49 protein-coding genes and 1 tRNA gene (2 of these 50 only partly in view) are annotated in these 57,671 nt (G+C 60.2%); 17 read left to right on the top strand and 33 right to left on the bottom strand.

What is annotated here, in order from left to right:
* The 6 genes in view from RYH70_RS11650 to pqqA are tightly spaced (at most 56 nt apart) and all read right to left on the bottom strand, a layout consistent with a single transcriptional unit that may run on beyond the window.
* Window positions 1–850, bottom strand: the start of a protein-coding gene (locus tag RYH70_RS11650; protein ID WP_317009160.1) for an alpha/beta hydrolase family protein. Its footprint begins 1,028 nt before the window's first position; only the first 850 of its 1,878 coding nucleotides appear in the window; its start codon is at window positions 848–850; the stop codon falls past the left edge of the window.
* A complete protein-coding gene (gene pqqE, locus RYH70_RS11645; RefSeq protein ID WP_317009159.1) occupies window positions 825–1,973 on the bottom strand; it encodes a pyrroloquinoline quinone biosynthesis protein PqqE in 1,149 nt (382 codons plus the stop codon). The genes RYH70_RS11650 and pqqE overlap by 26 nt, the downstream gene beginning before the upstream one ends.
* Window positions 1,945–2,223: a pyrroloquinoline quinone biosynthesis peptide chaperone PqqD gene (pqqD, locus tag RYH70_RS11640; protein WP_022996528.1), complete on the bottom strand. Its 279-nt coding sequence runs from the start codon at window positions 2,221–2,223 to the stop codon at window positions 1,945–1,947. Before pqqD ends, pqqE begins: the two co-directional genes overlap by 29 nt.
* A complete protein-coding gene (pqqC, locus tag RYH70_RS11635; protein ID WP_317009158.1) occupies window positions 2,220–2,984 on the bottom strand; it encodes a pyrroloquinoline-quinone synthase PqqC in 765 nt (254 codons plus the stop codon). Before pqqC ends, pqqD begins: the two co-directional genes overlap by 4 nt.
* Window positions 2,981–3,892: a pyrroloquinoline quinone biosynthesis protein PqqB gene (pqqB, locus tag RYH70_RS11630; protein ID WP_317009157.1), complete on the bottom strand. Its 912-nt coding sequence runs from the start codon at window positions 3,890–3,892 to the stop codon at window positions 2,981–2,983. Before pqqB ends, pqqC begins: the two co-directional genes overlap by 4 nt.
* Before the next feature lie 56 nt (window positions 3,893–3,948).
* Window positions 3,949–4,020 carry a pyrroloquinoline quinone precursor peptide PqqA gene (gene pqqA, locus RYH70_RS11625; RefSeq protein WP_081586962.1) on the bottom strand — a complete coding sequence of 24 codons (72 nt, stop codon included), beginning with the start codon at window positions 4,018–4,020 and terminating at the stop codon, window positions 3,949–3,951.
* Between the two features lie 391 nt (window positions 4,021–4,411).
* Between pqqA and RYH70_RS11620 the strand changes: the two genes are divergently transcribed.
* Window positions 4,412–5,581, top strand: a complete 1,170-nt coding sequence (locus tag RYH70_RS11620; protein ID WP_394356132.1) for a putative solute-binding protein — start codon at window positions 4,412–4,414, stop codon at window positions 5,579–5,581.
* Between the two features lie 130 nt (window positions 5,582–5,711).
* Here RYH70_RS11620 and RYH70_RS11615 read toward each other — a convergent pair whose 3' ends face one another.
* Window positions 5,712–6,704, bottom strand: coding sequence for a putative solute-binding protein (locus RYH70_RS11615; RefSeq protein WP_022996532.1), 993 nt, complete (start codon window positions 6,702–6,704; stop codon window positions 5,712–5,714).
* Window positions 6,705–7,509: 805 nt separating this feature from the next.
* Between RYH70_RS11615 and RYH70_RS11610 the strand changes: the two genes are divergently transcribed.
* The 3 genes from RYH70_RS11610 (at window position 7,510) to RYH70_RS11600 (ending at window position 10,071) form a co-directional block, all read left to right on the top strand.
* A complete protein-coding gene (locus RYH70_RS11610; protein ID WP_284455569.1) occupies window positions 7,510–8,241 on the top strand; it encodes a transposase in 732 nt (243 codons plus the stop codon).
* Between the two features lie 27 nt (window positions 8,242–8,268).
* Window positions 8,269–9,162 (top strand): type II secretion system protein N, encoded by an 894-nt coding sequence (locus tag RYH70_RS11605; protein WP_317009155.1) that lies wholly within the window; start codon window positions 8,269–8,271, stop codon window positions 9,160–9,162.
* Between the two features lie 198 nt (window positions 9,163–9,360).
* A complete protein-coding gene (locus tag RYH70_RS11600; protein WP_080531068.1) occupies window positions 9,361–10,071 on the top strand; it encodes a DUF3239 domain-containing protein in 711 nt (236 codons plus the stop codon).
* Between the two features lie 116 nt (window positions 10,072–10,187).
* Here the strand turns inward: RYH70_RS11600 and RYH70_RS11595 are convergent, their stop codons facing one another.
* The 7 genes from RYH70_RS11595 to RYH70_RS11565 all read right to left on the bottom strand — a co-directional run bounded on the left by RYH70_RS11595 (window position 10,188) and on the right by RYH70_RS11565 (window position 14,083).
* A complete protein-coding gene (locus RYH70_RS11595) occupies window positions 10,188–11,207 on the bottom strand; it encodes an Rpn family recombination-promoting nuclease/putative transposase (RefSeq protein WP_317009154.1) in 1,020 nt (339 codons plus the stop codon).
* 188 nt (window positions 11,208–11,395) lie between these two features.
* Window positions 11,396–11,704 carry a type II toxin-antitoxin system RelE/ParE family toxin gene (locus RYH70_RS11590; RefSeq protein WP_063141672.1) on the bottom strand — a complete coding sequence of 103 codons (309 nt, stop codon included), beginning with the start codon at window positions 11,702–11,704 and terminating at the stop codon, window positions 11,396–11,398.
* Window positions 11,704–11,964, bottom strand: a complete 261-nt coding sequence (locus RYH70_RS11585) for a type II toxin-antitoxin system Phd/YefM family antitoxin (RefSeq protein ID WP_063141726.1) — start codon at window positions 11,962–11,964, stop codon at window positions 11,704–11,706. Before RYH70_RS11585 ends, RYH70_RS11590 begins: the two co-directional genes overlap by 1 nt.
* Window positions 11,965–12,219: 255 nt before the next feature.
* Window positions 12,220–12,435 (bottom strand): DUF4351 domain-containing protein, encoded by a 216-nt coding sequence (locus RYH70_RS11580; RefSeq protein ID WP_253825222.1) that lies wholly within the window; start codon window positions 12,433–12,435, stop codon window positions 12,220–12,222.
* A 126-nt stretch (window positions 12,436–12,561) separates the two neighbouring features.
* Window positions 12,562–13,074: a hypothetical protein gene (locus tag RYH70_RS11575; protein WP_063141668.1), complete on the bottom strand. Its 513-nt coding sequence runs from the start codon at window positions 13,072–13,074 to the stop codon at window positions 12,562–12,564.
* Between the two features lie 65 nt (window positions 13,075–13,139).
* Entirely contained in the window at window positions 13,140–13,367 is a 228-nt protein-coding gene (locus RYH70_RS11570; RefSeq protein WP_233916747.1) for a DUF4351 domain-containing protein, read from the bottom strand.
* A gap of 131 nt (window positions 13,368–13,498) precedes the next feature.
* A complete protein-coding gene (locus tag RYH70_RS11565) occupies window positions 13,499–14,083 on the bottom strand; it encodes an Rpn family recombination-promoting nuclease/putative transposase (RefSeq protein WP_317009153.1) in 585 nt (194 codons plus the stop codon).
* Between the two features lie 563 nt (window positions 14,084–14,646).
* On the opposite strand from RYH70_RS11565, the gene RYH70_RS11560 reads away from it, so the two are divergent.
* Window positions 14,647–15,363 (top strand): hypothetical protein, encoded by a 717-nt coding sequence (locus tag RYH70_RS11560; protein WP_317009152.1) that lies wholly within the window; start codon window positions 14,647–14,649, stop codon window positions 15,361–15,363.
* A 262-nt stretch (window positions 15,364–15,625) separates the two neighbouring features.
* On the opposite strand, the gene RYH70_RS11555 is transcribed toward RYH70_RS11560, so the two are convergent.
* The 6 genes from RYH70_RS11555 to RYH70_RS11530 all read right to left on the bottom strand — a co-directional run bounded on the left by RYH70_RS11555 (window position 15,626) and on the right by RYH70_RS11530 (window position 26,385).
* Window positions 15,626–16,710 (bottom strand): IS3 family transposase gene (locus RYH70_RS11555; protein WP_317009151.1). Its coding sequence is split into 2 segments (ribosomal slippage): window positions 15,626–16,461 and window positions 16,461–16,710, totalling 1,086 coding nucleotides; the frame shifts between segments, so codons are not numbered across the junction.
* A 302-nt stretch (window positions 16,711–17,012) separates the two neighbouring features.
* Window positions 17,013–20,639, bottom strand: coding sequence for an Ig-like domain-containing protein (locus RYH70_RS11550; RefSeq protein WP_317009150.1), 3,627 nt, complete (start codon window positions 20,637–20,639; stop codon window positions 17,013–17,015).
* A 14-nt stretch (window positions 20,640–20,653) separates the two neighbouring features.
* Window positions 20,654–21,970 carry an outer membrane protein transport protein gene (locus RYH70_RS11545; RefSeq protein ID WP_317009149.1) on the bottom strand — a complete coding sequence of 439 codons (1,317 nt, stop codon included), beginning with the start codon at window positions 21,968–21,970 and terminating at the stop codon, window positions 20,654–20,656.
* An 810-nt stretch (window positions 21,971–22,780) separates the two neighbouring features.
* Entirely contained in the window at window positions 22,781–24,493 is a 1,713-nt protein-coding gene (leuA, locus tag RYH70_RS11540; protein WP_022994308.1) for a 2-isopropylmalate synthase, read from the bottom strand.
* On the bottom strand, window positions 24,490–25,230 hold the full coding sequence (locus RYH70_RS11535; RefSeq protein WP_317009148.1) for a GntR family transcriptional regulator: 741 nt from the start codon (window positions 25,228–25,230) through the stop codon (window positions 24,490–24,492). Before RYH70_RS11535 ends, leuA begins: the two co-directional genes overlap by 4 nt.
* 201 nt (window positions 25,231–25,431) lie before the next feature.
* On the bottom strand, window positions 25,432–26,385 hold the full coding sequence (locus tag RYH70_RS11530) for an endonuclease (RefSeq protein WP_317009147.1): 954 nt from the start codon (window positions 26,383–26,385) through the stop codon (window positions 25,432–25,434).
* 400 nt (window positions 26,386–26,785) lie between these two features.
* On the opposite strand from RYH70_RS11530, the gene RYH70_RS11525 reads away from it, so the two are divergent.
* Window positions 26,786–27,601: a DUF6694 family lipoprotein gene (locus tag RYH70_RS11525; protein ID WP_317009146.1), complete on the top strand. Its 816-nt coding sequence runs from the start codon at window positions 26,786–26,788 to the stop codon at window positions 27,599–27,601.
* 6 nt (window positions 27,602–27,607) lie between these two features.
* Here RYH70_RS11525 and RYH70_RS11520 read toward each other — a convergent pair whose 3' ends face one another.
* The 4 genes from RYH70_RS11520 to RYH70_RS11505 form a co-directional block, all read right to left on the bottom strand.
* Complete coding sequence (locus RYH70_RS11520; RefSeq protein ID WP_022994304.1) at window positions 27,608–27,916, bottom strand: DUF2149 domain-containing protein; 309 nt, start codon at window positions 27,914–27,916, stop codon at window positions 27,608–27,610.
* Window positions 27,916–28,434, bottom strand: coding sequence for a MotA/TolQ/ExbB proton channel family protein (locus RYH70_RS11515; protein WP_317009145.1), 519 nt, complete (start codon window positions 28,432–28,434; stop codon window positions 27,916–27,918). Before RYH70_RS11515 ends, RYH70_RS11520 begins: the two co-directional genes overlap by 1 nt.
* Before the next feature lie 63 nt (window positions 28,435–28,497).
* Window positions 28,498–32,400 (bottom strand): cobaltochelatase subunit CobN, encoded by a 3,903-nt coding sequence (gene cobN / locus RYH70_RS11510; protein ID WP_317009144.1) that lies wholly within the window; start codon window positions 32,398–32,400, stop codon window positions 28,498–28,500.
* Entirely contained in the window at window positions 32,400–34,346 is a 1,947-nt protein-coding gene (locus RYH70_RS11505) for a TonB-dependent receptor domain-containing protein (protein ID WP_317009143.1), read from the bottom strand. Before RYH70_RS11505 ends, cobN begins: the two co-directional genes overlap by 1 nt.
* Before the next feature lie 183 nt (window positions 34,347–34,529).
* Here RYH70_RS11505 and RYH70_RS11500 point away from each other — a divergent pair, with 183 nt between their 5' ends.
* From RYH70_RS11500 to RYH70_RS11485, 4 genes are all read left to right on the top strand, one after another.
* A complete protein-coding gene (locus RYH70_RS11500; protein ID WP_014994870.1) occupies window positions 34,530–34,979 on the top strand; it encodes a TraR/DksA family transcriptional regulator in 450 nt (149 codons plus the stop codon).
* A gap of 228 nt (window positions 34,980–35,207) precedes the next feature.
* Window positions 35,208–35,495, top strand: a complete 288-nt coding sequence (locus RYH70_RS11495; protein ID WP_063140070.1) for a type II toxin-antitoxin system HigB family toxin — start codon at window positions 35,208–35,210, stop codon at window positions 35,493–35,495.
* A 3-nt stretch (window positions 35,496–35,498) separates the two neighbouring features.
* Entirely contained in the window at window positions 35,499–35,906 is a 408-nt protein-coding gene (locus RYH70_RS11490) for a helix-turn-helix domain-containing protein (RefSeq protein ID WP_063140069.1), read from the top strand.
* A 242-nt stretch (window positions 35,907–36,148) separates the two neighbouring features.
* Window positions 36,149–36,841: a hypothetical protein gene (locus tag RYH70_RS11485; RefSeq protein ID WP_317009142.1), complete on the top strand. Its 693-nt coding sequence runs from the start codon at window positions 36,149–36,151 to the stop codon at window positions 36,839–36,841.
* A gap of 98 nt (window positions 36,842–36,939) precedes the next feature.
* On the opposite strand, the gene RYH70_RS11480 is transcribed toward RYH70_RS11485, so the two are convergent.
* The 7 genes from RYH70_RS11480 to RYH70_RS11450 form a co-directional block, all read right to left on the bottom strand.
* Window positions 36,940–37,015: transfer RNA gene (locus RYH70_RS11480), tRNA-Thr, on the bottom strand.
* Window positions 37,016–37,094: 79 nt separating this feature from the next.
* Window positions 37,095–37,514: a PaaI family thioesterase gene (locus RYH70_RS11475; RefSeq protein WP_080531042.1), complete on the bottom strand. Its 420-nt coding sequence runs from the start codon at window positions 37,512–37,514 to the stop codon at window positions 37,095–37,097.
* Window positions 37,511–38,773, bottom strand: a complete 1,263-nt coding sequence (locus RYH70_RS11470) for an MFS transporter (protein WP_317009141.1) — start codon at window positions 38,771–38,773, stop codon at window positions 37,511–37,513. Before RYH70_RS11470 ends, RYH70_RS11475 begins: the two co-directional genes overlap by 4 nt.
* Before the next feature lie 233 nt (window positions 38,774–39,006).
* The gene (gene msrB, locus RYH70_RS11465; RefSeq protein ID WP_063140065.1) at window positions 39,007–39,441 is read right to left on the bottom strand and encodes a peptide-methionine (R)-S-oxide reductase MsrB; all 435 of its coding nucleotides are present in this window, start codon (window positions 39,439–39,441) and stop codon (window positions 39,007–39,009) included.
* A gap of 5 nt (window positions 39,442–39,446) precedes the next feature.
* Entirely contained in the window at window positions 39,447–40,079 is a 633-nt protein-coding gene (gene msrA / locus RYH70_RS11460; RefSeq protein ID WP_063140064.1) for a peptide-methionine (S)-S-oxide reductase MsrA, read from the bottom strand.
* 46 nt (window positions 40,080–40,125) lie between these two features.
* Complete coding sequence (locus tag RYH70_RS11455) at window positions 40,126–40,776, bottom strand: hypothetical protein (RefSeq protein WP_145912269.1); 651 nt, start codon at window positions 40,774–40,776, stop codon at window positions 40,126–40,128.
* 49 nt (window positions 40,777–40,825) lie between these two features.
* On the bottom strand, window positions 40,826–42,841 hold the full coding sequence (locus tag RYH70_RS11450; protein ID WP_317009140.1) for a neutral/alkaline non-lysosomal ceramidase N-terminal domain-containing protein: 2,016 nt from the start codon (window positions 42,839–42,841) through the stop codon (window positions 40,826–40,828).
* A 274-nt stretch (window positions 42,842–43,115) separates the two neighbouring features.
* On the opposite strand from RYH70_RS11450, the gene RYH70_RS11445 reads away from it, so the two are divergent.
* The 3 genes from RYH70_RS11445 to RYH70_RS11435 all read left to right on the top strand — a co-directional run bounded on the left by RYH70_RS11445 (window position 43,116) and on the right by RYH70_RS11435 (window position 47,917).
* Window positions 43,116–44,201 carry an OmpA family protein gene (locus RYH70_RS11445; RefSeq protein WP_233916769.1) on the top strand — a complete coding sequence of 362 codons (1,086 nt, stop codon included), beginning with the start codon at window positions 43,116–43,118 and terminating at the stop codon, window positions 44,199–44,201.
* Between the two features lie 19 nt (window positions 44,202–44,220).
* Complete coding sequence (locus RYH70_RS11440) at window positions 44,221–45,633, top strand: thrombospondin type 3 repeat-containing protein (RefSeq protein WP_317009139.1); 1,413 nt, start codon at window positions 44,221–44,223, stop codon at window positions 45,631–45,633.
* Window positions 45,634–45,847: 214 nt separating this feature from the next.
* Window positions 45,848–47,917, top strand: coding sequence for an MltF family protein (locus tag RYH70_RS11435; RefSeq protein ID WP_022994281.1), 2,070 nt, complete (start codon window positions 45,848–45,850; stop codon window positions 47,915–47,917).
* A gap of 163 nt (window positions 47,918–48,080) precedes the next feature.
* On the opposite strand, the gene RYH70_RS11430 is transcribed toward RYH70_RS11435, so the two are convergent.
* Window positions 48,081–48,989, bottom strand: a complete 909-nt coding sequence (locus RYH70_RS11430) for an alpha/beta fold hydrolase (RefSeq protein WP_022994280.1) — start codon at window positions 48,987–48,989, stop codon at window positions 48,081–48,083.
* A gap of 110 nt (window positions 48,990–49,099) precedes the next feature.
* On the opposite strand from RYH70_RS11430, the gene RYH70_RS11425 reads away from it, so the two are divergent.
* The 3 genes from RYH70_RS11425 (at window position 49,100) to RYH70_RS11415 (ending at window position 56,237) form a co-directional block, all read left to right on the top strand.
* On the top strand, window positions 49,100–50,893 hold the full coding sequence (locus RYH70_RS11425; protein ID WP_317009138.1) for a M61 family metallopeptidase: 1,794 nt from the start codon (window positions 49,100–49,102) through the stop codon (window positions 50,891–50,893).
* 178 nt (window positions 50,894–51,071) lie between these two features.
* Window positions 51,072–54,935 carry an ATP-dependent RNA helicase HrpA gene (hrpA, locus tag RYH70_RS11420; protein ID WP_080531034.1) on the top strand — a complete coding sequence of 1,288 codons (3,864 nt, stop codon included), beginning with the start codon at window positions 51,072–51,074 and terminating at the stop codon, window positions 54,933–54,935.
* Between the two features lie 171 nt (window positions 54,936–55,106).
* Window positions 55,107–56,237 carry a beta-ketoacyl-ACP synthase III gene (locus tag RYH70_RS11415; protein WP_022994277.1) on the top strand — a complete coding sequence of 377 codons (1,131 nt, stop codon included), beginning with the start codon at window positions 55,107–55,109 and terminating at the stop codon, window positions 56,235–56,237.
* A 51-nt stretch (window positions 56,238–56,288) separates the two neighbouring features.
* Here the strand turns inward: RYH70_RS11415 and RYH70_RS11410 are convergent, their stop codons facing one another.
* Window positions 56,289–57,371, bottom strand: a complete 1,083-nt coding sequence (locus RYH70_RS11410) for an alcohol dehydrogenase (RefSeq protein ID WP_022994276.1) — start codon at window positions 57,369–57,371, stop codon at window positions 56,289–56,291.
* A 182-nt stretch (window positions 57,372–57,553) separates the two neighbouring features.
* Between RYH70_RS11410 and RYH70_RS11405 the strand changes: the two genes are divergently transcribed.
* Window positions 57,554–57,671, top strand: the 5' portion of a protein-coding gene (locus RYH70_RS11405) for an NAD-dependent succinate-semialdehyde dehydrogenase (RefSeq protein WP_055099943.1). 1,346 nt of this gene lie beyond the right edge of the window; the window shows 118 of its 1,464 coding nt (coding positions 1–118); its start codon is at window positions 57,554–57,556; the stop codon falls past the right edge of the window.

The raw sequence follows: 57,671 nt of genomic DNA, 5'->3' as shown, positions 1-57,671 counted from the left end.
CCACCGGGCTGCCGTCCGGCAGGGTATCGTAATGGCGGGAGCCGAGTAGCCAGGGACTGGGGGTGTGATCCGCTTCCCTGCCGGGCAGACATTGCCACTGTCCATGCCCGAACCGCCATGGGCGCCAGTGTCCGCTGCCGTCGAACAGGCAGAGCAAACGCCCTTGCCGGTCGAAACGGGGTTGTTGCGCCGAATGCTCCGGTTTATCGAGGCCGGGCAGGGCCGTGCCGGGCAAGCCGTGGTCAGTCAGTTTCACGTGGCGCAGGCGGCTGGCCGTCCAGGGCTGATGAGGGCGATCCCATTCCACCCAGGCCAACTGTTGGCCGTCGTCACTGATGGCGGGTGACGCATAGAAATCGGCATCCTCGCTCAGCACCCGCAGGGTGCGGTCGCGCCCCACCGCCACCAGCCGGTGCCGTGTTTGCTGGTTCTCCGGCCGCTCTTCCACGGCGATGATCCGGTCGCGTTGATGGTCGTAGGCCAGTCCGCCGTAACGGCGATCCGGGTGATCGGTGAGCGGATGGCATCGCGGTTGCGAAAACCCCTGCCAATAAAGCTGCTGGTCGTCCTCGTTGACGAAGGCCAGACCGTCCGTGCCCAGACACAGAGCACTGCCACCATACTCGTAGACCCGAGAGCGCACGCTGAACCCGTCCGGCGTCAGGGTGCGGCGGCCCGCCGCCGTCCATTCCTGCACCCGAAAGCGCCCGTCGCGGGGATCGCTACGGGTCCAGATCACCCGTTGCGCGTTGCTGTGCAACTCGCCGAACTCCACCGTGGACGCCACCGCCTGGCGGGCGCTCAGTGGCGATAATCGGGCCGGATCAGCCCCGGTAGATGAGCCGGGCATTGCGTTCATTACGGTAGGTCAGTGGCGGCACCTGATCCAGAGGTGTGCCGGCCTGTTCCCGCGCCGCCACGATGGTGTGGTGATGCGGCGACTTGGCGCACACCGGATCGGCGTTGGCGGCATCGCCGGTGAGCATGTAGGCCTGGCAGCGGCAGCCGCCGAAGTCCTCGTGCTTCTCGTCGCAGGAGCGGCAGGGTTCGGGCATCCAGGCGTCGCCGCGGAAATGATTGAAGCCGGGAGAACGATGCCAGATGGTCTCGATGGTGTGGTCTCTGACGTTGGGGAAGTCGATCGGCAATTGCCGGGCACTGTGGCAGGGCAGCGCGGTGCCGTCCGGGGTGATGGTCAGGAACATACTGCCCCAGCCGTTCATACAGGGTTTCGGGCGCTCTTCATAGTAGTCCGGCACCACGAAGATCAACTGGCAGGGATTGGTGGCCTCTTCCAGGCGGCGCCGATAGTCCGCCACCGTTTGTTCCGCTTGTTGCAACTGCGCCCGCGAAGGCATCAGGCCTTGCCGGTTCAAGTGGGCCCAGCCGTAGTACTGGCAGGTGGCCAGCTCCACATAGTCGGCCTCCAGGTCCAGACACAGTTGGATAATATCGCCGATACGGTCGATGTTGTGCCGGTGAATGACGATATTGAGCACCATGGGAAAATCGTGCGCCTTCACCGCTCGGGCCATTTCCAACTTATGCTGGAACGCTTTGCGGGAGCCCGCCATCAACTGATTGCCGGCCGCTTCGGCGTCCTGGAAGCTGATCTGAATGTGGTCCAGGCCGGCGTCCGCCAGGGCGCGGACCTTGTCCCGGTTCAGCCCCATGCCGGAGGTGATCAGGTTACTGTAATAACCCAGTTCGTGGGCGCCGGAAACCAGCTCGATCAGATCCGGCCGGGTCAGCGGTTCGCCGCCGGACAAGCCCAACTGGGCCGCGCCCATGGCCCGTGCCTGGGCGAACACGTCCAGCCATTGCCCGGTGTCCAGCTCCTGGCCCTGGTCGGCAAAATCCACCGGGTTGGAGCAATAGGGGCATTGCAGCGGGCAACGGTAGGTCAGCTCCGCCAACAGCCATAACGGCGGTCCCGGGCGGATCTCAGCGTTCGGTGAGCCAGTGGTTGCCATGGGCGGCCTCGAGAAAATCCAGCACGTCCGCTTCCAGATCCGGTACCTCCGGGAAGCGCTGATGCAGAGTGGCGACAATGTCCGCGACGCTGCGCTCGCCGTTCACCAGCGTGAGGATCTGGGCGGCACTGTCATTCAGTTTCACCATGCCTTCCGGATACAGCAGCACATGGGCCTGCTGCGCCGGTTCCCATTGCAGACGGAAGCCCCGGCGCAACAGCGGAATGGCGTCGTGATGTGGTGCGCTCATTGCTGCAACCCCCGGTGCCAGACGCCTTTATCGGTGACGGTATGGTAGGGCGGCCGTTCCAGTTCGTAGGCCATGCTCATGGCGTCGAGCATGGTCCACAGAATATCCAGCTTGAACTGCAGAATATCCAACGCCCGCCGTTGGGCCTCGCGGGTAGTGAAATGATCCAGCGTAATGCGCAGACCATGTTCCACGTCCCGCCGTGCCTCGCCCATGCGGTTGCGGAAGTAGTGATATCCCTCCTCGCCAATCCACGGATAGTGCCGGGGCCAGCTGTCCAGCCGCGACTGGTGAATCTGCGGCGCGAACAGTTCGGTCAGGGACGAACAGGCCGCCTCCTGCCAACTGGCGGCGCGGGCGAACTGCACGTAGGCGTCCACCGCGAAGCGCACCCCGGGCAGCACATGTTCCTGGGAGCGTATTTCTCCGGCGCTCAGGCCCACCGCCTCGCCCAGGCGGATCCAGGCTTCGATGCCGCCTTCGCCGCCGGCGGCGCCATCGTGGTCATGAATACGCTGCACCCATTCGCGGCGGACATCCCGGTCCCGGCAGTTGGCGAGGATGGCGGCGTCCTTCACCGGAATATTCACTTGATAGTAATACCGGTTCGCCACCCAGCCCTGGATTTGCCGGCGGCTGGCGCGGCCCTCATACATGGCCACGTGGTAAGGATGATGGATGTGGTAGTAACGGCCCTTGTCGCGCAACGCCTGTTCGAACTCGGCGCGGCTCAGGGGCAGGGCGGGGGCCTGCTCGCTCATAATCGGATCGCCATTCCATCGTAGGCCACCTCGACCCCCTGGCTTTCCACCCGGGCGCGCTCCTCGGAGCCGTGGTCGAGGATCGGATTGGTGTTATTGATATGGATGAGTATCCGGCGTTGGGGTTCCGGCAGACTGGCCAGCAGCTCCAGCATGCCGCCCGGGCCGCTCTGCGGCAGATGGCCCATTTCGCTGGCTGGTTTGGTGGCGACGCCGGCGTGGCGCATTTCGTCCTCGCGCCAGAAAGTGCCGTCCACCAACAGGCAATCGGCACTGGCCATCAGGCCGCGCAAATCGGCGTCCACCTGGCCAAGGCCGGGCGCGTAGAACAGGCGCTTGCCGTTGGCATCCTCCACCAGCAGACCGATGTTGTCGCCGGGATGGGGATCATTACGGTGCGGAGAATAGGGTGGCGCCGCGCTGCGCAGCGGGATTGGCGTGAGGCTCAGTCCCGGACAACAGGGGATGCGGAACTCACCGGCCAACGGAATCGGGTTCCAGCGCAGCCCGCCGTTCCAGTGGTCGAGGATGCGGAACAGCGGAAAGCCGGTGCACAGATCCTGATGGACCATCTCGGTACACCACACCTCATGGGGGCAGCCCTCGCGCAACATCAGCAGGCCGGTGGTGTGATCGATCTGGCTGTCCATCAGCACGATGGCGCCAATGGCGGTACCGCGTTTGCCGTCCGTCCGGCGCAGTTCCGGCGTGCTTTCCAGCTGGGCGCGAATGTCCGGCGAGGTATTACAAAGAATCCAGTGCTCGCCATCGTCGGACAGCGCGATGGAGGACTGGGTGCGGGGCACCGCGTCGATGGTGCCCTGGCGCAGCCCGGCGCAATTGGCGCACTGGCAGTTCCACTGGGGAAAGCCGCCGCCGGCCGCCGAGCCGAGAACTCGGATATACATAGGCGTCAGAGCCTGGTCCCGCGGATCCCGCCAGCGCGGGCCCGCGGGCACCAGCGTCAGCGATTGGAAATGTACATGGTGACTTCAAAGCCGATGCGCATGTCCACATAGCTGGGTTTGGTCCACATAGCGAGCTCCTCGATTGTTATTCGTGTCAGAGATTGGCCGTGATCGGCCGATTCATTTGAGCACTGCCCGGGGAATCGGATCACTGCTACTTTAGTACTGAATGTGCCGGTCCATAGGGCCCGACTCGGCGGTGATTACATTTGCAGGAGCCAGCCCTGTCTGGCTAATCCCGGCCTCCGGTGTGGGTACGTTCGCTTGCAGGCAAGCTCCCACAGCGGCTTCGTAGCGCGAACTGTGGGAGCCAGCCTGCTGGCGAATTTGCAGGGCAAGCCACGCTTCCGCTTGGCATCAACGCCCCTCGCCATGTCGCTTTGGTCAGGCGTTCGCCAGACGGCTTGCCCATAATGCGAAGCCCAGGCATCGGATTCGCTGACCGGAGGTTTCGTGCGTATTTTACGGCTGCTTTGTGTTTCTCTGGTTTTATCCGTTTCTCTCCCTGCCGGTGCCGACAAGGCGCTGGATCTGACCCCGGCGCAGCAGGCCGAGATCAAACGCTTCGCCCCCGGAGTAACGTTGACCCCGGAGCTGGCGGACAAGCTGCGCGCCATCGCCTTTGACCAGAAGCGCTCGCTGGATGAGCGTATTCAGGCAATGCAAAAAGTGGCTGGCTATAAGCCGGGAGAGCCGGTTAAACGGCGTATCTGCATCTGGGACATCGCCGGCCGCGCCGGCCCTATCTTCAAGGCCGCCGAGGATCAGCGGAGCCGGGTTCTGAAGTACGGGGTGGATCTGGAAATGGTGCCTTACACCAGCGAAAGCGTGGTGGTGGAGGATCTGAAAGCCGGGATTTGCGACGCCGCCCTGATCAGTGGCCTGCGCGCCCGTTTGTTCAATCAATACACCGGCACCATCGACGCCATCGGCGCGCTGCCTTCCGACGATCACATGAAGCTGTTGTTGCGCGCCATGGCCAGCCCGAAAGTGGCGCCGCGCATGGTAGCCAACGGTTATGTGGTGCTCGGCATCGCCCCGGCCGGGCCGGCTTATATCTTCGTCAACGACCGTGCCATCAACACACTGGCCAATGCCGCTGGCAAACGGGTGGCAGTACTGGATTACGATCCGGTTCAAGCGGAAATGGTGGCGCAGATCGGTGCCACGCCGGTGAATTCCGACATCGTTTCCGCGCCGAACAAATTCAACAATGGTGTGGTGGATGTGCTGGCGGCGCCGATCGTGGCCTATGAAGTGCTGGAGCTGTACAAGGGTATGCGCCCCAATGGTGGCATTATCAATTACCCGTTGGCGCAGATCACCATGCAGCTGATCGGGCGCGCTGATAAATTCCCCAATGAAGTGGCGCAATTGGTGCGTGAGGAATTCTTCAACGGTTACGACCGGATCATGGCTCGCCTGGCGCAAGAGCAGGCCAAGGTGCCGGATCACTGGTGGATTGAAATTCCGGATCAGGATAAACGCGAGTACGAGATGATGATGCAGGATGCCCGTTTGACCCTGCGCGGGAAGGGGTATTACAGCGCGGATATGTTGACTCTGGAACGCAAGGTGCGCTGCAAGCTGGACCCCAACCGGGGAGAATGTGTCAATCCGGTGGAATAGAGCAGCTGCCCCGATTTCCAACTACTGTAGGAGCCAGCCCTGCTGGCGAATGCTTTTTCTTCCACCGCCAGGGTGATTCGCCTGCAAGGCAGGCTCCTACAGAAGAGAGTTAATGCTTCAGCCGACAACCTCAGGTGCACTCGGCCCGGGAGGCGTCCAGCTTGCAGCGGATCTTGCGCATGATGGTCAGCATGTCCGGATCGTAATAGCCTTGATCGCGGAGCTGATCGCGAGCTTCCTGCATCATCAATTCGTATTCCGCTTTGTCCTCATCGGGAATTTTCACCCACCATTTTGGGTCCACCGCTTTTGATTCCTGTTCCACCTGCTGCCGGAAGCGGTCGAAGTTCTCATAAAAATAGCTGCGTGATTTCTGGAACATCTCCTTGGGAAAGCGATCGGTCTTGGCGATAACCTGCAGGGTCAGTTGCACCAGCGGATAGTCGATGATGCCGCCGTCCGGGGAGAGCCCTTTATACAGTTCCAGCGCCTGATAGACCGCCAGGGGCGCGAAGATCACATCCACCGAACCGTTGTTGAATTTAGTGGAGAAGTTGGTGACATCGGAATCCACTGGCGTGGCGCCCACCTGCGACACCAGGCCGGCCTGGGTTTCATCGTATTCCAGCACCGCCACTTTCTTGCCGGCGGCCTTGTCCAGCGTATTGATCTTACGATCATTGACGAAGATATAAGCGGGGCCCGCCGGCGCGAAACCGGCGACGGAGTAGTTACCGCCTTCCAACTTGTCCGCCATCTTCGGGCTGGCCAGAACCTGGGAAATGATGCGCAAGTGATCCATGCTGGGCACCGCGCCGATGGCGTCGATGGTGCCGGCGAACTTATTGAATCCGCGGGCGCGGATCCCGGTCACCAGCGCGGCGTCACAGACACCGGCCTTCAGATCCTCGGTGGCGATCAACTCGCTGGTATAGGGCAGCAGTTCCACATCCAGGCCCCAGGACAAAGCGGTGGTCTTCCAGTCGCGGGCGCTGTTCATGATCGGCCCGGCGTTGCCGACGATGTCGAACACGCACACTTTGCGCTTGATCGGTTCCGCCAGGGTGGGCAGGGAGAGGGCGATGAGCAGGGGGGTAAGCAAGTACAACGCGGTTCTTTTCATTGGGGGCTCCGTGATCCGACAGAAAATCGGGTCTGTTTTCGCTGTCGAGAGGCTGGCTTCGCTAGGCGTGTGTGGAAACGCGTCCACGAGGGCTTTGAAAAACAGGTCATACCGGACGCTCAGGGCATCGTGACGATACGCGTTTGAATGTATCAGCGGGTATGGAGGCGATCAATTTACCGTACTGGCCGCATCGCCATGGAAAGCAGCAGAAACAGCCAATTGCTTTGCTGGCGGACCGGTGTGGCGCGGTGGTTGGGGAAGGACCTGAAGGACACGGCTTGGCAGCTGATCCGATGTCAGCGGCCAAGGAGCGTCCCCAAATCCTGTCGTCGCTGCCAAAGAGGCCAATGCCGTCCTTGTAAACCGCGCGGGTTTACCTCTCATAAAGAGCGAACAAGTGAACTCTAGGGGGCGATCGGAGGCAAAAAAAATGACTAAGCGGAAACGCGCTTATTGCGATTTATTTGGTTCCTGTGTGTGGATGCAAAAAACCGGACGTAAGAACCTGAGAAAGGCGCAAAAACGGGTATACAAAGGCGGTTTCAATATACACCGATTTGTAATCAAGTGAGCGTTTGCTAATCCCGGAAAAGGCTTTAAACGGGGTGCTTAAAAAGGGGACAGGAAATACAAAATCATTGTCTTATTAAAAGTGCACGACTGTAAATATTAAAGGGTTCCTAAAGAGCTCTAAAAGCGTTAGGGTTTTAGTTTCATAACCGTACCAGGAAGTAATGTTATGTAAGCCCGGCGCAGTCTGGGCCGGGGAAGCTCAGCGAAATCAATAACAAGGAGAAGCGCTATGAGCAGCAAGGAACGCGTTTTGCTGCAAGGTGTCCCTCACTATGTAGTGCATAAAACCCGAGACGGCAGCCCGATCTTTCGTACCACGGTGGATTTCAACTACTGCGAGCGGCAGCTGTTGGAATTGCGCAGGGAGTACGAAGTCGAGATCCACGCCTGGTGTCTGCTGCCCGGCGAAGTCCATTTGTTGATCACCCCCACCGGGCGGGCCACGGAAGTATCCCGCTTCATGAAAGGCTTGTCTTGCCGCACCGCGCTGTTCTTCAAGAAGATCCATGGGGAGGAGTCGCCCTGGGAAAGCCGCTTCCTGTCCACGCCGGTGCAACCCAGCCAGTGGGTGCTGACCATCATGAGAATGATCGAGCTGTTGCCGGTGACACGGGGGCTGGTGCAGAAGATCAACCAGTACGCCCACAGCAGTCTGCGCATGCGTTGCGAGAAGACTCAGACCAGCTGGCTGGACGATCCGGAAGAGTACCTGCGTCTGGGAACGAACCGGGACGAACGCCGTTTCGCTTACCGGGAATACCTGCGTTTGGGCAACAACCCGAAGGAAGTGGACTTCATCGTCAACGCCGTTACTCGCGGGCTGGTTACCGGCTCGGACCGCTTTATTCGGGAAGTGGCGGAAAAGTACGGCGAGCGCGTGTATGGCCGGCCCCGGGGGAGGCCCAGGAAGAGGCCAAGTCAGGACAGTGACAGCCCTCCCGGCGACGACAGTGAAGAATAGCCGCGGGCGTGCTGATCACGAGGTCCTATGACAATGAATCGTCCTACTCTGATCGCCGTGCTGGGCCGGGCCGCACGCTACCTGATATCGCTGGCGCTGCTTGGCGTGCTGGTGTACCTGGTGGTGTGGACCGCGGGGTTGCTGATCCACGGCCCTAAACCGCCGGAACGGATGTCGGCGGATGGTCTTCCCTTAACCGCGTCCGCGCAAGATCTGGCGCTGACAAAGGCGGAGATCGCGGGCTGGAATCTGTTCGGCGAGTACCTGTCCGAGAGCGGCACGGCCGAAGCGCATTCCGATGCACCAGAGACGCGGATGAAACTCACCTTGCTCGGCGTTTTCCATAACCGGGTGGACGAGCACGGCTGGGCGATCATCCAGCCGGAAGGTGGCGAAGCGGGGCTGTATCACGTGGGCGATGAGCTGGTCCGTGGCGCCACACTGAATGCATTACGGGTGGATCACGTGTTGCTCAAGCGGGGAGGGCGCCTGGAGAAACTGCCGCTACTCGACTGGGAAGCGATGCCAGGGATCGTGGCCTCGGCACAGCCGGCTCGGGATGACAAGAAAGACGATTTGGAAGTGGAAAAGCTGCTGAGTGACCGGGAAAAGGCCATGAAAACCATGGGCGTCGAGCCGGTGAGCCCGGAGACAGCCAATGGCTACCGGGTGATCGATGAAGAGGGTGACCTGGTCAAGAAGTTCGGCTTCCAAAAAGGCGACGTTATCTTTTCCGCCAATGGCTATCCGCTCGGTACCAAGGAAGACGACCTGCTGGCCCGCCGCTCCGTGGTGGATAGCGGCATTGGTGAGATCATCGTGAGGCGGGGAAGCAAGGAGTTTCTGATCGAGTATCGCACCGGCAAGAGCGATATTCGAGGCATGGCCGCCCTGACCGCGAAACCCTCCGAGGGCGGGTAGCTCCCATAGCTCACACTACGAAGCCGCTGTGGGAGCCAGCTTGCTGGCGAATCTATTTTGGTTTTGTGCTCTATTCGCCAGCAGGCTGGCTCCCACGGATCAGGAGGGGCACAGGCACGCTATCCTCAAGCTGTGGAACACCAGAAGGATGTGCTAGTGTTTTCCCGTTCGAATCATCCCTTGTGCAAGGAGAGCGGAATGACCGATGACAGCCGGGTTGGTCAGGTTGGTGAGTCCTGGAATGATACGTTTGCCTCACGGGCCATGAATATGCCGCCGGATCCCGTTCATATGGAGACCTATGACGAATATCCGAGCAAGTTCAGCCCTCTGTTTTTCGTGGTGATCGCGCTTGCCGTGTTCACCGGAGTAAGTAGTTTCGCCTCCTATAAAAGTGGCAATACCACCTGGTGGCTGGTCCTGTTGGTGGTAACGTTACTGCTCCTCTTCGCCCTGCGCCGCTTTCCCAAGCCGGACGATCTCAAGGACATCGCTTATGAAAAGGGTCTGCTGATCCCCGCCATCGTGATCGATACCCAGCCACTGACGTTACTGGCCCTGGCCGATATGCGCGGCCAGGAAGATGTGGATCTGGTGTGGGGCTGTCTGAAGCTGCCCGTCAAGCAGCTGCCCCATCACACCATCGCCATTGATGAGAAAGTGCCCTGTGTGTCGATGTTTGGAATGCCGGGGAACGGTTACTGGAGCATTTTCCAGCCTCGTCCGGTGGCTTGGGGGTACGACGATCCGGCCTTGGTGAAAAAGGTGACCGAAAGCCTCACGGCGAAGGACGTGGATGATGTGGATGAATGGGCGGTGCTGCAGGAACTCAAGGATGCCATGAAAGCGGCACCGAACAACAAGGTGATCTACTTCGACGCGGCGCTGCGGCAAACGGACAAGCCGTAAAGCAAAAAGGACTCTGGTATTTCTGGTTCCCGCGGAGCTGGGGAGCCGCTGTGGCAAACTTGCTCGCAAGCGGCTCCCGGCTCGTGAGCCGTGATACCGAATCCGGCCCCACCTGATCAGCGAAAGACGTCTTCCAGCTCTTCCACCTCGTAAGGCCGGTCGATCCAGTCTTCCAGCTGTTCCCGGCTGGCGCCGTTCAGTTTGACATCGATGTGTTCAGGGACTGTACCGAAACGGCGTGCCAACTGACGCCGCAGAATATTTCGGGCCTCGGCGGTGGAACCTTCCTCCCGGCCTTCCTTCCGGCCTTCCTCTCGGCCTTCCTCCAGACCTATTTCCCGACCTTCCTCTCGGCCTTTGGTGAGCCCCTCCCGGCGGAATTGGGCTTTCCACTCTTGTATGCGTTCTTCCAGCATGGTGTTCGCCTCCTGTAAGTTTCGAACTTCCCGCCAGCTGATTTCCGGAGCCAGACTGGGGCCCCGGCGATGTAGCCATTCCAGAATAGCTTGTCTGAGTTCACTCTGCTCAGGCCCCTTGAGCCATTCTAGCAAATGGGAGAAGGCCCGAGACAGGTCTTCCGGGGCCTGGCTTTGCTCCAGCCTGAATATAGCGGCGACCAGATTACGCTGCCCAGGCAGGGCGCCCTCGTGAAGCAGAGCGCCCTCATCCAAAAGTAGAAACTGTAGCCGGGGCAAATAGGGGAGCACGGCGTGGGGAGGGGGCTGAATCAAATTGTCCAGGGCCACCGGAGCGCGCCAGCGTCCCTTTCCATTGTACAGCACGATGGGCAGTACCGGTGGTAACCGGCGGTCCTGGCTCAATTCCTCACGCCGGATCAGGTCCTGATACAGCAGACCGATGTAAGTGAGGATACGCACCGGCATGAAGCGCTCCACCGTGGACTGAAACTCCAGCATCAGATAGAGATAAATCCATTCGCGTTTCCAACGTACCCGCCAGAGCGCGTCATTGTGGCGGCTAAGCAGATCGCCGGTAGCGTAGCCGTCACTGACCTTTTCCAGTGAATCCAGATCCAGCTCCCGGACCCAATCACCCTCCATGAACCCCAACAGCAAATCCCGCATCAGAGCGCGATGCGAAAACAGAAATTTATAAGCGGTGTCGTGCTCCCCCATGAATCCTCCCCAAATCAGCAGGGGAGTAATATGACGCGCACTCCGTGATCAGTCTGTCAGCCCTGACGGAAAGAACCGTCAGCCTAAAGTGACGGGTAGTGTAGGAAGGCTCCCTTAGAATGCCGCGAAGCCGCTGTGGGAGGCTTGCCAGCAAGCGAATCGAGGCTACACCGAAAAGGCGTCTTCGCTCAAAGAGGACGATCGGCCAGATGGTTGAGAGGGACCATGCGTTTGTGCAGCACACCGAATATCACCAAACGGCTTCTGTACACGATGTAATAAATCACATGACTGACATGGGGGAAGCTGAATACGCCGGCCCCGAGTTCGGGCCTGGGTTTGCCGAGGGACGGCGTTTCACATAACAACCGCAGGGTTTGCCGAAGATCCGAAAGATACTTACGGGATTGCTTGGGGCCCCACTGCCGCAGAGTGAAACGGCGAATCTGGATCAAGTCCTTCCGGGCCTCCAGGGTCAGGCGATACGGTGCCGCCATCAGTCGTGTTGACCTGATTCCAGCTCATCGAAGAACGCATCCCCGTCAACCAGGTTGCCGGCAGTGATATCCGCTTTTGCCTGAGCGGCCCTGGCTTGCAACAGCTGTAATTTCGCTACTTCGAGCCCTTCATATTCATCAACGGAAATGACCACCGCCACGGGCTTGCCGTTCTTGCTGATCTGAACCGGTGCGCGCTGTGCCCGTAGCAGCATATCGCCAAAGTGAGTCTTGGCCTCATTAGCGGAAAGGGTATCCATGATCGCTTCCATAAAATCGTTCGATTCGGTCAATATAGTCGAATCGCTCTATTTTGGCCAAGGTCATTTTGACAGTAAAGGAGTGCCCCCTGGGAAAGCGGGTTTTGAGCCCTCCATGCAGGCAATCCAGTTGCCGTTTTCCGAAGCTAGTATGGAGGGAAGAAAAGTCCCGGTCTGTCAGCCCTGGCGGAAAGACCTGTCAGCCGGAAGTGATGGGTAGTGTAGGAAGGCTTCCTTTCCCGGTCCCCAACCTGATCAGCGAAAGACGTCCTCCAGCTCTTCCACCTCGTAGGGCCGGTCGATCCAGTCTTCCAGTTGCTCTCGGCTGGCGCCGTTCAACTTGGCTTCGATACGTTCGGAAAGAGAGCCGAAGCGGCGTACCAGTTGGCGCCGCAGGATATTACGGGCTTCCTCTTGCAAACCAGCCTGGTGGTGCATGTCCTTCCATTCCTGTGCACTGTTGCGCGTCATTTCCTGAATCTCCTGCAAGTTCAGCATTTGAGGAATTGTTACGCCCGGCATCCATTGGGGCAGACGGAGTGGTAGCCAGGCTACGAAAAAGACTTTAGGGTCGTTCTTCTGAATGCGATATCGGAATTAGCTGTCGACCCTGGCACGTATGTCCTCGGCTGAGGCCCGGGGTAGTGCGATAAAATCGCTCTCTGGCATCGAGTCGTAGACATTCTGAAATGGCAGATAAAGAGAGATTATCCAGGTGTCCCCCTCTTTCCGGCCAGCATAAGGGTGAAGAATTTCTCCATCCGCACGTTTTCTATCAAATCGTAGCACCCCTTTATGCGGGTAATGGTGTGCACTCCGCTCATCCATCATCCGGAATACCGCCTCCGAAGGGTAGCCTGGATGTCCGCTCGTGTTGTGTTCCCGTATGGCGCTGGTAATGGCTTCCGTTTCGGTCAAAAAGCAGTGTGGAATGTCCTTTTCATCAAATACGACTTCCTTCGCAATAAACGGCGGTCCCTGGTACCAATTGGGATCATTTTTGTCGACCTGGATGGCAATAATGGTGCGAGTGCCAACATCTGTACAACGCCATCGAAAGCCTGCTCTCCCGAGAAATTCCAAGCCGATGTAAAAATCTGAATGCTTCATGGTTCTGTCTCATCGGACCGTTGAATGGCATATTTCAGGTGCCCGGCTATGATGATAGGGAATATTTAACGAAAGACGTCTTCCAGCTCTTCCACCTCGTAGGGCCGGTCGATCCAATCTTCCAGCTGTTCCCGGCTGGCGCCGTTCAACTTGGCTTCGATACGTTCGGAAAGAGAGCCGAAGCGGCGTACCAGTTGGCGTCGCAGGATATTACGGGCCTCGTTGACGAGCCCCTCTTGCAAACCAGCCTGGTGGTGCATGTCCTTCCATTCCTGTGCACTGTTGCGCGTCATCTCCTGAATCTCCTGCAAGTTCAGCATTTGAGGAATTGTTACGCCCGGCATCCATTGGGGCAGCCGGCGGTACAACCACGCTACGAAGCTGTGCCGTAGGCCCGCCAGTTCCGTTGGGCGCAGCCAGTTTATCAAATCGTCAAGAACCTGGGGCACCTCGGCAAAGGTGCGATGATGCTCCAAACGGAACAGAGCGGCGACCAAGTTGCGCATTGATGCAGTTGATCCAGATCAAAAGCGCCTTGGTCCAAAAGCAGAAAAGCCTGCTCCGGCTGAAGTCCCAAAAACTCCGCCGGACCTGGCTGAATCAGATTCCGGACATGAATGGGAGCCCGCCAACGGGATTCTCCATTATACAGCACGACTGGCAGAACGGAGGGGAGCTTCTGGTTGTCATCCAGCTCATGGCGGCGAATGAGATCCTGGTACAGCAATCCGGTGTAGGTATGAACCCGTACCGGCATAAACCGTTCCACGGTGGATTGAAATTCCAGCAGCAGATAGAGATAAATCCTGTCCCGTCCCCATCGCACCCGCCAGACCGCGTCATCGTGACGGCTGCGCAGATCATCACTGACATAGCTGCCGTTCATCTTTTCCAGGGAATCCAGGTCGAGTTTCCTGAGCCAATCTCCGGAGACGAATCCCTCAAGGAAATCCCTGACCATCCTCGGGTGAGAGAACAGCAGCTTGTAACCGGTATCGTGATCCATCATGCCCCCCTTCCACATCACCGGGGCAGTATGGCGTGGAGACGAAGACGGGTCTGTCAGCCGAAGCGGAAAGACATGTCAGCCAAGCTCCCTCTGCTGTGGGAAGCTTGCTCGCAAGCGAATAACCGCCGCTCCTTTTTTCCCAAAACATCCGGACAGCCAACCACAACCACCTTAGCCAACCGTTTTGGCCCAAATAATAATTACCCCAGAAGTCCTGGCAACTTCTGGGGTAATTAAAATGACCGAAAAGATCCAATAAATACCCCAGAAGTTCCCCGAAAATGGCGCAGAAGTAAAAGGTTAAGTGTTTGATTTTGAAGGGGTCTTTTCTGTTACATAAATAAAGTCTCGTTTGCGTCTGAATTTAATCTGGTTACGTATTGTTAATTTTTTGGGGATTGGTACGGTCGTAATGGCTTGGCTTCAAGGAAGGTCCGTAAGGGCTGAGTAGGGCGCTTCAACGAAGCGTGGGAACAAAGCAGTTAGGCAGCCGAGGGTCGCCTTGGGCTTGGCGGGAAATAACAAACATTCCTCATGTGAAATGGAAATAAAGGAGAAAGATTATGAAAGCGAAAATCATCATGTTGTCGGCACTAGGTGTCGCTTCATTTGGGCTGACTCAGGCTGCTAATGCAGGTTGGGACAATACAGATTGTGGGGGAGCTGCTACTCCATGTATTGAGTATAATGGCAGCAATCATTTCAACATTGACGATACTGACCATTCAGATTGGCACGGTACTCCCGGTACCGGTAGTCCTGCTGGTACCTGGAATAACGGTGTGAATCCTGCAGATCCTTTTGTCTTTAGTGGTGATACCCATTTGGTATGCGATGGCATTGAAGTTGACTGTACTCTATCATTATCAGGGTACACCAGAATTGCGGGTAGCAATCCATATAATATTGGGATCATGGTCACTGATGCTGATGTTACGGGCGGTTTGCTTTGTGGTTTGGTCGGCCTTGGCGAATTTCCGTGGTATATCGACGAAAACAACGAACATGGCCCCTACAGCGATGCAGCGAATGTTGGGATTCCGTACCCAATAACTAGTTTTATTGGTAGCATTGGATCTATTGACATCAATGTTCCTCCGCTAATCCAAAAAGCCAATATGCATATGCATGACGTGACTTATAATAATGTTGATACTTTTTCCTTCGGTACAGGATCTAATGATCCGAACCTTTATTATGAAGATGAGACTTTGTCTGGTTGTACGGTAAGTGGTGACTTGGTACTTCAAAGCCCGGGAAGCTCACTAATTATTTATTGATATTAGGAGGGCGATCTCTCTTTTTTATTCTGGGCCACGATAAGTGGCCCTTTTTATAAGGCGCCAAGCAGGTTCTACTCCAGTTCGCCATCGTGATCAGCTGGGCGGCTTGAGGGTAAGGAAGGGGCGTAGGATGAAATTTCAGAGAAGAAGAAGGCGAAAATTCTAATCGAGAAAAAGCATGATGACGGACTATCGTGAATTTTCGGTGCAAATCGTGGTTGTAATCCCCCCATTTGTAACCGCCGGTTTGAGTAGAGAGTTAACCGGTTTGTAACAGGTGGGCCGGCGGCACGCCGCCGATAGCCGAGTTCGGTCGCTCGTGATTGTAATGCCAGAGCCACTGGGTCGCTAATAGCTGGGCGTGAGCAACACTGCTGAACTCATGCAGATCCAACCATTCGTGCCGTGCGGTTCGGTTGAACCGCTCAATGTAGGCGTTCTGGGTCGGTTTGCCTGGCTGGATGTAGATCAGTGTAATCCGCTTCCTGTTGGCCCACTCCACCAGCGCCTGCGAGATATATTCCGGGCCGTTATCACAGCGCAGGGCGGCGGGCTTTCCTCGCCATTCGATGATCTGGTCAAGCGCACGTATCACTCGTTGTGCAGGCAGTGACAGGTCAACTTCAATGCCAAGCCCTTCGCGATTGTAGTCGTCGATCACATTGAACGTTCTCAGCGACTGGCCGCTGACGAGCTGGTCGCCCATGAAATCCATCGACCAGACTTGATTCGGCGCCGTCGGCACCGCCAATTCGCCCGGATAATCTCGCTTGATCCGGCGCCGGGGCTTGATCCGCAGATTCAGCTCCAGATCCCGGTAGATCCGATACACACGCTTGTGATTCCAGGCATAGCCCTTCACGTTACGGAGATACAGAAAACACAGCCCGAAGCCCCAGCGCTTGTGGGCCTGAGTGAGTTTGAGTAGCCAGTCCGCAATCAGGGCGTTTTCGCCATTGAGCTTTGCCTGGTAGCGGTAGCAAGTTTCACTAATGTCGTACACGACACAGGCCAGCCGGATACTGAGCCCGTGCTTGGCCACGCCCTTCATGGCCATCTCCCGGCGTTGAGACGGCCTTACAGCTTTCCCTCCAGGGCTTCCTGGCGCAGCTCCGCTTTGAGCCGTTCTTCCGCATACATCTTCTTCAGACGGGCGTTCTCCGCCTCCAGCTCCTTCAGCCGCTTCATCAGCGACGCGTCCATGCCGCCAAACTTCGACCGCCACTGATAGATCAGCGCCGTACTCACGTTGTGTTCGCGGGACAGTTCCGCCACCGGAACCCCGGCTTCGTGCTGCTTCAGAATCGCCACTATCTGACTATCGGAAAATCGAGACTTCTTCATGTGTCGCTCCTCAATGCGATCAGTGTAAAAGTCTCTACTCAAAACCTCGATTACTTTTCGGGGGGATTACAAAATCAGTTGGGCTGGGATGCTGGAATACAACGAAAAGTGTTATCACGATAGCTTCGATACGTTAGCGTTTGCTAAGTAATTATGTCAAGCCCAGGGGGCTTCGTTAGAATGACGAAGATTAGATCGTGGTAATGATGACTATAAAGAATCCTCAACATAATTGTGCCGAAAGGTTTTGCGTTAATCCGCCATAAGATGTGACGGATTAACACATGGTCTACTGCTGAATTTTAATCTTGTGAAAGCAACTTTATCGGTGTGGACACCATTTGTAAAAAGGTTCCTTGAGAAGGAATTTGCATTGGGAGTCTGCCGCCGGCAATCCCGCCTGCCCCATTAGCAAAAGTTTCTAAGTTGATACTCACAGGGTTGAGGTTTCTTTGTTGCACCAGCATCCTGCCGTCGTCTAGGAACGAAATAGGGCCAGTTAGTATCATATTAATTGGGTAGCTGCTCAAATTATGACGGACATTAATACCATCAAGAGCTCTACTCAGAAAAGGTAGATCCACATAAAGATCAACTTCAGCAGTTAGAGTTGGCGTTCCATCTGTATCCTGGTTAATCCATCCAGTTATTGGTTGAGTGCGCGGACAGAAGGCATCTTCGGAGTCGATGCAGGAAGGATTATCTTTAGCGTAGCGCATTCTCATCAATTGGTCGCCGGACTGTGTCATGATTGTAGGAAATCCCCCTATGGGATTTCGAGCGTAAGTCATGATGGACGTTGCCAGGACCTGCGAAGGCCATATCAGAACTTTAATGCCTTTGTCTCTGACATACTTATTCGTTACCGTGGCGTTCAGTCCCATTTTGATGTAGGTAAACTTTCGATCTGGACAGGAAACTGGATTACTGCCGATAACATTCAAGCTAGGGGTGGTTGGTACGTCAATTTCTTCGCCGGTTGCGGGATCGTAAACCGATTCATAGCCGCAGCCGATATTACCACCATCCACGCCGAGCACTGCCATGGGTATCATCATCAACGGGTTATCCGTGCCTTGAAGCATCCAAGGAGTCTCGTCTTCATCTATACTACCGTTGAGGTTCAAGGAGAGAATTTTTGCACTATTAGGAAGGCCCAGGATTCCACCGGGGTCGTGTCTTGGTTCAGCATTTGGGTCCAATATACTCGGGAGGGGTTCCTGATTATTGTATTGCGCGGCTAGACGAAAACCATTCTCATCATACGAACTGAGCAAAATGCCTTTATTATAATAACCGCTAACAGTTGATCCTTGGCTAAGCTTGTCCGTTACGGAGTCTACATCGTGAATGAGATTTCCGTTCAGGTCCGCATCGGGCATGCTCCTCAGAGTTTGGAGGACGATCCCAATATTGTGTTTGGCGCCCTTAAAGAATATGTCGAGGTTGGGGCCTCCTCCATCAACAACAAAGTAGTCTCTCTCTAGGTAGTGATCGGCTACAACCCGACCACCATATATATTTGGGGTTGTAATTGGCTCGCGATGAACAATACCAAGTGGTTGTGTTCGAAGCGGAAGGCCGTCTCTGCTGCAAATAGCACCAGTTCCATCACAAACCGCCTCGGAACTGCCTATATAGCCTGAAGGCTGATTGGCAGCTTGCTCCGTATCATTGTTAGAACCTAAACTGTATTTATAAATTTGCCCCACAGTCCAGGGCTCATTTGGTACAAAAGTAACGCTCTGACCTGTAACGGTTATTTCGCCTTGGATTGTAGATGGCTCGGAAAGTAGTTCCCCATTAGCATTAATGGGTTCTCCCGCCGTATTGACACGGGTGACGTTGAAACTTCCGCCGATTTTTACACTGGCAGGGTCAATTTCCTTGCTGAACTGCAGGACGATAGGCTGATTTTCTGATAATGACATTAGAGGTAGGTTGTCATCAGGCTTGTGATTGCTGAGTGGGTAATCGCTGGTCCAGCCTTCCTCTAATCCACCGGCACATCGACCTACAAGACCGTTTGCCAAATCCCGGGTGGCTGGATCGGTCGTACAAGGAAAGCCAGGATAAGCACTTAGAAGCTGGGGCGAATTTACTTGAACCGGTTCTGGTGAATAGGCGCCACTGGTATCAGGACGGTTTCGAGTCCCCACTAAACCGGATAGCTGAACAGTCAGTGTTTCTGGTGAAAGTGAGTTACCCACTATGTCTTCAATTTCACTCCCCAATTGCAACGTATATTCCGGGTTTTCCGAAATCGGCTCGTAACGCAAGCCGCCTTCCGGCTGAATGACCAGACTGGCCCCGTCCAGGTAATACTCGAAATCGACGGCAGCCCCATCCTTGGTCAAAGACAATGACCCCGGTTTATTCAGGCTCGCACCATCCAACGCCTCATCAAAGTTCAAAATAATCGGATCCCCCGGCTTGGCCAGCAGGGACTTGTCCTCGCCGGTGAGGGTATCCGTGCCCAGGGTCCAGCTCTGCAGGGTGGGGCCGGTTTTGTCTTCCGGGGCGGTGGGGGTATTCATCTGATCCTTGTAGGACTGCAGCTGGAAGCTGAGCAGGCCGTAGCCGTATTCCTGGCCGAGGATGTTGGGTTCCACCATGCCGACGGCGTCCAGGTTGAGGACGCCGGCTTCGGTGTCCACTTCGGCCACGCCCACCAGTTCGATGTGCATGATGTCCTGGGTGAAGCCGCCGTTGGCGCGCGGGTCCTCGGTGGCGATGCCCACGTCCATGAGCAGGTGGACGATGCGCAGGGCGTCGGCGCGGTTATGGACGTTGTAGGGGTTGGGCACCAGGTAGCCGGTGGCGTCGCTGGTGAGGCGCATGTCCACGGGGCCGGAGCCGAAGCCGGCGGGGACTTCGCCGCCGATCATCACCATTTCGATGGCGCTGCCGGTGAGCTTGGTGCCGCGGGGCAGGCGGATCGGGGTGACGTCGGGGTATTCGGTGACGTCCGCCAGTTCGGCCACCACGGCGTCGGCGCTGGCCTGGGTGACGTTGACGTCTTCGCCGAGCAAGGTGCCGTTGACGGGCACCTGGTTGATGTTCTTGCCGGTGAGGCGGGACAGGCCGCTCTGGGTGATCCGCTGCACCAGCATGGCCGGTTCGCCACGCGGTGAGGAGTCCGCCGGGGTGAAGTTGATCTCGGTGCCGGCGAAGGCTTCATCAAAGGTGCTGGTGAGACCGTTGGTGAGGCTCAGCGTATAGCTCTGCCCGGGTGTCAGATACTCCGGTTTCGGATCCACGGTCATGTAGTGGCCGTTGATCAGGAGCGTGGCTTCCACGGTTTCGCCGCTGCTGTCGGTGAGCACTACGGTGTCGCCGTAGCGGGCGCTGGCGCGGTCTACCGGCTGGGTGAACTGGAACCGGAAGCTGGAGAAATCCATGATCGGTTCGTTGGTGTCGCCATTGGGCATTTGCCGGTCGATGGCGAAGCCGTCGTCCTTGACCACCAGGCTTCTGGGCCCTTCGGCCAGTGGCCGGGTGGTGAAGCGCAGGGTGCGGTCGGCGGAGGTGCCGTTACGCAGACGCAGGTTCTTGATGGCGATGGTGTAGTCGGTGAGCGGGCTCAGCGATTGCGCCGGTGTGAGGATCACGCCGCGCGGGTCCGGGCCCACGGTTTCGGCGGTGTAGTCCAGGTTGCCGCCTTCGGCGTCACAGCACAGGGTGACGCTCTGTTCCACGTCGCCGAGTGACACGTCACTGGTGAAGCGCAGCACCACCGGTGCCTTGGTGGGCACTTCGGCCTGCCCGTCATCGGGATAGGCATAGAGCAGGCTTTGGCGTTTGGCGTCGTTGGCATCATTGCCGGGCATGCTGGAGCCATCACTGCCGCCACAGGCGGTGAGGACGGTGGCGCAGGCGGTTATTAATAAGGTCCCGTACAGGGTCTGGTTAAAGGTTCCGCGAAGCATAAGGTTCTCCCCCCTTAAAACTGCATGCTGATGGAGGCGGCGAAGACGTTGACGTCACCGTCGGTCTTGACGCGGTCGTTGTTGCCGGTCTGGTCGGAGATCAAACGGAAGTCCCGTTCGCCGATGGCGTGGTACTGGTAGGCCAGATCGAAGCGCACCGGATGCTTGAAGCCATAGACCCGCTGGGCGGTGGCGTGGAAGCCCAGGCCGAAGATGGTGCGGCGGGCGTCCAGATAGTTGATCTCTTTATTGACGCCGGTCTCCAGTGGCGACTCCTGATAGGCGATGCCGCCGGAGAAGCCAATGCCGGGCTCGAATTCGTATTCCACGCCGATGCGGGGAATAAAGGTGTCCCGGAACTGCAGATCGCCCACGTCCTTGATGTCGTCGTGGCCGGCGGTGAGTTTGTCTTCCAGCTTGGACCATTCCTGGAACTCCAGAGCGACGCCGGTGCGCCACTTGCCGCGCTTGACCTGGGTGCCGAACACATAGGTGTTGGGCTGATAGGAATCGATGGTGCTCAGGTTGATGAACAGGCCGGGCTCGGGGATGGTGCCGGGAATGATGGTGTTGGCGTCGACGCTGACCCGGGCGTAGGAGTAGCCCCGGAAGGCGAAGGCGGTTTCCACGCCGTTGTACCAGCAGTCGGCGTCGGGGCAGAAGGTCTCCTTCCAGTCGAGGCTCATGCTGAGGATGGGCCGCAGTACCGGCTTGGCGGTGACGTCGAGGGCCTCGTACTGGGTGTTGCCGGAGAGGTCGGTGTGGGCGACCAGCTTGGCGTCGGAGTGGAGGGTGACGCGGGTGGCGAAACCGATGGCGAGACCGCGCCAGATGTTGGTGCCGATGCCCAGGGAGAGGAACAGGGGCTCGCGGCCATGGCTGAAGTACTGGCCATAGGGGGCGGTCTGGGAAGTGAAGGCCATCAGTTCCTGGGAGTATTTTTCGGAGCCGAGCAGCAGGCCGAGGACCAGGGGCTGGCCGAGTTCGGCGATGTCGGAGAGGTCGGTGCGCAGGCCGAGGAGGATTTGCTGTGCGGGATCGTCCTGGACCTTGTATTTGCCGTGGTTCTGGCTGTCGGCCTTGAGGTTGGGATCGGCGTGCATGAGTCCGGCGGTCATTTCGCCACGGGTGTCGCGGGCGAGGAAAGCCGGATTGTAGTAGGTGGTGGAGACCTGGGTGTTGAACATGGAGAGGGCCTGGACGGTGGCGACATCGCTGGGCATGACGCCGTAGGTGGTGCCCAGGTTACCCATGTTCGCGCAAGCGATCGCCGGGGCAAGCAACAGCGCCGCGGCACCGAGGCCACGGTTCAATACGGGGCTTAGTGTCATTGCTGACAATCCTCCTGATTATCTTCTTATCGTAGTGATGTTTTATTGTTCGAGAGGCCGGCGCTTGCCCATCCCCGGGCGGCTTCTCCGGTTCAATGGAGAGTACCCCATAAGAATGGGGGCACGTAACAAGTTGGCACTAAAGTTTCAAACAGGGACTCGAAGGTGAAAAATAAGTCTTTATAAATCAAAGAGTTGACCTTTATCTTCTGCGCCATTTAAAAGCGAAGAGCTCGATTTGCAGTGATTTTTACAGAAGAAATAGAAGGTGCTTGGGACGTTTGCAAAAGCAATTTTTGATTGAGAAAAAGACAGTGCTACCAATCTGCACCGGAGGTGCAAAAAAAGGGGACAGGAAAGTTGGCCATCAATATTCTTATTGGGCCGTTTTTCTTTTAAGGAAATGCAATGAGGTATTTGTAAGGAAGAGGTTTATAACCAAAAAGTAAACAGATGTGCACGAATTGTGGGGCGATTGTGGGGGCTATTGATTCTGGAGATATGGATTCGCGCTGTATTCGCCGCCAGGGCAGCTCCCGCAGCGGCTTCGTAGCACGATCCATGGGAAGCTGGTTTGCCTGCGAGTGGATCAAGCACCTACAGGGACTTCATAGCGTAAGCAGGAGAAGGGGAAAAAAGAGATGGCCGTTCTTGGGGGGGGGGGATTAGAACGGCCATGCTTTCAATACCTGAAAGAAGGGGTCTCACTGATTGGCACCCGTTGGGGGCGGGTGTGACCGAATCCTTGGTCGCCAGCGAGGACCCCACTCTCTCATAAGTGATGGTAACTGTGTGTAAAATGCCTATAAATCAGTCTGTTAGTGTTATGCGTGTCACATTTTGGCGGCTTTCCATGGCCAGCCATCCTTTGCCTATCGCCCGGTTGAGGGCGCGGATCAGGGCCTGGAGGGAGGCGGTGAGCACATTCTGGTCCCGGGCGACGCCGAACAGCTGCCGGGTGCCCACCCGGATTTCCACGTAGGCGTACGCTTCCGAGTCGGCGCCGTCCCCGGCGGAGTGCTGGTGGTAGTCGGCGATGTCGCAGGCCAGCCCCAACCGGGCGCAGGCATCCACCAATGCTGATAATGGTCCATTGCCGCTGCCTTGCAGGGTGAATTCGCCTTCCGGCGTTTGCAGGGTGCCACGCAAACGGGCCTGGCCGTCGGCGGTGGTCACCACCGGATCCCGCAGCGCCAGAGGGGCTGCTTCGAACAGGTACTCCTTGCGGAAGCACTCGAGAATCATGTCGCCGGTGATTTCGCGGCCGGTTTGATCGGCGATGAGTTGCACCGCGGTACTGAACTCCATTTGCAGACGGCGGGGCAGAGTGATGCCGTGCTGTTCCATCAGATAAGCCACGCCGCCTTTGCCGGATTGGCTGTTGACGCGGATCACCGCTTCATAGCTGCGTCCCAGGTCCGCCGGGTCCACCGGCAGATAGGGCACTTCCCAAAATCCTTGCGGATTGTTGGCGCGGGCGGCGAAGCCTTTTTTGATGGCGTCCTGGTGAGAGCCGGAGAAGGCGGTGAAAACCAGATCACCGGAATAGGGGTGACGCGGATGCACCGGCAACTGGTTGCAATATTCCACTTCCCGCTGGGTGTGGTGGATGTCGGAGAAATCCAGGCCCGGGCTGACGCCGGCGGCGTACAGGTTCATGGCCAGGTTGAGCAGGTCCAGATTGCCGGTGCGTTCGCCGTTGCCGAACAAGGTGCCCTCGACCCGCTCGGCGCCGGCCAGCAATGCCAGTTCCGCACTGGAAACGCCGGTGCCACGGTCGTTGTGCGGGTGCACGCTGATGATGACGCTGTCCCGCCGGGAGAGGTGACGGCAGAACCACTCGATCTGATCGGCGAACACGTTGGCGGTGGCGACCTCCACGGTGGTGGGCAGGTTGAGGATCATTTTGTGCCGTGGCGTGGGTGCCATTACGTCCATCACCGCCTCGCAGATTTCCAGAGCGAAATCCTGCTCGGTGAAGCAGAAGGTCTCCGGGGAGTACTGGAAGGTCCAGTCGGTGTCCGGACAGCGCGCCATCTGTTCCCGGATCCGCCGGGTGGCGTGGGTGGCGATGTCGATGCAGCCCTGGCGGTCCACATTGAACACCACTTCACGAAACACTGGCGCGGTGGCGTTATAGACGTGGACGATGGCGCGAGGCACGCCTTGCAGCGCCTCGAAAGTGCGCTCGATGAGATCCTCCCGGGCCTGGGTCATCACCTGGATGGTGACGTCGCCGGGGATGGCGTTGGTCTCGATCAGCTCGCGCACGTAGTCGTAATCGATCTGCGAGGCCGCCGGGAAGCCCACCTCGATTTCCTTGAAACCGGTGCGTACCAGCAGATCGAAGAAGCGCCGCTTGCGCTCCAGACTCATGGGATCGATCAACGCCTGGTTGCCGTCGCGCATGTCCACGCTGCACCAGACCGGCGGGTGCCGCTGAACGCGGTCGGGCCACTGGCGGTCCGGCAGCTGGACGGTCTGGAAGGGGCGGTATTTGCTGGACGGGTCCTTCAACATCATTTCGGTTCTCCTGCTGTTCGGGGGGCATCACCCGCTGGTGACTCCGCGTTGTCCTGATCCGCCAGGTAGTGGCGGATGGCTTGTTCGGCCTGGCTCAGATGTCGGCGTAGCAGTGCCAGGGCACGGCTCTCATCGCCACTCCGCGCGGCATCGAGCAGGGCTTCGTGGTCGTCGCGGGCCTGGTGGCCGGTGCCCATGGCGGAGAGATGGAAGCGCAAGAAGCGCTCTTCCTGCTCCAATTCCTGCTCGATCAGATACAGCAGACGGGCGTTGCCGGCCCGCCGGTAGAGCGCCATATGGAACTCCCGGTTGAGGCGGGCGAGGGTGGCGCTGTCCCTGGCTTTTCGCAGGGCGGCCAGACGAGCGGAGGCGTCGGCCAGGTCGGTGTCGCTCAGATGCGGTAGCGACAGACGCAGAGCTTCTGGTTCCAACAGCAGGCGCACGCCGTAGGTATCCATGGCGTCCTGGTTGATCAGCGCGGTTACCACGGCACCTTTGTATGGCTGGATGTGCAGCAGCCCCTGGGACTCCAGCCGGCGCAGCGCTTCACGCACCGGCATGCGGCTGACGCCGAACAGGGCGGCGATCTCTTCCTGGCGCAGCGGGGTTTCCGGCGGGATGCGGCCGTCCATGATCGCTTCGCGCAGCGCGCTTTCGATCACGTCCCGTGCCAGATGGGCCGGGGTCTCGGTGGGCGTGAAGACACCGGAGAGCGTGGGAATGGGTTTGCGGGGCACGATGCACCTCTAAATTGGATCCTGGATCCAATTTAGAGTATGACGGTAAGGCGGTGCTGTAAATAGATGGGGAGTGTTTTGCGTTAGCTGGCAAGCGGAGCGCCGCCCCGGCTGGCTCCTACGGATCATGCTACGAAGCCGCTTTGGGAGCTTGCCTTGCAAGCGAATATCCCAACGCTGGAGGGCCGCCCCACCGCTTAGTCAGCGGCAGTTGCCGGCCTTGCGGTAGCCGGCGGCGCGGGCGGCGGCTTCGCTGTCGAAGTTCACCCGGTTGCTGGGTTTCATGGCGTTATAGCTGGGGCAGCCCTGGGGCAGATGGTAGACCTTGCTGTTGCGGTTGCCATGAATGGGGCCCGCGGGCCGGGCGCTTGCGGCTTTGACCGTAGGCTGCTTGGCACCGGCGACGGTGGAGACCAGGCCCTCGCGGCTGTTGCGGTGGTTCAGCGTCCAGCTTCGTTCGCTGGTAACGAACGGATTGGAGTGCCCCATGATGGCGGCGATGCGCCGGTCCCGCTGGCGCTCCCAGGCGGATACTGGATGGCCGCGGTCCCAGGCCATCAAGAGCCGTTGTTGCTGTTTGCTCAGGCGCAGGTCATAACGGTCGGCCATGTAGAAATAGACGCGGGCGATCTGGCCGCGCAGTGCCGGTGGTGGTTGCGCGGTGCGGTGTTTGAAATCGACCTTGAAATCACAGGCGCCATATTGAGCGGCCACGTTCCGAACCGGTCCGAAGTTGTAGTTGCTGCGATCGCCGTTGACCTCGCCCACCACCGGGGTGAGGTTGTGCATGTCCGCTTCCATGACGCGGAATACGGGATCTTCCGATGCGCAGTTACGGCGCCCGCCGTGTTGCCAGCACTGGCGTTGGCGGCCGAAGTTGGAGGCGGGAACGATATGCTCCCATTCAATGCGCGCGGCCCGGTTGGCCTGGGCGCGGACCTGGTAACCGCATTCCCGCAGATGTACCCGGCCACCGGTGCGGCCGGTCCAGTCCCAGGTGCATTGGCAGTAGGCGTCGCCGACCTGATTGCGATCATTGTAAACGTGATCGCGCAGTTCTTTTTTTGCTTCGGCGAAGTGTTGTGGCGCGGCCTGCGCCGATAAGGTGAAAAGACAAACAAAGAGAGCAAGGAGTCCGCGTTTCAATAATACCATTAACAAAAAAGCCTTGTTTTACAGTGTGGGAACGGCGTGAAGTGAGCGGCGCGCAGTATAGCGATTTGATCGACTGGGGAAAGGGGAACATGACAATGTAAGAGCGCGATCAGAAGGAGCCAAGAAGCCGCTGTGGGAGCTAGCCTTGCTGGCGGCCAGGCCTTCCAGCGTTGGGCTATTCGCTTGCAGGCAAGCTCCCACAGCGGCTTCGTAGCATATCCGTGGGAGCTAGCCTTGCTGGCGAACCAGGCCTTCCAGCGTTGGGCTATTCGCTTGCAGGGCAAGCTCCTACGGCGGCTTGCTTAGATCGGCAAGCGGGTCTGCGATACTTGTGCGCCCGGTATGGTTCGTGTTCACAAGGGGGTGCTATAGTCCGGCCTGCACTGATCACGGAGGTTCTATGAAAGGAATATCCAGATGCCGTGGCGCTCTGCTGGTGGCTGTCGCCACGGTGGCACTGACCGCCTGCTCCGAGCCCACCATTGATGGCGGCTCTGAACAGACGTTGCAAACGTCCATCGCCCGGGTCCGTGATGGCTTGCCGCCGGAGCAGGCCGACCGCTTCGAGCAAGCGCTGCAAGTGATCGTCTCCGATAAAACGAATTTCGCTGCCTCCGTGGAAGGCGATCCCGATGATGTGCAAGAGATTTTGCGGCTCGCCCTGAATGGCAAGACCGCCAAGGCGGTGATCGCCCAGGCGGATCGCATTCAGCAGGCCCGGGAACAGGCCCGCAGGGACAAGGCGGAGGAAGAAATCAAAGCCCTGGAGGCGGAGAAAGCCAAAGCGGATCGGGAGCGGGCGGCCTTGTCCCGATTTCAGGTGGCCTCGGCCAATTTCTTCATGAAGGACCGCAAGATGTTCGGCAAGGAACCGGTCATTGAGCTGTCGGTGGTGAACGGTACCGATAAGCCGGTGTCCCGGGCGCACTTCCAGGGGCGTTTCATCAGCCCGGATCGCAGCGTGCCCTGGTTCGAGGACGATTTCAGCTACGAGATTCCCGGTGGTCTGGAGCCGGGAGAAAAAGCCACCTGGAGCCTGTCACCGAGCCGTTTTGGCCCCTGGGGTGACCCGGATGTCCCCGAAGACGCGCAGTTCAGCGTTGCCGTGGTGGGGCTGGACGGCGCGGAGGGCGAACCGCTGTTCGATGATCATGCGTTCAGCGATACCGCGGGCCAGCGTCTGGCGGAGCTGAAGGAACAGTACCGGGCGGAGTAGCCCGCTTCAGTCCTCCGGTACGTAGATCATGCGCCCGTCATCTAGGCGGTAGGTGACACCGGCCCGTGATCCCTGGCCCTGGCCGACTTCGCCGTTGGATTCGTAGCGCGTCAGTTCCTGCCCGTCCTTGATGGTGATGCGCATGTCGGCCTCGCCCGGGTTTTCCACTACCACCACCTTGTCCCGCGAGAACGGATTCAGCGGGTTCTGTGCGATGGTCACCATCAATATGCCGATGATCACCAGAAACAGGTCGATCAGGTTGATTACCGACAGCATCGGATCATCGGCGTCTTCGTCATCAATAAAACGCATCAGAGTTCACCTTCCCGTTGCCGCTGTTTTTCCAGTTCGCGCAGGTCCTGCAGCAGCCAGCGGCGGCGCACGGTGAGCATGAAGAAACACAGACTGGCTGCGATCAAAGCCAGGATCACGGCGGAAAACGCGGCCACCATGTTTTTGCCGACGGCGCCGGCGTCGTTATTCCCCAGTGCCAACAGCGCCGGGCCCATGGGGATCATGGTGGCGATCAGGCCGAGCATGGGCGCGGTGCGGGACACGATGCGCAGCCATTCCAAGCGCCTCATGATCCACAGTTCCAGATCGTCACTGGCCGGCTGTCGTTTCGCCTCGTCCGGGCCGATACCTTGCCGGGCGAAGGCAAACAGCGCGCTTGGATGATTGGCCCGCCGGCGCTGCCAGGCTTCCACGGCGAAGGCACCAAGCATGACCAGCGCGTAGGCCAGGGCGGCGGCGATCAGCACCATGACGGGCGCCAGGAACAGGCGGGAAACGGCGTAGAGCAGGGATTCGATTTCGGAGAAAGCGGTCATGCAGGTCTCTGTTGGTCAGGGTTCTTTGGGGCGAATTTTTCTGGGTCGATAGCGGGCGCCGGGTCAGCCCGGCGCATGGCGTTGGCTTAGCACTTGCCGCAGGCCGCCAGCGCCGATCAATAGCAACATCAGCAACAGCGCCCACCATTGGCGGTTATGGTCCTGCGCGGAGTTGGCCGCCACCGGCTCCAGAACCTGACCCTCCAGGGTTTGGGAGGGCGCATTGGCGGCTTCCCGGGGTTCCGGCATATCGGTGTCGGGCGCGGCGTCGTTGTCCGGTGCGGGGCCGGTGCTCAGCCCGAAGCCCCGCGCCATGTCGGCGATGAAGCGGCGGGTCACCTCGGCGCCGGTGTCCACTTCGAACTGTTCCGACAGGGTTTGCCAGCGTTGCGCCAATTGGCGGCGGGTTTGCTCGGAAGCGTCCCAGTAGCCCTTGCGGATGGCCTCGGCCATGCGTTCCAGGAGCTGTGCCTGAGCGGTGGGGTTATGCTGCTCGAACCATTCATTGGTACCCAGGTCGCGGGTATCAGTGACATAGGTGTCGAACAGCGACTGCCACTGGTCGTCGCGCACGGTGTCGGGATCCATGGCCTGCCAGCCGAACAGATTGTTGGTGGCGTTGAGGACTTGCAGGGTGCCGGCGTAACCTTCCTGCTGCATGGCGCTGATCCATTGCGGGTTGAGGTAACGCACGCGCAATTCGTTGGCGAGGAAGCGATCCAGGCCGGTGGTGTTGACGGCGCCGCCGCGCAAGTCGGAGATCAATAACTGCGGCGCCTTGCCGTCCAGATGACGAATGGCCGACGACAAGCCGCCAAGAAATTCAAAGGGATGGTCGGTGGACAGCACGCCGTGCAGGTTTGACGAGCGTGACATGATCGCCGCCTCGGTGCCGTGCAGTTGCTCGGCCAGCAGGTTGGCCGTCCCGGGACTGTCCCCCCAGCTTTGGCCACCGTAAGCGTGGCGGCTGCTGGCGAGGAATTGCCGTGCCAGGACGTCGTCGTCTTCCCACTCGGTGGAACGCAGGGCCAGATCGGGCACACCGGTGCCGTACTCGCCGTGGGCATTACCGAACAGCCGATGGCGCGCGGCGGCTTCCGCTTCGGCGTCCGGCAGGCCCTGTTGCAGCAAAGCGGCGGCGATGCGCCGGTTGTTGATGGCGATTGGATTGCCGGGTTCGTCCAGCTTGGCCAGTCGTGTCAGCGCGTCGTCGAGCAGCCGCATGAAGCTGTCGAATTGATCGCGATAAACGCCGGTGACCTGCACCACCACGTCGGTCCTGGGGCGCCCCAGTTCCGCGGCAGGAATGATCTCCAGCTCGGTGACCCGGCCGGCGCTGTCCCAGACCGGCCGCAGGCCCAGCGCGTGCAGAATTTGTGCTTCGGTCACGCCGAGATGACGAATTGCCTCCGAAGCCCACAGGCTGAACGCCAGCTTGCGCGGCCAGGCGCCGTCATGCTCGGCGCGGAAGGCCTGCACCAGTTGTGTATAGGCGGTGCCAGCGGCGTCGTAGGCGGCCCGGGCCGGGATCTTGTCGGCTTCGAAGGCGTACAGATTACGGCCGCTGGCCACGTCCGGGTTGCGGATCGGATCACCACCGGAGCCGGGCCGCACGAAGCGGCCCTCCAGCCCGGCCAGCAGCGCTTCATTCTCTTGGGTATTGATCAGGTGCTGATTCAGTTGCCGCGCTCGACCGGCAAAGTCCGCGAGGTCATCGGGTGTATCCCGCGAGGCTTCGGGGTCGAGGAAACGACGCACCGTTTGATAGGGGAGAGTGGTGCTCAAGTCATCCTGGTCGACGGCGAACAGTTCTTCATGGTCCGTTCCCAGGGCGGTGTAGAACGGCTCGCCGAGCTGTTGCATGACAGTGCTGATGCGATGTTCGTCCTTGGCGGGTTCGCCAAAGGTATGCAGCCCCAGCGGCATGGCGTCGCGCGCCAGCTCGTGCAGATGATCGTGCAGCTGTTGCAGGAAAGTGGCGAAGTCCTGCTCGGTCTGTTGCGCCGTCCAGCCCAGATCTTCATGCAAGTGCGCGTCGATGGTGGCTTCACGGATACGCGCGCTGACTTGCTCACGCACCATGCCGGGATCCAGTTGCTGATATTCATGAATCAGATGGTGCAGGTCACGTAGCTGGTCGTACAGCCCGGCCGGCGCGAACGGCGGTGTCTGATGGCTGATGGTGACGGCGCGGCCACGGCGCTTGGCCTGGATGGCTTCGCCGACGTTGTCCTGAATGTAGGGATAAAACACCGGCAGATCGCCCACCGCCAGCCAGGGGTAATCGCTGGCGGCGAGACCTCGGTCCTTGCCGGGCAGCCATTCCTGGGTGCCGTGGGTGCCCAGATGGATCAGCGCGTTGGCCTGGTATTGTCGTTGCAAATACAGATAGGCGGCCATATAGAGAGGATCGGGGATGCTGTCGGTGTCATGGTAATGTGCCGATGGATCTCCGGTGCGCGGTATTTGCGGCATCACCAGCAGCCGTCCGAGTCGCCAGCGTGGAATGACAAAATAGAGCTTGCCGTTCACCTCCCGCACAGCGTCATGGCGTTCGGGTTCACCGCCGCGCTTCAGTTCGGCTCGACGTGATGACGGCAACCGCGCCAGCCACTGCTGGTATTCGTCCACGGGGAACAGCGCGGCCATGTCCTCGGCCAGCAACTCGTCCAGCGATACCGTGCCGTACAGAGCGCCGAGCATGCGCTGGCCGGCGGCGATCACCTGCTGCTCGGTCACTGGTTCACCCACCGAGTATCCCGCCTCGGTCAGGGCAGTCTGAATGGACACAATACTGCGTGGAAGGTTGAGGTTCGATGCGCCCAGGTTCTTCTCGCCAGCCGGGTAATTCCAGTACATCAGCGCCAGTTTCTTGTCCGCCGCCGGTGTATGGCGCAGTGCCACCAGACTGCGCAGTTTGCCGATCAGCGCATCGGTTTGTGCCGGCAACAGATCGTCCACGCCGCCGGTGGTGGCGGAAAGCACGGTGGGATCGCTGATGCCCCAGCCTTCGGGGGTAGCCAGAAACACGGCGGTGGTACGTGGAGCCACACCGCTTTTGGCGTCGGGCCAGTCGCCGGCTTCCCCGTCGCGGAACCGCAATGTCTGGATCACCGGAATGTCCAGTGCGAGGAAATCCCGGCGGCGCGCCTTACCGTCACGCAGGTGAGTGAGGTTGACCAGGACATCCACCTTCCCGTTGCCGAGGACGTCGCTCAGCCCTTCCGAACCGGCGGTGTCGAACCAGAATACGATTGGCAGCAGACCGGCGGCTTCGCTGCGGGCGATCAGGGTATCCACTTCGCGGGTGAGCAGGTCGGAGACCACGCCCCGGTGAATCAGGAACGCCACCCGGCCTTCGGGCCGGCTCTGCCGCTGTGTGCCATGCCAGCCGAGATAGTCGTCAATGTGCTCGAAAACACGGGGCGCGCGCGGGTGGTAGAAGCCGTTGCCGGGCAAGGCTTCGGGGGCCTCGAGCAGATGCGATGGGGCGGGGGCGCCGCCTTGCGACGTTTTGGCCAGAGCAAAGAAACGACGGAAGTTGTGCTCGCCTCCGGCGGCGTACAAGGCGCTCAGGACGCTGCCGTGGCGGGGCTGTAACTGTTCCCAGTCGGGCCGGCCACCACCGATGATCAAGCGGGGGCGTTCGCCGTACTCCGGAATGACGTTCAGCTTTTGCGTCACCGTCAGGCGATCATTCGGGCGCGGTACGTCCAGGACGATCAGCGCGGCGGAGCGTGCCGCTTGCCGCAGTGTGGCCGCTGTGCTGGTCTCCACGTTCAGGTGCCGCAGCGCCATGCCTTCCTGTTTGGCGAAGGTTCGCAGCTGCTGAAATTTTTCCGCCGACACGAAATCGTTGTGAAAGACCTGTATCAATGGCTCGGCGGTCGCGGCGGCCGCTCCTGACAGGCTGATCAGCAGGCAGGTCAGGAGCAACCGGAAATAGTGCAGGGGCTGTGCGCTCATCAGAATGTGGCCGTCAGGCCGACAAAGTAGCGCCGCCCTTCGTCGGCACGGTCGTGGAGATCCGGGTCATCATTGGCCAGGCGCTCGTCGGTGAGGTTTTCGACACCGGCGTGCAGGCTGATCCCGGGGCTGAAGGCGTAGTCCACATAGCTGTACAACAAGGTGTGATCCGGCCGGTCGCGCTCGGTTTCGGAACGATACTGGGAACCGACGTACTCGGCGCGGACACGGGTGCTGATCCGGTCGGTGGTCCGCCAGATGAGCGTGGTGTTGGCGCGGTGCCGGGAACGGTCGGCCAGGCGTTCGTCGTTGGTACGGTCGCGGGCGTCCAGATAGGTGTAGTTGGCTTCCAGCCGCCAGCGTTCGAGCAGATCCACCGCGGCGGTCAACTCCAGTCCGCGCAGGCGCGCCTTGGCGATGTTGTCGTATTCCAGACAGACATAACCGGGCTCGAAGCAGGTCGGCTGGCGCACGGTTTCGATCAGGTTGCGCACGTCGTTGTGGAACAGGGTGGCGCCAGCGGACCAGCGCTCCTGAATCAGCGTGGCGCCCAGTTCAAAAGAACGATTGGTTTCCGGTTCCAGGTCCGGGTTGCCACGAATGATGCCGCGTCCGCCCATGGCGGCACGGGATTCGAATTCCGGCGACAGTTGTTTCAGGGTCGGTGCCTTGAAGCCGTGGCCGGCGCCGGCCTTGAAAGTCAACTGGTCGCTGGCATGGAACATCAGATAGGCACGCGGGCTGGTTTCCCAGCCGAAGTCCTGGTGATGATCAAAGCGGCTGCCGAGCACCAGCTCCCATTTTTCACCGAGAACAATCTCGTCCTGGGCAAAGGCGGCGTAGTGAGTCAGGTCGTCCTTGCCCTTGCGGTTGATATTGGGATCTTCCAGTTCCTCACGCCGGACTTCACTGCCGACGGTGAGTTTGTGCATACCGCCGGCGATCCAGCCCACGCGGCCGTCCAGCACGGTGTCGGTGAACCGGTTGGGGCCGGTGGTATCCGCGCCGTCACTGCGGTAAGTCTCGCGATCCAGGGTGCTTCGATAGAGCCGGACCTGACTGTTGCCCCAGCCCCAATCGCCCCGGTGGGAGAGAGAATAACGGCGGCGCTGCACTTCATTGTCGGATTGGTAGGGGCTGGCGCGAACGCCTTCCAGATCCTCGTTGCCGGCGTCCACGGAGAGGTCGATGCGTTGATAGGGATCCGGGGTCCAGGTCAAACCCACATGGCCAGTGGTGGCGCGCTGTTCGTCCAGGGCGGTGAGTTCGGGGTCGGCGGCGTCGAGCAGGGCGTCGCGACGGCGGTATTCACCCCAGACGTTTACTCCCAGGGTTCCTGGCACCAACGGACCTCCGGCGTAGAAACCGCCTTTATAGTGGTTCCCGTCCAGGCTGTGATCGCTGATCAGGGCCTGGCTGCTGAACGATCCCCGCCACTGATCGGTGGCGGAACGGGAAAGGATATTGACCACGCCACCCAGAGCTTCCGAACCGTACAGCGACGACATCGGCCCGCGAACCACTTCCACCCGTTCGATGGCGTCCACCGGCATCCAGCCCAGCTCGAAATCCGAGTGAGCAATGGCGGAAGCGGAATTGTTGATGCGTTGGCCGTCGATCAGTACCAGGGTGTGTTCGGAACTCATGCCCCGGATCGAGATGCCGCGTCTGCCGAGGCCAACGCTCTCCACGTCGATACCGACCGCATCCCGGACCGCGTCGGAAAGATCGTGCACGGGCCGTTGGCGCAGATCATCGCCGTCGATCACCGACACGCTGGCGGGGGTATCCGCTTCGTTCCGCTCCGAGGCCGTGGCGGTAACCACAATGGCTGGCAGGGTGGCGGGCTGGCGGCGCTGCTGGGTTTCCTCGCCGAGGGCCAGGGCCGGGCTGGCGGTGACAACGGACGAGAGCGACACAAGGGATACCAGTGAACGTCGAAACATCTGAGCCTCACGAAGGGCGCCAGCGGCGCCGAAAATGGATAACAAGCGGCAAGGGCTCTGTTCCTCCCCCGAGGAAAGAGCGTGCTGGACCGGTTCCAAGGGTGGTTCCGGATCTCAATTTAAATTATGTTATATCATAACAATTAAGAAACCAACACTATCCTTCCTGAACAGGAGTGCCTCATGTCTGATGCCACCGCCACGTCTTCCATGGACCAGCCGCCGACGGAAGCGGCGCTGCGGCGGATGCCCAAACGGGACTACATGAACCGGCGCCAACAGATGTTCTTCCGGCAGCGTTTGCTGGCGATGAGAGAGAAGATTGAAGTGGATCTGGCCACTTACCGCCTGGCGTTGCAGTCCGATGAGCGGCAACCGGACGACTTCGACCTGGCCAGTGCGGAGGAAGATCGGCGCTATCTGTTGAGGACCATTGAGCGCAACATCGGGTTGCTGAAAAAAGTGGATGGCGCCTTACGGCGGCTGGCTACCGGCGATTATGGCTACTGTCTGGAAAGCGGTGAGCCGATCGGCATCGAGCGGCTGTTGGCCAGGCCGACGGCGGAGTATTCCATCGACGTGAAAGCACGCCAGGAAAGCCGCGAACGGCATTATGTCCACCACCGGTCGTGATCGGGGCGAATTCCTCTTGATTCGGACTCCCGCTTTGTAATCGCGAACACATGTGGGGCGCGACGATTTCCTACAGACATCCCTTGCTCGTTTGCTAGCCTGACCCCAATTACTCCAGTTAGAGAACTCTGATGTTCCAATGCTCCATGGATGGAGAGTTCAGTGGCTGAGCATCTTGCCAAATATAGCGGTTTGCTATAATGTGGTTTCGTAGCTTCAAGGAAGATCATGCACATCATCACACAGAAGCGAATCTGGGAGGCCAAGGAGAAATGGCCGCGGGCAGCCACGGCGCTGGATATATGGTACCGACTGATGAAGGCCAGCGAGCCCAAGGACTTCGCGGCGATGAAGAGCATCTTCCCAGCGACCGACAAAGTGGGGCGTCATCATGTGTTCGACATCGGCGGCAACAAGATCCGTTTGATCGCCGTCGTTCACTACCGCTTCAAACGGGTCTACATTCGCGCCATTCTCGATCACCGCGAGTATGACAAGGGTCAATGGAAGGAGTGATCCATGACTGCCATTCTTGATCAAGCCGCCATGCATTGGGCCCACATTGCTCCGTTGCTTGACGAGCCGGAGAGCGAGGCGGATTACGATGCCAAGGTCGAAGCTCTGGATGAACTGCTTGACGCCATTGGGGACGATGAACAGCACTCCCTGGCGAGCCTGGCGGCGCGCCTGGGTGATGTCATCAAGGCCTACGATGAAACACACCGCCCAATGTCTGATGTCGCGGGCATTGATGTGCTGCGTTACCTCATGCGGGAGCACGGGGTAAACCAGAGCCAGTTGCCGGAAATCGGGGCTCAGTCCGTGGTTTCTTCCATCCTGTCCGGCAGACGAACGCTCAACTGGCGCCAGATTTGTGCCCTTTCCGAACGATTTGGCGTTCCCACCGATGCTTTCAAGGACCGATAGCGCTTGCTACCCGGAAGAAAGGCAATCTGAGGGGAAACTGAACGCGAAAGTGGCATTTGATGTGAAAAAAGCGTGTAAAAACGTAAACGGGGCTTTAAAGGGAACGTAAAGACTGCCCGAGATGCACTACACTACCGTTCACGATAAAGGAGGCTTCATTCGCTGGGACGCGGTTGAATCGTCAGTCTGTCGCCTGCCCTGGTGTGATCCAGGCGGGTGATGTAACGAGGACCATCACGTCAATGATTGAGTATTTTGCCCCAGACGAACACCCGCGCGGTTTCGTCGGGTTCCTGGTGACGGCCCGTATCGACGGTCATACCAGAAAAGCGACGTTTTCCACCCGGACAGCGTCATCCCAGGATAAATCCAACCTATGGATCCAATACCAGTGGTTAAGCGCCGTGGGAATGGACCTGGAATGGAAAATCGAGAAACGGGAACGGCACTATCAGCGATTCGTGACCAGCGATCACCCCGACACACGGCCGGGGCGCGGCCTGGGGGTTCATGGGCTCACCGCCGCCTTTTATGCGTCCGGAGACGACTGGATTCCGGCCTTCTCCGTGGAGCGTAACCCGGATGTGCTGGGGCGTCCGCAAGCGGATCGGCGCTTCACTTTCGAGCACGCTCCGTACTCCATGGTCTGGCGGGACGCGGTGATGTTCTGGGCCGAGGAACACGCCATTGAGGATATCGACCGGGAGCGTTTACTGACGCGGACTCCGGAGCCGGCGCTCTTTTCGGCGTTGCGGCGGCGGATGAACGATGAAGGGAACGACGTCCCCACGGAAGCACTATCCTCGGTATACCGCGAGCAACGCGACGCGCTGGCGGCCACAAGAGCACCGGCACAGGTTTTGGAAGCGGCGCTCATGAATGATCTGAACGATTGGCAACGCCGTCACAAAAAGCACGGTGAGAGTGCCGCCTGACACGGATCATCATCGGCGTCCAGGCCGTATCACAACTATTCGAATCAAGGGAATCGGGATTGAAGCGGACGGCGAGGGGGGCGGATAGTGCCGGAAGATGGTGCCGGAAAGAGGAATCGAACCTCCGACCTACTGATTACGAATCAGTTGCTCTACCGACTGAGCTATTCCGGCATGGACCTGTAACGGCGCGGTAGTTTAGCAGGAATGGAGGTGGAGGCAAGGGGAGGCCGACAAGGCTTCCCCGGGTGGTTCATGGTTTCGGGTACAACACCATCTGCGTGCAGCGGAACAGCGCGATGACCTTACCGCTGTCCTGGTGACGCACTTCCGCGTCCCACAATTGCGTGGTGCGGCCCAGGTGGACCGCTTTGGCTTCGCAGGTCACCACACCTTCGCGGGCGGTACCGATGAAGTTGCTTTTCAATTCCACCGTGGTGAAGCTGACGGCGCCTTCCGGTAGCGAGGTCTGGCAGCCGAAACCGCAGGCGGAGTCAGCCAGGGCGATCACCGAGGCGGCATGCAGATAGCCGTTGGGGGCCAGGTGGTGGCGGGCCACGGTAAAGTGCCCGCGTATCAGACCGGGTTCGGCGGTGTCCCATTCCAGTCCCATGTAGCCGGGCAGGAAGCCGGCCTGGCGCTGGCTGATCTGGTCATTCTGGTTTTCGCTCATGTTTCTTTTTCCAAAGCAGGTGTTGAACAGGATGGTACGGATCGCACCTTCGGGATCCGGGTCATAATCGCGGCGGCAAGGATATTGGTGGCGATACTGGCAAGGATGGGCACCGTGTAACTGTGGCTCAGATCGAAGATGTAGCCGGCGGCGGTGGGGCCAATCAGAGTGCCCAGAGCGACGCTGGTGTAGAGCACGCCGATGATACTGCTGATGTGGCGGCCGCCGAAATAATCCATGGCCAGAGCCGGTATTAGAGCCACGAAGCCGCCATAGAACACACCAAACACGAAGCCGAATAACGACAGTCCCCAGAAGTCCCGGGAAAACAGCCAGATCAGGAGGGACAGTGCCATGCCCATGAACATGGCCATCAGGGTGACCTGACGGCCCCATTTGTCCGCCAGGCTGCCCAACAGGAAACGGCCGGCGGTGCTGCCGACGCCGACCGCGCCCAGCAGCAGGGCGGCGGATGCGGAATCGATGCCATGATCGCGGGCATACGGCACCAGATGCACGAACGGTACGAACAGACCGAAGGAAGCAATCAACCCCGCCGCGTACAGCAACAGGAATCGCTTCGAGCGGATCGCCTCGCCGACCTGCATGCCGTCGGAGACGGTGCCCGGCGGCGGAGCCGGGTCGCCATCGGGATAGAGTCCGTGGTCACGCGGGTCGTTCCGGATCAGCAGCGACAGGACCAGCCCGAGGACCAGAGTGACGGCGCCGATCAGCAGGTAACTCTGACGCCAACCCAGGGACTCGATCAGCAGCGCGGCGATGGGTGGCATGAACAGGGTGCCGACGCCGATACCACTCACCGCCAGTCCGGAAGCGAAGCCCCGGCGCCGGGAGAACCAGCGCTGTACCGCGCCCACCGCCGGCACATAGGAAAAGCCGACACCAAGTCCGACGCCGAGCCCATAGGCCAGATACACCTCTATCAGGTTGCGGGCCAGACCGGCCAGCATCAAGCCGACACCGGTGAACAACATGCCGATAATCGCCATGGTTCGCGAGCCCCAGCGGTCGGCAAGGGGGCCGCTGATGATGCCCAGAGCGAAATAGAGAAAACCGGCCAGGGAAAAGACCAGGGACACGGAGCCGCGCGAGGCCTCGAAATCGGTTTGCAGCGCGTCGACGAAGGCACTGAAGGTATAGGCACTGCCGAAGCCGAGGAAGGTAACGGCGAAAGCACCTCCGACCACATACCAGCCGGGAAAAAGGCGGGAAGGCGGCGTTGGAGTTGGCGTGGGCACAACGGACTCCTTTGTTATTGGGCTGCGGACCGGCTGATCAGGCCGTGTTCCATATTGGGGCAGCGTCCGTTCCGAGACAAACGGGATTTTCTAAGGCTGGGGGCATAGTAAAACTAAACATGGAAGATCGCGGTCCGTCGCTACGAAGCCGCTGTGGGAGCTTGCCTGCAAGCGAATCTGTCGAAGTTTGCAGACAAGCTCCCACAGCGGCTTCGTAGCCCGGTGTTAGCGAATTATACCTCGGTGACTTTGAACACCAACGACGCCGAGTTGAGGCAGTGCCGCTCGCCGGTGGGCGGCGGACCGTCCGGGAACACATGTCCCAGATGACCGTCGCAGCGGGCGCAGCGGATCTCGGTGCGGATCATGCCGTGGCTGTGGTCTTCCAGGCGGTGGATATGGGTGTCGTCCACCGGTTGATAAAAGCTTGGCCAGCCGGTGCCGGATTCGAATTTGGTGGCGGAGTGGAACAGCGGCAGGTCACACAGCTTGCAGTGGTAGACGCCATCTTCCTTATTGTCCAGCAGGCCGCCGCAGAACGGCGGCTCGGTGCCCTGATTGAGCAGGATGCGCTGTTCTTCCGGGGTGAGGGCGGCGGCTCGTTGCTGTTTTTCCTGGTCGGTCAGCGGTGTCAGGTCGTGGCCGCTCGGGGATAAACGCTCACTCATGATGTTCAGTCAGCCTCCGGGGTTTTGAGGGTGTCGGGAAAGGCCGTTCGCAGTTTTTCCACTTTCGGATGCGCCACGTGGGTGATGTACGGCTGGGTGGGGTGACGCCGTGCAAAATCCTGGTGGTAATCCTCCGCCGGATAGAAAGTGTCCAGTGGCTCCAGGGTGGTGACGATAGGCGCGATGAAGGCGCCGGCCTGATTGAGTTGGTGAATGTAAGCGGCGGCGGCCTGCCGTTCCGGCTCGCTTTGATAGAAGATCGCGGAGCGGTATTGCGGGCCGCGGTCGTTGCCCTGCCGGTCCTTTTGCGTGGGGTCGTGGGCCACGGCGAAGAACAGTTTGAGCAATTCGCCGTAGCGGATCACGGCCGGATCGTAGCGGATCTCGATGGCTTCGGCGTGGCCGGTGCGGCCGGTGCAAACCGCTTCGTAGTTGGCGTGTTCGGCGTCGCCGCCGGCGTAGCCGGAGGTGACCGAATGGACTCCCTCCAATTGCAAAAACACCGCCTCCGTACACCAGAAACAGCCGCCAGCGAGGATCGCGCGACCCGGGTCCTGATCCCGTGGCAGGGCCTCGGCGGGGTCGGGGAAGCGTTCCGGGTGCAGGGCCAGACTGGTTCCGGGAATGACTGCGCTCATTGCGGGACTCCTCGTTCGCATCCTCGTGATGGATCGGCTCCAACACTTATTTGGGGATCAGGCCACGCTCCGTCAATACCTGATGCAGAGCGCGGCACTGACTGCGCGCGATGGCCTTGCGGTTATTGGCTTCATGGGTCCGTGCCACGCCGGTCCACAGCGGGCGGCCGCTTTTGTCGAAAAACTCCGCTTCATAACTCTGCTGCGCGTCCGGCTCCTTGGGCTTTTCCAGTTTGCCGCCGATACCAATCTGCCAGGTCGGTTCCTGTCGCATATCGCTGTTCATCGGATTGAGGTCCCGGGACTCGGTCATGCGAGGCGGCGACAGCAGCAGGGCGGTCAGGTCGACGATCAGGGCACGATCGTAGGGCTGATCGCGCAGCCAGCGCAGCAAAGCCTGTTTGCCGCCATCTTCATACCAGACTGGCCGTACCTGATGGGCCAGATGCACGGACAGCGCATTGCTTTGGAAAATGGGCTGGCACACTTCTTCCCAGACGCGGCGGGTGGCCGGCTCCGGGCTTTGTGCCACCAGCAGCAGGGAGCGTGCCGGCGCGGTGCCTTCGTCATTGCTGTGGCGGGTGGTGATTTCAGTGGTGCTGGCGCAACCGACCAGCATCAGCGCGGCGGTGGGCGCGGCGATCCAGCGCCGGGCCTGGAAGAGAAAACGTGACAATCGGGACCGAGGGAAACTCACCGAACACTCTCCTATGGGCGCCTACTAAGATAACGTCAGTGTAGCCGCTTCAGAAGATCGGGGACACCAGACGTGGCGCCGCACCGGCGAGAATGTGAAGGGCTCTGTCCCCGGGATGACCGGGTTTTGACGGTGTGTGCCAGCGCACTTCATAGAGCGCGCCGTCCACACCCTGATCTTCCACCAGCAACAGCTGCAGGTCGCCGCTGTCATCGTCCACCAACACCTTGCCGCTGGCTTCGTCCACCACCGCCATCAGTGGCAGGTGCAGTGGTAGCGCCGCCGCCGGCTCACCGCGAAAACGCCAGCGCCAGTAAGGCTCGTGGGTGGCGTCGCCCGTCATATAACGGGCCTCGCCCTGCCATTGCCGGGACCAGGTGCGCTCAGGCGGTGGCTCGGGCCAGTAGCGGTGACTGCGCAGTACGAATGTAGCCTGGCCCGGATGCTGGTTTTGATTGCCTTGCTGGAACAGGTCGTTGCTGAGACGGGCGCTTTGGGCACTGAGAAAATCCACGGTGTGGGGGCCGTAGAGGGTGTGTCCGCCCTCGTAATATTGAGCACCGTACTCCGCTTCGGTGGTGGCGTAGCCAAAATAGCCATTAGCCAGGCTGCTGATCGCCACGGTCCAGCCCGGATCCGGAAGGGTCGCGCTGACCGCCGCCCGGATCCGGTTGCCACTTTCCAGAGTGATTTCCCAGGGCAGGGCCACCAGCACCAAATCGTTGATCCGCAGCACCTGGAACAGGGCCCGGTGAGGGTAGCGGGCCGGCGCCAGAGCCAGTTGCAGCTTGGACAACATCCATTGCTTCACGCCCTGGCACCCATCGGTGAATACGGTGCGCGGCCACCCTTCCTTCAGGTAGGGCAAATAGGAGATCGGAAACACTTCATCGCCGTTGGCGGCCCCGGCCACGGCGGCGCCGATGATAGGGCGCTGACACAGGCCGTGGCGCTGTTCCTCGTCGAGCTTGAGCAGGTCCAGTTCCCGGCTGGCCACCGCGGTATGCAGGTCGTCCCGCAGCTCATGTCCGAGCTGATGGAACAGGGTGTTGGCCTGTTCCCCCAAGGCGGTGCCGATTCGGCGGGCTTCGCGATCACCGCGCAACCCCGCCGTCCAGGCCGGATTGTTGTCGCCATGGGTGGCCTGGACGGTGCCGTGCACGAAGCGCCAGGGCAACGGCTTCCCGGCGGGTTCGATGCCTTGCGCCAGCCAGTGCCAGACATCGGCATGGTAGGGGTGGGTAAAGGCGGGGATGGCGGTGCCGTGGATGGAAAACAAGGTCAGGGCGCCGGCCGGATAATAGCGGCCATCATCGGCCATCAGGTCGATACGCAGCTGGCTCATGCGCGGGTTTATCGCCTCCAATGCCCGTTCTTCGGTCCATTGTTGTTCCGGGAGCCGGTGATTGCGGGCCCAGGCCCCCAGGGAGCGGTTGCGGGTCAGCCCCCACACCTCGCTTTGCCCGCTGGCGAAACGGGCCGGCCGGCGCGTGCGATAGGCTTCGATCACCGCCTGGCTGATGCGTTTGGCAAGAAAGTCGAACAGCACCGGATCAAAACCGGGGCTTTGACTGCCAAACACATTGTAAAAGTCACTGCCCAGGTATTGGCCGGGCCCGGAATGGGTATGGGTGACCAGCAGGCTGAGGGCGTGAGCGGGAATGTCGGTGGCGGCGGCGATACGTTCCGCCACCGCGTACTGGAGCGGCAGTGATCCGGCCCCCAAATCCAATTGCACCAGAGCCATCGGGGTCTGACCGGCGCCATGCAGATAAAAGGCCCGTGCTTTCAGGCGGGTGCGGAAGCCGTCGGCGCTACGGGCCCAGGCGGAGTAGCCGAACTTGGGCAGGCCGATGGCGGGGGTAATGTCCACTTCCGCCACGCCGGCCAGATTGCCGTCCTGGACGGTGGAAGGCCGCGGTGCCGGGATATCAAAGCTCAGGGTGGTGGCGGGGTAGAACAAAAAGGGCCAGGCGGTGTGAATCAGCAGGCCAAGGGCCATCAGCAACACCAGCAGCACGAGCCGGGGCAAGGTCAGCAAGCGGCGTGACGGACGAAAGATCATGGCGCGGGGGAGCGGGGAAACCGCCTCGGCGTGATTATCATTTTTCTTGGCACGAAAGTCCCAAAGATACCTGCGACTTACTCCTAAAGCAACACCTCAGCCAGGTAGCGTACATAACGACACAAACCGATACGACTTTGTGATGTTGTGAAATGGGGCAGAGAAATTCTCAACACTATTCCAACCGGTTTTCACCGGATCTCTGTTTTTTTTAAAGCCCACAGTTATTCCAATGATTGCACTGTAACCCGTTGACACCCGAGGGGGAAAGACGATGAAAGCAATCTGGAAGCTGTCCACGCTGGGCATGGCCGTGGCTTTGGCCAGCCATGCCGCCGTGGCTCAGGAACGTGAATACGTAGAACAGGCAAAACCCAACCAGTACATCGGTGGCATGGCGCACTACATCGATGTGGATGAGGATTGGCAGGCTGGTGATCGCGGGGCGGGCGGCACCATTTTCTACGGTCGCAAGCTGCATGATCACGTTTGGTGGGAGTCCGAGGCCGGTGCCTACGGTCTCGAGTCCGATGTCGACAACGGCCAGGACTTCTATCAATACCCGGTAACCACCGGTCTGGCCTTCACCCTGGGTGACCGCACTGGTTTCACCCCTTATCTGGTCATGGCCGTTGGTGGTATCTACAACGACGTCTACATCGACGATGACGATGGCTGGGACTTCCACGCCAACGCCGGTCTGGGCGCGGTGACCGGGCCGCTGTTCAACAACGGCCTGAAGGTCCGCGCCGAAGCCCGTTATCTGTACAACGATTTCGACGGCACCGGTGACTCCGCTGGCGACGGCGGCTTCGGTGATTACCGCTATTCCGTGGGTCTGGAAGTGCCGATGGGTTACACCAAGGTGGTGGAAAAAACCCGGGTGGAAACCAAACAGGTAGCAGTGCAACAGCCGGTGATCGATTCCGATGGCGACGGCGTGCCGGATAACCTGGATCAGTGTCCGGATACCATGCCGGGTGCCAAGGTGGATGGCAAAGGCTGTCTGCTGGTTAACCAGACCGTTACCTTCAACAACATCAACTTCGAGTTCGATTCCGCTGAACTCACCGCTTCCTCCCGTCCGCTGGTATCACGCATTGCCCGCTCGCTGACCGCGGAAAACAACAATATCCGCGTGGAAGTGGCCGGCCATACCGACAGCGTTGGTTCCGCCCAGTACAACGAAGGACTGTCCCAGCGCCGTGCCGATTCGGTACGCAACTATCTGGTTCGCGAAGGCGTGGATAGCAGCCGTGTCACGGCCCGTGGTTACGGCGAAAGCCAGCCCATTGCTGATAACGACTCCGCGTCCGGTCGCGCTATGAACCGCCGCGTTGAATTCCATGTGACTGAGTAGTAAGAGGAGGGATCTCGAGATGTCACGTTTAAAAACGATCAGCCTGCTGCTGCTGGTGGCCGTGCTCGGCCTCGGCGGCCTGTACGGCTGTAAAGCCAGTGGTGGTAGCAGTGGTGGTGGAGGTGATCCCACCCCCAACGTCCAGGACGACGATAATGACGGTATCCCCAATAATGAGGATAACTGTCCCAACATGCCGAACTACGAGCAGGGCGACATCGACCAGGACGGCATCGGCGACGTGTGCGACGATGACCGTGACGGCGATGAGCATGACAACGGCGACGACAACTGCCCTTGGGACTACAACCCAGATCAGGTGGACACCGATGGTGATGGCCTGGGTGATGCTTGTGATACCGATAACGACAGTGACGGTGACGGCTACGATGACGGCGAGGACAACTGCCCGAATACGCCCAACCCGACCCAGTCGGACATCGACGGTGACGGCATCGGCGATGCCTGCGACGACGACATCGACGGCGATGGTATCCCCAATGGGGAAGACAACTGTCCTTATGTGGCCAACCACGATCAGCTGGACACCGATGGTGATGGCGTAGGTGATGCCTGCACTGGTGACAAGGACGGTGACGACGTGCCCGACGAGCAGGATAACTGCCCGATCGTGCCCAACACTGACCAGGCGGATCTGGATCAGGATGGCATCGGTGATGTCTGTGACGACGACCGCGACGGCGACGGTGTGGAAAACGGCCACGACGATTGCCCGGATGTAGCCGGCCCCGCCAGCAATAACGGCTGCCCGGTGGACGACCCCACCGACACTGATGATGACGGCGTTCCCGATGATGAGGATAACTGCCCGAACACGCCCAACGCGGATCAAGCCGACAGCGACGGTGATGGTATCGGTGATGTGTGTGACGACGGTGGCTTCACCTGTAACGATATCAGTAACTATCAGCCGCTGCTGGCCACTGATGGCTACCAGGCCAGTGAAGCTGCCAGCCTGACTTGTCTGGGCTGCAGCGTGTCGAATCCGGAGAACATCATCGATGGTGACGACGCGACCGCTGCTGAATTGAATGTCCCTCTGAATCTGGCTGGTAACGTCGAGGCGAAGGTGACGGGGGCCGCGGCCATCACCGGAGGCAATCGCGCCGGGTTCGTAGTGTCCGTTCCTGAATCGATTCTGCGCCTGGATCTGCTACAAAACACGACCCTGCGCTTCTACCAGGGAGATACACTGGTGGCCACGGCCGACGGGGATAACAACGTGCTGGGGCTGGATCTTCTGGGGCTGCTGGGTGAAGGCAGCCAGCGCTTCCTGTCCGCGGAACTGGATGGCTCCTTCCAGTTCGACAGTATCGGGATCCGCTACGGCTCCCTGGTGGGCACGGACCTGCTCGATGGTAAGTCGCTGGTTATTCATCGCGCTTGCGTGGGTATTGATCCTGACCTTTGATCCATAACTTTCTCCTTTCAGGCGAACTGATGGGGCGCGAAAGCGCCCCTTTTTTTTGCCGTTCCTGGCTGGCGTCCGCCTTTCCGAAAAAAGACGTAAAATGCCAACTTGTATCCGGACCACGGTGTGATCCGGATCCTGGTATCGGCGATACTTGCTCACTTAACAATGACGTGATGTTTCCGGGTGACGGTAACGGTGGTGGGAGAGCGGGATGCACCGAGCGGGGCGCGTATGGTTCTGTCTATGGCTTTGTTTGCTGGGGCTCGCGGCGTGTTCTGATTCCACCGATGGTCCCTTTCGTAATTACACCGAAACCGGTGATCTGGCGGATATTCGCGAGCACGGCGTATTGCGGCTGTTGGCACCACGCTTCGATGCCGAGGAGGAATTCGTCTGGGAGGGCGTGCCCACCAGCGAATTCCGTCGTGAAGCGGAAGCCCTGGCCGAATCATTGGGATTGCAGCCACGCTGGGTGTACGCGGATGATTTCGCCGAGTTATCGGTGATGCTCAATGCCGGCCAGGCGGACCTTATCGTTACCCATTACAGCCGTACCGACCGGCGTCGCGAGCGGCTGTCATTCTGCACGCCGTTGGCCGTGGTGCGGGAAATACTGGTACTGCCGACGGATCGGGTCGGCACGGCACTAGCGGACCTGGGACCGCTCACCATCGCCGCGCCGCGCGGCACCGCCTACCTGGAAACCGCCCGGAATCTCGCTCGCCGCCATGACAATGTTGAAGTGGACCGGGTCAGCGGAGAGTTGTCCGAGGACGAGCTGCTGCGCGGCATAATGCACGGTCAGTATGACGCGGTGATCATGGATGAGCCGTTATTCAAGGCCTTGTCCATTGATTATCCGGAGCTGCGCGCCGGCCCGGTGGTGCAGCCACGGCGGGCGATTGCCTGGGCGGTCCGCAAAAGCAGCCCGGACCTGCGTGAAGCGGTGAACCGTTACATCGTCGCGCATCGTATCAAGGCGTCACAACAGGACCATGAGAGCCGTGACTGGCCCGCCATCCTCAATAGCGGCGTGCTGCGGGTGATCACCTCTAACAACCCGGCCAGCTACTTCATGTGGCGGGGCGAACTGATGGGATTCGACTACGATCTGATCCGCGACTTCGCCCAGCGTTATGACCTGCGCCTGAGCATGATCGTGCGTGACAGCCCGGCACGGATGCTGGCGGCTCTGGAAAACGGGGAGGGGGATGTGATCGCCGCGTCCATGAGTGTGACGCCGGCGCGGCGCGGAAAGGGATGGCATTACTCCGAGCCTTATCTGGAGGTGCGGGAGCAAATCGTCGGGCCGGCCTCGGCGTCGCCCTTCGAGGATCTGTCGGAGCTTGCCGGGCGAAAGGTGACAGTGGCGGCCGGAAGCGCCTTCGTGGAAACGCTGCGCGCGTTACAGAACGACGGCATCGGCGTGGAAATCGAGGTGCGCCAGAACGTATCCAGCGAAATCTTAATGGACCGGGTGGCCAAAGGGGAGCTGGATCTGACCATGGCCGACAGTCACCTGGTGGCGATGGAACAGGGTTACCGGGATGACCTGAAAGTGCTGTGGACCCTGCGACAACCCCGGCAGATCGCCTGGGGGGTGCGGGAGAATCAGCCGCAACTGCGCCATCAACTGAATGACTACATTAAACGGGTGCGCGACGGGCAGTTGTATCGTGCCACTTTTGATCGCTATTTCCTGGCTGAGCCCGCACGCGCTTCCCACTCCGCGGAAAGGGTGGAGCCGGGCAAGCCGATCTCGCCCTACGATGACCTGGTGCGCGAGCATGCGCTCAAGCACGGTTTCGACTGGCTGATGATCACCGCCCAGATGTATCAGGAAAGCCATTTTGATCCGCTAACGCGGTCGTTTTCCGGCGCCGAAGGGCTGATGCAGGTGATGCCGCTGACCGCCCGCCAACTGGGCTACCAGAACCTGACCGACCCGGCCGAGGGCATTGGCGCTGGCGTCGCTTACCTGGACTGGCTGGAGGGCCGTTTCCCGGCTCGTCTGGATCTGGCGGAAAAAACCTACTTCGGACTGGCCGCCTACAACGCCGGGTTCGGCCATGTGGAAGACGCGCGCCGTTTGGCCCAGCGGCTTGGCAAGGATCCCGATCGCTGGTTTGGCAATGTGGAGGAGGCCATGGCGCTGCTGTCCCACCCTCGCTACGCCCGTCAGGCCCGCTACGGCTATGTGCGGGGCCAGGAAACCGTGCAATACGTGCGCGATATCCGCGCCCGCTACCTGGGGTATTTGAGTGCAACAGAAAAGCAGTGAATAGTGAACAGTTAATAGCGAAAAGATAGAAATGCGTATCCGCAAATATCATTTGCGTACCAGCAATTTTGCATCGCGACCATCCCATGGTTTGAACGCGGTCTCTTTGATTTCAGATCGCATCGGCGTATGCCGCGAGCTATTAACTATTCACTGTTCACTATTACAGGTTGGCCAGCCACTGCAGCAGCGTCTGCCGCACTTCCGGGGCGCAGTAGTCGTTGAGGATTTCGTGGCGGCCGGAAGGGCAGTCGAGCCGTTCCAGGTGCTGGTGGCGGCGTTTCAGGATGTGTTCCAGGCGGTCCATGCCTTTTCCTTTATTGCTCATCGGGTCCTGACGGCCGCCCAGCAGCAGTATTGGCAGCAGGGAGGGCAGGCGCGCCAGTTGCTCGCCGGACTGGATTTGCGCCAGCGCCGAGATCAGCGCCAGCCAGGTGCTGGTGGTGCATTCGAAGCCGCAGGCGGGATCGGCGATGTAGGCGTCCACCTGATCCTGGTCGGTGCTGAGCCAATCGAACTCGGTGCGGGCATCGGCGATGCTGGCGGCCCAGGTCTGGAAGGTCATCTTGTGCACCAGGGGACTGTGGCCACGAGCGCCATGGCGGCGGCGCTGCCAGCCCATCAATAGCGTCATGGCACGGTAAAACCACGGGGAATGGCTGTCACTGCCGCACAACACCAGGCCGCCCAGTTGCTCCGCGGCCTGTTCGGCGGCGGCCAGGGCCAGGAATGAGCCCATGCTGTGCCCGCCCAGCACCAGCGGCCCCCGGTCCGGCTTCACGTGTTCCAGCACCTGCAGAATATCACCGATGACCTTGTCCCAACCGTCCTCATCGGCGAAGTGTCCCCGAGGCGCGTTGTCGTCGATGCTGGTGCCGTGACCGCGATGGTCCGGGCAATACAGGTTCCAACCGTGTTCACTCAGGGTTTCCCCCAGGGCGCCGTAGCGGCCGCCATGTTCCGCCATGCCGTGCAGCCAGACCAGTGTGCCGGCGGCATCCTGCGCCGGCCAGTGATGGACCCCGATGACATGATTGTCGATGGCGGTGATGGACAACAGCTGTTTGGACATGGTGACCCCCTGTAAGTGGCACGAACATGCGGCATCCCTTTGGTTTCGTCAAGACGGGCCTGTATCATGAGGTTTTCCCGCCGTCCTTGTTTCGCTATTCGGGAGCAACCTTGATTCGCTATCAGATTTGCCCGGTCCATCCGCAGGCCCATATTTTTGAAATCACCCTGACCGTGGACCGGCCGACGCCGGAAGGCCAGGCCCTGACCATGCCGTCGTGGATTCCCGGCAGCTATATGATCCGGGATTTCGCCCGGCATGTGGTGTCGCTGGACGCCCGGGCCGGCGAGCGGCCGTTGGCGGTGGCCAAGATCGACAAGCAGACCTGGCAATTGCCGCCGGTGGACGGTCCGGTGACCGTGACGTACCGGGTTTATGCGTGGGATTTATCGGTGCGCGGCGCCCATCTGGATACCACCCATGGCTACTTCAATGGCCCCTGTGTGTTCCTGGCGGCCATGGGCCACGAGGATCAGCCTTGCGAGGTGACCATTGTGGCGCCAGCGGGAGCGGAGTTCGCCACCTGGCGCCTGGCCACGGGCATGCCGCGGCTGTCCGGCGCGGAGCTGGATTTTGGTGTGTTCCAGGCGGACAGCTATGACGCGCTGATTGACTATCCTGTGGAGATGGGACACTTTGAGCACGCCCGCTTCGAGGCCTGTGGCGTGCCCCACGATGTAGTGCTCACCGGCCGTTTCCGTGTTGACCTGGAGCGTCTGTGCCGGGACCTGAAGCAGATCTGCGAGCATCATATCAAACTGTTCGGTGAACCGGCGCCGGTGGACCGGTATCTGTTCATGACTCTGGTGACCGACGGTTATGGCGGTCTTGAGCATCGAAACTCCACCAGCCTGATGAGTCCGCGCGGTGATTTGCCATTGCCCACCGACGGGCCCCGGCAGGTGCGTGACGGTTACCGCGGCTATCTGGGACTGTGCAGCCACGAATACTTCCACACCTGGAACATCAAGCGGATCAAACCGGAGGCGTTCACGCCTTTTGATCTGAGCCAGGAGGTGCATACCGAACTGCTGTGGGCGTTCGAGGGTATCACCAGTTACTACGATGATCTGGCTCTGGCGCGCACCGGGTTGATTTCGCCGGAGAGCTATCTGGAACTGGTCGGCCAGACCCTGACCCGGGTGCAGCGCGGCCAGGGGCGGCTCAAGCAGACCGTGACCGAGTCCAGTTTCGATGCCTGGACACGCTTCTATAAGCAGGACGAGAACGCGCCCAATGCCATCGTCAGCTATTACGCCAAGGGCTCCTTGGTGGCTCTGGCGCTGGACCTGACCCTGCGTGAACGCAGTAACGAGCAGGTGACGCTGGATCATCTGATGCGTGCGTTGTGGCAACGCTACGGCGAGGGCAGCGGCGGCGTGCCCGAGCAGGGCATTCAGGCCCTGGCCGAGGAACTGTTGGGCGAGAGCCTGGATGAGTTCTTCCAACTGGCGCTGTACAGCACCGAGGACCTGCCTCTGGCGCCGTTGTTGGCCGCGCGCGGGGTGGTGTTGCATTGGCGGCCCGCCGGTGGCCATGGTGACAACGGTGGTAAGCCGGCCAAAGGCCCGGCGCCGGTGCATCTTGGCCTGCGTGCCGCCGCCGACCCGCTCGGCGCGCGGGTGCAGGTAGTGTACGAGCAAGGCGCGGCGATGGCCGCGGGGCTTTCCGCCGGTGACGTGATCATCGCCGTGGACGGCATCAAAACCGACGCCGCCGGCCTGGACGGCCGTTTGCAGGGTTATCAGGAAGGCGAGGTGGTGGAGGTTCACGTGTTCCGCCGCGACGAGCTGCTGCGTTTTCGTGTCACCCTGGCGCCATCGGAAGCCTCCACCGCTTACCTGACCCTGGCCCAGGGCGGGCTCACCGACAAGGGGCGGGCGTGGCTGCTGGGACAGCAGTGAAGGGTTAATAGTGAACAGTGAAAAGAAATCACGCTCCGTAGGCCATTGACCTATTCAGAGCTAGCTACAAGGCCGTTGTGGGAGCTTGCCTTGCAAGCGACTGGGCCCTCGACCGTGAGACACCGGCGGTCCTTTTCATACCGAAAAGGACCGCGATCTCTCTCCGAATTCATGAATTATGACTGACCTTTCCCTGAAGGATTTACAGCGTCGTCTTGAGGAAGCGCGCGGTGCCGATCGCGGCCGTTTGCGCAAGCGCCTGGAAGGCTTGCGCCGCCGTCCCAATGACGCGGCGCGGGCCAAGGTGGCGGCGGCGATCGAGACCTCGGTGGCGGAGCGTCAACGGCGTGCCTCGTTGGTGTCCGAGTTGCGCTGGCCGGACCTGCCGGTGGTGCATCACCGTGAGGAACTGGCCGAGGCGATTCAGGATCATCAGGTGGTGGTGGTGGCCGGCGAAACCGGTTCCGGCAAGACCACCCAACTGCCGAAAATCTGTCTGCAACTGGGGCGGGGCGTGGACGGCTACATCGGCCACACTCAACCCCGTCGCCTGGCGGCCCGGTCCGTCGCCGCGCGTCTGGCCGAGGAACTCGATACCCGGGTGGGCGGGCTGGTCGGCTACAAGGTCCGGTTCGCCGAACAGGTTGGCGCGGACAGTCTGATCAAACTGATGACCGACGGCATGCTGCTCAGTGAGATTCAGCATGACCGGCAACTGCGCCAGTACGACACGCTGATCATCGATGAGGCCCATGAACGCAGCCTCAATATCGATTTCCTGCTCGGCTATCTGAAGCAACTGCTGCCGCGCCGCCCGGATCTGAAGGTGATCATCACCTCGGCCACCATCGACCATCGCCGTTTCGCCGATCATTTTAACGGCGCGCCGGTGTTCGAGGTGTCCGGGCGCACCTATCCGGTGGATATTCGATACTGCCCGCCGGAAGGGGAACGGGAACTGGGCTGGCAGGTGGAAGAAGTGTTGCGGCGGATCGACAGCGAGGAGCGTCGGGATGGCCGCCCGGTGGCTCGCGACGTGCTGGTGTTTCTCAGCGGCGAACGGGAAATCCGCGATGTACACCATCATCTCAAGCGTTGCGATTTCCGTGACACTGAGTTGCTGCCGCTATACGCCCGGTTGAGCGCCGCCGAGCAGCAACGGGTATTTTCTCCGCACCGTGGCCGCCGTATCGTGCTGAGCACCAATGTGGCGGAAACCTCGCTGACGGTGCCGGGCATCCGTTACGTGATTGACGCCGGGACCGCACGCATCAGCCGGTACAGCGTTCACTCCAAGGTTCAGCGTCTGCCGGTGGAACCGGTATCCCAGGCCAGCGCCGACCAGCGCTCCGGCCGCAGCGGCCGCATCATGCCGGGGATTGCTTACCGCTTGTACAGCGAGGACGATTTCATCAATCGCCCGGCGTTCACTGACCCGGAAATCCAGCGCACCAACCTGGCGGCGGTGATCTTGCAGATGGCGGATCTGGGGCTGGGCCGGGTGGAGGACTTCCCGTTCATGGAGCCGCCGGACGGCCGCTTCATCCGCGACGGTTATCGCCTGCTGGAAGAGCTGGGCGCGCTGGATAGCGAGCGCCGGCCCACCTCTCTGGGCAAGCAGTTGGCCCGTTTCCCGCTGGACCCGACGCTGGCGCGCATGCTGGTGGCCGCGGCGGAGAAAAAGGCGCTGCGCGAGGTGCTGCCGATCGTCGCCGCGCTGGCGGTGCAGGATCCGCGCGAGCGTCCACGCGAAAAACAACAACAGGCGGATCAGGCTCACCAGCCGTTCCAGGATAAGGAATCGGATTTCCTCTGGTTCTGGAACCTCTGGCAATGGGCGGAACAGCAGCGCGAGGAACTCAGTCGCGGCCAGTTCGAGAAACTGCTCAAGAAGACTTTTCTGGCGCCGTCACGGATGCGCGAATGGCGGGACACGCACCGTCAATTGCTGCTGCTGGCGAAACAGGAGGGCTGGGCACTCAATGACAGCCCGGCGGAATACGAAGCGATCCACCGCTCTTTACTCGCCGGCTTGCTCGGTAACGTGATGATGCGAGGCGAGGAGGGCGAGTGGCTCTCCACCCGTAACCGCAAGCCGCTGGTCTGGCCCGGTTCGGCGCTGAGCAAAGCCGCCGGCAAGAAGAACGGAGCGCGCTGGCTGATGGCGGCGGAGCAGGTGGAAACCAGCCGCCTGTTCGCCCGTTGCGTGGCCAGGGTGGAGCCGGACTGGATCGAGGCGGAAGCCGGCCATCTGGTGAAGCGGCAGTATTATGAGCCGCACTGGTCAAAACGGCGCGGCTGCGTGATGGCACGGGAGCAGGTCAATCTGTTCGGGCTGATTCTGACCTCCGGGCGCCGGGTGCACTACGGGCCGATGGAACCGGGGCTGGCGCGGGAATTGATGATTCGCGAAGGGCTGGTGGCGGGGCAGCTCAGCCGTGAGCCGGCCTTCGTCAAGACCAACCGGGAGCGGTTGGAAGCGCTGGAGGAGATGGAGCACAAACTGCGCCGCCGTGACATTCTCGCCGATGAGCAGACGCGCTTCGAGTTCTATGACCAGCGGTTGCCGGATTCGCTTTATACCCTCACTCACCTGGAAACCTGGTACCGCAAGCACGCTTCGGAAGCGGAACGTCAGGCTCTGATCATGGACGACGATGTGCTGCTCTCCCGCACGCCGCAATGGCAGCGCGACGCTTTCCCTGATGAGTTGGTGGTGGAAGCCATGCACCTGCCGCTGGAGTACAGCTTCGACCCCACCGGGCAGCGTGATGGCGTCACGCTGGTGGTGCCACTGGCGGCATTGAACCAGATCCCGGAAGAGCGGCTGGCGTGGCTGGTACCCGGGCTGCTGCGGGATAAGCTGGAGGCGCTGCTGCGCGGCCTGCCCAAGGCGCGCCGCCGGCATTTCGTGCCGGTGCCGGATTACGTCGATGCGTTGATGGAGGCGTTGACGCCGGATCAGCCCCTGCTGCCGGCGATGACGCGGGAATTGCAACGTATGACCGGTGTGAGGGTGGAGCAGGAAGAATGGCGCGAGGATCAGCTGCCGGATTATTTGCGCATGAATTTGCGTGTGATGGACGGCGATCAAGTGGTGGTGGAAGGCCGTGATCCGGCGGATCTGCGTCAGCGCTTGCGCGGGCGGATGCCGACGCACAGCGAGGTGATCGAGGAAACGCCGTCACAGGAAAGCCGTGAATGGGATTTCGGTGAGGTGCCGGAATGCCGTGAGCAGAATCGTGGCGGTATTGTACTGCGCCGCTACCCGGGACTGCGGGATCTGGAAGACCGGGTCCGGCTGGATTTTTTCGATGACGCCGAAGAAGCGGCCTGGCGCCATGGCCATGGCTGTGCCCGCCTGGCGTTGCTGCGTTTGCCGGATCAGATCAAGTCTCTGAAACGGCAGGCTGGCGCGGCGATTGGCTGGCAAAAACTGAAAAGTGAAAAAAGTGCCATGGCGCGGCAGGCGCTGGAACACGTATTGTTGCGGACCGCCGCGGACCATTTCCACTTTCATGCCGAGCCGGTCCGCGATCAGAGCGCGTTTCGTCATCGCCTGGACTCCGGTCGCGGCGACTTCGTCCCGGCGGCGGAACGCGCTGTTCGCCATTGGGGCGAGGTGTTCGCCTGCTATCGTGGCATCATGACGCGGCTGGAAAAGGGCTTTCCATTGGCCTGGGCTCATGCCCACCGGGATTTGAAGACGCAGCTTTCGGCTCTGTTCGAAACGGATTTTCTGTTGTCCGTGCCCGCTGAGTGGCTGTCGGAGTACCCTCGCTATCTGAGCGCCATCGAGCAACGTTTGGACAAGATGGGCGGGCAGTTGGGGCGTGACCGGGCGCAGGTGGCGGAACTGGAGGCATTCTGGGAAAAGTTCAGCCGCCGGGCCGGGGAAACGCCGCACTGGCGCCTGCCTGAGCCTCTGGCGCTGTTTCGCTGGATGCTGGAGGAATATCGGGTCAGCCTGTTCGCGCAGCCGCTGGGGACCCGTATGCCAGTGTCGGCCAAGCGTTTGAACCGGCAGTGGGAAGCTTGCTGAGGCGCTGCGGGGTTTCCCTCGGACCGGACTACGAAGCCGCTGTGGCCCCGGGGAGGGAGAGTGATTCGCGCGCTCATGAAACATCGGTTTTGCGCCCACGGGGCTGAATCCGGATAATGACATCATTTACTGTCGCGGCGCCCGGTGCGCCTTTGCAGAGAGGACAGGTTAGTGACCCAATCCGTAGTGATCAGCGGAACCGGGCTGTGGACCCCGCAGCAGTCCATTAGTAACGACGAGCTGGTGGCGTCGTTCAACCAATACGTGCAGCTCTATAACGAGAGCAACGCCGCCGCCATCGAGGCCGGTGAACTGGAGGCTCTGAGCCCTTCGAGTACCGGTTTCATCGAGAAAGCCTCCGGCATCAAACAGCGTTATGTGCTGGACAAGGAAGGCGTGCTGGATCCCGAAAGGCTGTGCCCGAACATTCCCGAGCGGTCCGATGACGAGTTGTCGGTGCAGGCGGAGATCGCCGTCAACGCCGCCCGGCAGGCACTGGAAAACGCCAACTTGACAGCCGACGATCTGGATGCCGTGCTGGTGGCCTGTTCCAATATGCAGCGTGCCTATCCGGCCATGGCGGTGGAAGTGCAGCAGGCATTGGGCATGGAACATGGCTGGGGCTATGACATGAACGTGGCCTGTTCCAGCGCCACCTTCGGTATCCAGGCGGCGGTGGACGCGGTGCGCAATGGCTCCGCCCGGCGCGTGCTGATGGTCAATCCGGAGATTTGTTCCGGTCACCTGGCCTGGCAGGATCGCGACTGTCATTTCATCTTTGGTGATGTGGCCACCGCGGTGATCGTGGAGCGGGCCGAGGACGCCACCAGCGACAACCGCTGGGAGATTCTCGGCACCCGCCTGCAAACCAAATTCTCCAATAACATCCGCAACAACTTTGGTTTCCTGAATCGGGCCGACCCGTCCGGCATCGGCGCCCGCGACAAACTGTTCCGCCAGGAAGGCCGCAAGGTATTCAAGGAAGTCTGCCCCATGGTGGCCGAGCAGATCAGCGGTCATTTGAACGATCTGGATCTGCCGGTGGAAGAGCTGCGCCGGATGTGGCTGCACCAGGCCAATTTGAGCATGAACCAGTTCATCGCCCGCCGGGTGCTGGGGCGTGATCCCAGCGAAGAGGAAGCGCCGGTGATCCTGGACGAGTACGCCAACACCAGTTCCGCCGGCTCCATCATTGCTTTCCACAAATATAATGCCGACCTGCCGGTGGACAGCAAAGGGGTGATTTGCTCCTTTGGCGCCGGTTATTCCATTGGCAGCGTGGTGGTCAAACGGGTGAAGTAAATGGCGAGGCGGCTTGCCCCTCTCCCTGAAGGGGGAGAGGGGCAAGCCGAGTCAGTTGCCCGCGTCCAGAATCACCCGGCCCGCCACCTGGCCTTTTTCCAGATCTTCCACGGCTTGAGCGGCGCTCTCCAGCGGGCGATGCTCGATGTGGATGGGCGGCAGGTTCTTCTCCTTGGCGAAAGCCACCAGGTCCTCCAATTCCTTCAGCGTACCCACATAAGAGCCGATGATGCTCACTGCTTTATTGGTGATGATCGGCAGCGGATAACGCAGTTCGCCGCCGTGCAAACCCACCGGTACGTATTTGCCACCCTTGCCCAGCAGGCTCAACGCTAATTGGGCGGTCTGCTCATTGCCGACGAAGTCCAGGGCCGCCTGCACCGTGCCCGGGCAGGTTTCCGCCACCACCCGATTCAGTTTCGGTGTGTTCGGGTCGAAGCTGTGGCGGGCGCCACTTTCATGCGCCAGCTTGCGTTTCTCCTCGGACAGATCGATACCGATCACATTGCCGATGCCCATGGCCTGGAGGATGCGCAGAGCCATCTGGCCAAGGCCGCCGCAGCCGATCACCACGATCCATTGGTCATCCGCCAGCGGCAGCACTTTGTTGATGGCGGAGAAGGTGGTCAGCCCGGAGCAGGCCAGGGTGGCGGCGTCGCCGGGGTTGAGGCCGCTGATGTCGAGAAGATAGCGGGAATGGGGCACGACGATGTGATCGGCGTAGCCGCCGGGTTTGTTCACGCCCAGGTGAGCCGGGGTGACACACAGGTTTTCCTCGCCTTTCTGGCAGGCACCGCATTTGCCGCAGCCGATCCATGGGTAGATCAGACGTTGGTCGCCGGGTTTGACGCCGGTGACCTGGTCGCCCACCGCCACCACGGTGCCGATCACCTCGTGGCCCAGAGTAAGCGGTAGCGGCATGGCGAAGTTGAGGCGTTTGTCGCCGCCCAATTCGAAATAGCCATCGTGAAGGTGAACGTCACTATGGCAGACGCCACAGTAGTTGACCTTGAGCAACACTTCGTCGCTGGCGGGGGCGGGGAGTTGGTAGGTTTGCGGTGCGATCGGACCGCCGAACTCCTGGAATTCGAAGCGGCGACTGTCCGATACACCGTTTTGTTGTTCTGCAGTCATGGCAGGCGTCCTTGTAGGTAACGTCATTGCGGGCCGGTCATGCGGGTTGGCCGCACCGACAGGGTGTTTGTATGCTGTATATCGTATAAAGCAAGTTGACGGGAAGGGACATCGTCCGTGAAGACGATTTTGCTTACCCCGCTTCAGGTCGGCTTGACCAACCCTTACTTACGGAGACGGCTATGTCCGCGGAACTTCAGGACTCGACTTTGCTGCGTTACCAGTCACTGATCGATGGTGTCTGGTGCGACGCGCGCTCCGGCCTTACTTTCGAGGTCAGGAATCCGGCCAGTGGCGAGG

The organism is Alloalcanivorax xenomutans (assembly GCF_032810065.1).
Classification (GTDB): Bacteria; Pseudomonadota; Gammaproteobacteria; order Pseudomonadales; family Alcanivoracaceae; genus Alloalcanivorax; species Alloalcanivorax xenomutans.
Note: the sequence above shows the minus strand (reverse complement) of the source record. Positions and strands in the feature narration are given on the sequence as shown.

Excerpts from the sequence above, each read along its gene's own strand:
- msrB (WP_063140065.1), bottom strand. The coding sequence starts at position 39,441 with ATGAGTGAGCGTTTATCCCCGAGCGGCCACGACCTGACACCGCTGACC.
- RYH70_RS11525 (WP_317009146.1), top strand. The coding sequence starts at position 26,786 with ATGAAAGGAATATCCAGATGCCGTGGCGCTCTGCTGGTGGCTGTCGCC.
- RYH70_RS11475 (WP_080531042.1), bottom strand. The coding sequence starts at position 37,514 with ATGAGCGAAAACCAGAATGACCAGATCAGCCAGCGCCAGGCCGGCTTC.
- msrA (WP_063140064.1), bottom strand. The coding sequence starts at position 40,079 with ATGAGCGCAGTCATTCCCGGAACCAGTCTGGCCCTGCACCCGGAACGC.
- cobN (WP_317009144.1), bottom strand. The coding sequence starts at position 32,400 with ATGAGCGCACAGCCCCTGCACTATTTCCGGTTGCTCCTGACCTGCCTG.
- RYH70_RS11560 (WP_317009152.1), top strand. The coding sequence starts at position 14,647 with ATGAAAGCGAAAATCATCATGTTGTCGGCACTAGGTGTCGCTTCATTT.
- leuA (WP_022994308.1), bottom strand. The coding sequence starts at position 24,493 with ATGATGTTGAAGGACCCGTCCAGCAAATACCGCCCCTTCCAGACCGTC.
- RYH70_RS11615 (WP_022996532.1), bottom strand. The coding sequence starts at position 6,704 with ATGAAAAGAACCGCGTTGTACTTGCTTACCCCCCTGCTCATCGCCCTC.
- pqqE (WP_317009159.1), bottom strand. The coding sequence starts at position 1,973 with ATGGCAACCACTGGCTCACCGAACGCTGAGATCCGCCCGGGACCGCCG.
- RYH70_RS11450 (WP_317009140.1), bottom strand. The coding sequence starts at position 42,841 with ATGATCTTTCGTCCGTCACGCCGCTTGCTGACCTTGCCCCGGCTCGTG.
- RYH70_RS11485 (WP_317009142.1), top strand. The coding sequence starts at position 36,149 with ATGATTGAGTATTTTGCCCCAGACGAACACCCGCGCGGTTTCGTCGGG.
- RYH70_RS11550 (WP_317009150.1), bottom strand. The coding sequence starts at position 20,639 with ATGCTTCGCGGAACCTTTAACCAGACCCTGTACGGGACCTTATTAATA.
- hrpA (WP_080531034.1), top strand. The coding sequence starts at position 51,072 with ATGACTGACCTTTCCCTGAAGGATTTACAGCGTCGTCTTGAGGAAGCG.
- RYH70_RS11490 (WP_063140069.1), top strand. The coding sequence starts at position 35,499 with ATGACTGCCATTCTTGATCAAGCCGCCATGCATTGGGCCCACATTGCT.
- RYH70_RS11495 (WP_063140070.1), top strand. The coding sequence starts at position 35,208 with ATGCACATCATCACACAGAAGCGAATCTGGGAGGCCAAGGAGAAATGG.
- RYH70_RS11440 (WP_317009139.1), top strand. The coding sequence starts at position 44,221 with ATGTCACGTTTAAAAACGATCAGCCTGCTGCTGCTGGTGGCCGTGCTC.
- RYH70_RS11610 (WP_284455569.1), top strand. The coding sequence starts at position 7,510 with ATGAGCAGCAAGGAACGCGTTTTGCTGCAAGGTGTCCCTCACTATGTA.
- RYH70_RS11410 (WP_022994276.1), bottom strand. The coding sequence starts at position 57,371 with ATGACTGCAGAACAACAAAACGGTGTATCGGACAGTCGCCGCTTCGAA.
- RYH70_RS11605 (WP_317009155.1), top strand. The coding sequence starts at position 8,269 with ATGACAATGAATCGTCCTACTCTGATCGCCGTGCTGGGCCGGGCCGCA.
- RYH70_RS11505 (WP_317009143.1), bottom strand. The coding sequence starts at position 34,346 with ATGTTTCGACGTTCACTGGTATCCCTTGTGTCGCTCTCGTCCGTTGTC.
- RYH70_RS11590 (WP_063141672.1), bottom strand. The coding sequence starts at position 11,704 with ATGGCGGCACCGTATCGCCTGACCCTGGAGGCCCGGAAGGACTTGATC.
- RYH70_RS11595 (WP_317009154.1), bottom strand. The coding sequence starts at position 11,207 with ATGGGGGAGCACGACACCGCTTATAAATTTCTGTTTTCGCATCGCGCT.
- pqqC (WP_317009158.1), bottom strand. The coding sequence starts at position 2,984 with ATGAGCGAGCAGGCCCCCGCCCTGCCCCTGAGCCGCGCCGAGTTCGAA.
- RYH70_RS11445 (WP_233916769.1), top strand. The coding sequence starts at position 43,116 with ATGAAAGCAATCTGGAAGCTGTCCACGCTGGGCATGGCCGTGGCTTTG.
- RYH70_RS11520 (WP_022994304.1), bottom strand. The coding sequence starts at position 27,916 with ATGCGTTTTATTGATGACGAAGACGCCGATGATCCGATGCTGTCGGTA.
- RYH70_RS11430 (WP_022994280.1), bottom strand. The coding sequence starts at position 48,989 with ATGTCCAAACAGCTGTTGTCCATCACCGCCATCGACAATCATGTCATC.
- RYH70_RS11530 (WP_317009147.1), bottom strand. The coding sequence starts at position 26,385 with ATGGTATTATTGAAACGCGGACTCCTTGCTCTCTTTGTTTGTCTTTTC.
- RYH70_RS11435 (WP_022994281.1), top strand. The coding sequence starts at position 45,848 with ATGCACCGAGCGGGGCGCGTATGGTTCTGTCTATGGCTTTGTTTGCTG.
- RYH70_RS11500 (WP_014994870.1), top strand. The coding sequence starts at position 34,530 with ATGTCTGATGCCACCGCCACGTCTTCCATGGACCAGCCGCCGACGGAA.
- RYH70_RS11545 (WP_317009149.1), bottom strand. The coding sequence starts at position 21,970 with ATGACACTAAGCCCCGTATTGAACCGTGGCCTCGGTGCCGCGGCGCTG.
- RYH70_RS11580 (WP_253825222.1), bottom strand. The coding sequence starts at position 12,435 with ATGACGCGCAACAGTGCACAGGAATGGAAGGACATGCACCACCAGGCT.
- RYH70_RS11570 (WP_233916747.1), bottom strand. The coding sequence starts at position 13,367 with ATGACGCGCAACAGTGCACAGGAATGGAAGGACATGCACCACCAGGCT.
- pqqB (WP_317009157.1), bottom strand. The coding sequence starts at position 3,892 with ATGTATATCCGAGTTCTCGGCTCGGCGGCCGGCGGCGGCTTTCCCCAG.
- RYH70_RS11600 (WP_080531068.1), top strand. The coding sequence starts at position 9,361 with ATGACCGATGACAGCCGGGTTGGTCAGGTTGGTGAGTCCTGGAATGAT.
- pqqD (WP_022996528.1), bottom strand. The coding sequence starts at position 2,223 with ATGAGCGCACCACATCACGACGCCATTCCGCTGTTGCGCCGGGGCTTC.
- RYH70_RS11565 (WP_317009153.1), bottom strand. The coding sequence starts at position 14,083 with ATGATGGATCACGATACCGGTTACAAGCTGCTGTTCTCTCACCCGAGG.
- RYH70_RS11575 (WP_063141668.1), bottom strand. The coding sequence starts at position 13,074 with ATGAAGCATTCAGATTTTTACATCGGCTTGGAATTTCTCGGGAGAGCA.
- RYH70_RS11585 (WP_063141726.1), bottom strand. The coding sequence starts at position 11,964 with ATGGATACCCTTTCCGCTAATGAGGCCAAGACTCACTTTGGCGATATG.
- RYH70_RS11515 (WP_317009145.1), bottom strand. The coding sequence starts at position 28,434 with ATGACCGCTTTCTCCGAAATCGAATCCCTGCTCTACGCCGTTTCCCGC.